At 45.5% G+C, this 55778-nt stretch carries 70 protein-coding genes (1 of these 70 only partly in view); 10 read left to right on the top strand and 60 right to left on the bottom strand.

What is annotated here, in order from left to right; genetic code table 11:
• Window positions 1-358: the 3' portion of an FKBP-type peptidyl-prolyl cis-trans isomerase gene (locus AB6D93_RS04600; protein ID WP_017078817.1), read on the top strand. 263 nt of this gene lie to the left of the window's left edge; the window shows 358 of its 621 coding nt (coding positions 264-621); the start codon falls outside the window, past its left edge; its stop codon occupies window positions 356-358.
• 134 nt (window positions 359-492) lie between these two features.
• Complete coding sequence (locus AB6D93_RS04595) at window positions 493-987, top strand: DUF2780 domain-containing protein (protein ID WP_017058875.1); 495 nt, start codon at window positions 493-495, stop codon at window positions 985-987.
• A gap of 265 nt (window positions 988-1252) precedes the next feature.
• On the opposite strand, the gene rplQ is transcribed toward AB6D93_RS04595, so the two are convergent.
• The 37 genes from rplQ to fkpA all read right to left on the bottom strand — a co-directional run bounded on the left by rplQ (window position 1253) and on the right by fkpA (window position 22807).
• The gene (gene rplQ / locus AB6D93_RS04590) at window positions 1253-1633 is read right to left on the bottom strand and encodes a 50S ribosomal protein L17 (RefSeq protein ID WP_004729812.1); all 381 of its coding nucleotides are present in this window, start codon (window positions 1631-1633) and stop codon (window positions 1253-1255) included.
• 24 nt (window positions 1634-1657) lie between these two features.
• A complete protein-coding gene (locus AB6D93_RS04585) occupies window positions 1658-2650 on the bottom strand; it encodes a DNA-directed RNA polymerase subunit alpha (protein ID WP_004729813.1) in 993 nt (330 codons plus the stop codon).
• A 22-nt stretch (window positions 2651-2672) separates the two neighbouring features.
• Window positions 2673-3293 (bottom strand): 30S ribosomal protein S4, encoded by a 621-nt coding sequence (gene rpsD / locus AB6D93_RS04580; protein ID WP_004738777.1) that lies wholly within the window; start codon window positions 3291-3293, stop codon window positions 2673-2675.
• A gap of 31 nt (window positions 3294-3324) precedes the next feature.
• Window positions 3325-3714 (bottom strand): 30S ribosomal protein S11, encoded by a 390-nt coding sequence (gene rpsK, locus AB6D93_RS04575; RefSeq protein WP_004738778.1) that lies wholly within the window; start codon window positions 3712-3714, stop codon window positions 3325-3327.
• Window positions 3715-3733: 19 nt separating this feature from the next.
• The gene (gene rpsM, locus AB6D93_RS04570) at window positions 3734-4090 is read right to left on the bottom strand and encodes a 30S ribosomal protein S13 (RefSeq protein ID WP_004738779.1); all 357 of its coding nucleotides are present in this window, start codon (window positions 4088-4090) and stop codon (window positions 3734-3736) included.
• A 148-nt stretch (window positions 4091-4238) separates the two neighbouring features.
• Complete coding sequence (rpmJ, locus tag AB6D93_RS04565; RefSeq protein ID WP_000868186.1) at window positions 4239-4352, bottom strand: 50S ribosomal protein L36; 114 nt, start codon at window positions 4350-4352, stop codon at window positions 4239-4241.
• 41 nt (window positions 4353-4393) lie between these two features.
• Window positions 4394-5728, bottom strand: coding sequence for a preprotein translocase subunit SecY (secY, locus tag AB6D93_RS04560; protein ID WP_004738781.1), 1335 nt, complete (start codon window positions 5726-5728; stop codon window positions 4394-4396).
• A 20-nt stretch (window positions 5729-5748) separates the two neighbouring features.
• A complete protein-coding gene (rplO, locus tag AB6D93_RS04555; protein ID WP_004736758.1) occupies window positions 5749-6183 on the bottom strand; it encodes a 50S ribosomal protein L15 in 435 nt (144 codons plus the stop codon).
• Window positions 6184-6188: 5 nt separating this feature from the next.
• Complete coding sequence (gene rpmD, locus AB6D93_RS04550; protein ID WP_004736756.1) at window positions 6189-6365, bottom strand: 50S ribosomal protein L30; 177 nt, start codon at window positions 6363-6365, stop codon at window positions 6189-6191.
• A gap of 7 nt (window positions 6366-6372) precedes the next feature.
• Window positions 6373-6873 (bottom strand): 30S ribosomal protein S5, encoded by a 501-nt coding sequence (rpsE, locus tag AB6D93_RS04545; protein ID WP_017061307.1) that lies wholly within the window; start codon window positions 6871-6873, stop codon window positions 6373-6375.
• Window positions 6874-6887: 14 nt separating this feature from the next.
• The gene (rplR, locus tag AB6D93_RS04540; protein WP_004738784.1) at window positions 6888-7241 is read right to left on the bottom strand and encodes a 50S ribosomal protein L18; all 354 of its coding nucleotides are present in this window, start codon (window positions 7239-7241) and stop codon (window positions 6888-6890) included.
• Window positions 7242-7250: 9 nt separating this feature from the next.
• Window positions 7251-7784: a 50S ribosomal protein L6 gene (rplF, locus tag AB6D93_RS04535; protein ID WP_017063712.1), complete on the bottom strand. Its 534-nt coding sequence runs from the start codon at window positions 7782-7784 to the stop codon at window positions 7251-7253.
• Window positions 7785-7794: 10 nt separating this feature from the next.
• On the bottom strand, window positions 7795-8187 hold the full coding sequence (gene rpsH, locus AB6D93_RS04530) for a 30S ribosomal protein S8 (RefSeq protein WP_017061309.1): 393 nt from the start codon (window positions 8185-8187) through the stop codon (window positions 7795-7797).
• Between the two features lie 29 nt (window positions 8188-8216).
• Entirely contained in the window at window positions 8217-8522 is a 306-nt protein-coding gene (rpsN, locus tag AB6D93_RS04525; RefSeq protein ID WP_004738789.1) for a 30S ribosomal protein S14, read from the bottom strand.
• Between the two features lie 16 nt (window positions 8523-8538).
• Window positions 8539-9078 (bottom strand): 50S ribosomal protein L5, encoded by a 540-nt coding sequence (gene rplE, locus AB6D93_RS04520; RefSeq protein WP_004738790.1) that lies wholly within the window; start codon window positions 9076-9078, stop codon window positions 8539-8541.
• A 24-nt stretch (window positions 9079-9102) separates the two neighbouring features.
• A complete protein-coding gene (gene rplX / locus AB6D93_RS04515; RefSeq protein WP_004738792.1) occupies window positions 9103-9420 on the bottom strand; it encodes a 50S ribosomal protein L24 in 318 nt (105 codons plus the stop codon).
• 11 nt (window positions 9421-9431) lie between these two features.
• Window positions 9432-9803, bottom strand: a complete 372-nt coding sequence (gene rplN, locus AB6D93_RS04510; RefSeq protein WP_004736740.1) for a 50S ribosomal protein L14 — start codon at window positions 9801-9803, stop codon at window positions 9432-9434.
• A 162-nt stretch (window positions 9804-9965) separates the two neighbouring features.
• Window positions 9966-10220 (bottom strand): 30S ribosomal protein S17, encoded by a 255-nt coding sequence (gene rpsQ / locus AB6D93_RS04505; RefSeq protein WP_004736739.1) that lies wholly within the window; start codon window positions 10218-10220, stop codon window positions 9966-9968.
• Window positions 10220-10411, bottom strand: coding sequence for a 50S ribosomal protein L29 (gene rpmC, locus AB6D93_RS04500; RefSeq protein ID WP_004736737.1), 192 nt, complete (start codon window positions 10409-10411; stop codon window positions 10220-10222). Before rpmC ends, rpsQ begins: the two co-directional genes overlap by 1 nt.
• Entirely contained in the window at window positions 10411-10821 is a 411-nt protein-coding gene (rplP, locus tag AB6D93_RS04495) for a 50S ribosomal protein L16 (protein ID WP_004736736.1), read from the bottom strand. Before rplP ends, rpmC begins: the two co-directional genes overlap by 1 nt.
• Window positions 10822-10832: 11 nt before the next feature.
• Entirely contained in the window at window positions 10833-11531 is a 699-nt protein-coding gene (gene rpsC / locus AB6D93_RS04490) for a 30S ribosomal protein S3 (protein ID WP_004736734.1), read from the bottom strand.
• Between the two features lie 18 nt (window positions 11532-11549).
• The gene (gene rplV, locus AB6D93_RS04485) at window positions 11550-11882 is read right to left on the bottom strand and encodes a 50S ribosomal protein L22 (RefSeq protein WP_004736732.1); all 333 of its coding nucleotides are present in this window, start codon (window positions 11880-11882) and stop codon (window positions 11550-11552) included.
• 10 nt (window positions 11883-11892) lie between these two features.
• Window positions 11893-12171 (bottom strand): 30S ribosomal protein S19, encoded by a 279-nt coding sequence (gene rpsS, locus AB6D93_RS04480; RefSeq protein ID WP_004736729.1) that lies wholly within the window; start codon window positions 12169-12171, stop codon window positions 11893-11895.
• A 19-nt stretch (window positions 12172-12190) separates the two neighbouring features.
• Window positions 12191-13015: a 50S ribosomal protein L2 gene (gene rplB, locus AB6D93_RS04475; protein WP_010435149.1), complete on the bottom strand. Its 825-nt coding sequence runs from the start codon at window positions 13013-13015 to the stop codon at window positions 12191-12193.
• A 14-nt stretch (window positions 13016-13029) separates the two neighbouring features.
• Window positions 13030-13332 (bottom strand): 50S ribosomal protein L23, encoded by a 303-nt coding sequence (gene rplW / locus AB6D93_RS04470; protein WP_004736765.1) that lies wholly within the window; start codon window positions 13330-13332, stop codon window positions 13030-13032.
• A complete protein-coding gene (gene rplD, locus AB6D93_RS04465) occupies window positions 13329-13931 on the bottom strand; it encodes a 50S ribosomal protein L4 (RefSeq protein WP_004738803.1) in 603 nt (200 codons plus the stop codon). The genes rplW and rplD overlap by 4 nt, the downstream gene beginning before the upstream one ends.
• A gap of 16 nt (window positions 13932-13947) precedes the next feature.
• Window positions 13948-14577 (bottom strand): 50S ribosomal protein L3, encoded by a 630-nt coding sequence (rplC, locus tag AB6D93_RS04460; protein WP_004736763.1) that lies wholly within the window; start codon window positions 14575-14577, stop codon window positions 13948-13950.
• A gap of 14 nt (window positions 14578-14591) precedes the next feature.
• Entirely contained in the window at window positions 14592-14903 is a 312-nt protein-coding gene (gene rpsJ, locus AB6D93_RS04455) for a 30S ribosomal protein S10 (RefSeq protein ID WP_004736761.1), read from the bottom strand.
• Window positions 14904-15349: 446 nt separating this feature from the next.
• On the bottom strand, window positions 15350-16534 hold the full coding sequence (tuf, locus tag AB6D93_RS04450; protein ID WP_010435158.1) for an elongation factor Tu: 1185 nt from the start codon (window positions 16532-16534) through the stop codon (window positions 15350-15352).
• A gap of 147 nt (window positions 16535-16681) precedes the next feature.
• On the bottom strand, window positions 16682-18778 hold the full coding sequence (gene fusA / locus AB6D93_RS04445; RefSeq protein ID WP_017061101.1) for an elongation factor G: 2097 nt from the start codon (window positions 18776-18778) through the stop codon (window positions 16682-16684).
• Between the two features lie 166 nt (window positions 18779-18944).
• Window positions 18945-19415 (bottom strand): 30S ribosomal protein S7, encoded by a 471-nt coding sequence (gene rpsG, locus AB6D93_RS04440; protein WP_010435163.1) that lies wholly within the window; start codon window positions 19413-19415, stop codon window positions 18945-18947.
• Between the two features lie 107 nt (window positions 19416-19522).
• Complete coding sequence (gene rpsL / locus AB6D93_RS04435; RefSeq protein WP_004737194.1) at window positions 19523-19897, bottom strand: 30S ribosomal protein S12; 375 nt, start codon at window positions 19895-19897, stop codon at window positions 19523-19525.
• A 182-nt stretch (window positions 19898-20079) separates the two neighbouring features.
• Window positions 20080-20355, bottom strand: a complete 276-nt coding sequence (gene tusB / locus AB6D93_RS04430; protein WP_017063711.1) for a sulfurtransferase complex subunit TusB — start codon at window positions 20353-20355, stop codon at window positions 20080-20082.
• 8 nt (window positions 20356-20363) lie between these two features.
• Window positions 20364-20720, bottom strand: coding sequence for a sulfurtransferase complex subunit TusC (gene tusC / locus AB6D93_RS04425; protein WP_102333877.1), 357 nt, complete (start codon window positions 20718-20720; stop codon window positions 20364-20366).
• Window positions 20717-21106, bottom strand: coding sequence for a sulfurtransferase complex subunit TusD (gene tusD, locus AB6D93_RS04420; RefSeq protein WP_017063709.1), 390 nt, complete (start codon window positions 21104-21106; stop codon window positions 20717-20719). The genes tusC and tusD overlap by 4 nt, the downstream gene beginning before the upstream one ends.
• Entirely contained in the window at window positions 21100-21825 is a 726-nt protein-coding gene (locus AB6D93_RS04415; protein ID WP_004729851.1) for a transcriptional regulator, read from the bottom strand. The genes tusD and AB6D93_RS04415 overlap by 7 nt, the downstream gene beginning before the upstream one ends.
• A 205-nt stretch (window positions 21826-22030) precedes the next feature.
• Window positions 22031-22807, bottom strand: a complete 777-nt coding sequence (fkpA, locus tag AB6D93_RS04410) for an FKBP-type peptidyl-prolyl cis-trans isomerase (RefSeq protein ID WP_017061105.1) — start codon at window positions 22805-22807, stop codon at window positions 22031-22033.
• 131 nt (window positions 22808-22938) lie between these two features.
• On the opposite strand from fkpA, the gene AB6D93_RS04405 reads away from it, so the two are divergent.
• Together AB6D93_RS04405 and AB6D93_RS04400 are read left to right on the top strand one after the other, a co-directional pair.
• A complete protein-coding gene (locus tag AB6D93_RS04405; protein WP_102333878.1) occupies window positions 22939-23916 on the top strand; it encodes a WD40 repeat domain-containing protein in 978 nt (325 codons plus the stop codon).
• A 5-nt stretch (window positions 23917-23921) separates the two neighbouring features.
• Window positions 23922-24149, top strand: coding sequence for a SlyX family protein (locus AB6D93_RS04400; protein ID WP_009848930.1), 228 nt, complete (start codon window positions 23922-23924; stop codon window positions 24147-24149).
• A 180-nt stretch (window positions 24150-24329) separates the two neighbouring features.
• Here AB6D93_RS04400 and AB6D93_RS04395 read toward each other — a convergent pair whose 3' ends face one another.
• The 5 genes from AB6D93_RS04395 to kefG all read right to left on the bottom strand — a co-directional run bounded on the left by AB6D93_RS04395 (window position 24330) and on the right by kefG (window position 28922).
• On the bottom strand, window positions 24330-25295 hold the full coding sequence (locus AB6D93_RS04395; protein WP_017066209.1) for an isoaspartyl peptidase/L-asparaginase family protein: 966 nt from the start codon (window positions 25293-25295) through the stop codon (window positions 24330-24332).
• Window positions 25296-25512: 217 nt separating this feature from the next.
• On the bottom strand, window positions 25513-26103 hold the full coding sequence (gene slyD, locus AB6D93_RS04390) for a peptidylprolyl isomerase (RefSeq protein ID WP_017061108.1): 591 nt from the start codon (window positions 26101-26103) through the stop codon (window positions 25513-25515).
• Between the two features lie 94 nt (window positions 26104-26197).
• Window positions 26198-26398, bottom strand: a complete 201-nt coding sequence (locus AB6D93_RS04385; RefSeq protein ID WP_019825339.1) for a YheV family putative zinc ribbon protein — start codon at window positions 26396-26398, stop codon at window positions 26198-26200.
• A 156-nt stretch (window positions 26399-26554) separates the two neighbouring features.
• On the bottom strand, window positions 26555-28351 hold the full coding sequence (kefB, locus tag AB6D93_RS04380) for a glutathione-regulated potassium-efflux system protein KefB (protein WP_017068828.1): 1797 nt from the start codon (window positions 28349-28351) through the stop codon (window positions 26555-26557).
• Window positions 28338-28922, bottom strand: coding sequence for a glutathione-regulated potassium-efflux system ancillary protein KefG (gene kefG / locus AB6D93_RS04375; RefSeq protein ID WP_010435196.1), 585 nt, complete (start codon window positions 28920-28922; stop codon window positions 28338-28340). The genes kefB and kefG overlap by 14 nt, the downstream gene beginning before the upstream one ends.
• Before the next feature lie 173 nt (window positions 28923-29095).
• Between kefG and AB6D93_RS04370 the strand changes: the two genes are divergently transcribed.
• The 6 genes from AB6D93_RS04370 (at window position 29096) to crp (ending at window position 34887) form a co-directional block, all read left to right on the top strand.
• Window positions 29096-31018, top strand: coding sequence for an ABC transporter ATP-binding protein (locus AB6D93_RS04370; RefSeq protein ID WP_016767995.1), 1923 nt, complete (start codon window positions 29096-29098; stop codon window positions 31016-31018).
• The gene (locus AB6D93_RS04365; protein WP_010435202.1) at window positions 31015-31485 is read left to right on the top strand and encodes a TIGR02444 family protein; all 471 of its coding nucleotides are present in this window, start codon (window positions 31015-31017) and stop codon (window positions 31483-31485) included. Before AB6D93_RS04370 ends, AB6D93_RS04365 begins: the two co-directional genes overlap by 4 nt.
• A gap of 271 nt (window positions 31486-31756) precedes the next feature.
• A complete protein-coding gene (locus AB6D93_RS04360) occupies window positions 31757-32764 on the top strand; it encodes a hydrolase (RefSeq protein ID WP_016783703.1) in 1008 nt (335 codons plus the stop codon).
• Between the two features lie 91 nt (window positions 32765-32855).
• Window positions 32856-33068 carry a YheU family protein gene (locus tag AB6D93_RS04355; RefSeq protein ID WP_010435208.1) on the top strand — a complete coding sequence of 71 codons (213 nt, stop codon included), beginning with the start codon at window positions 32856-32858 and terminating at the stop codon, window positions 33066-33068.
• Between the two features lie 77 nt (window positions 33069-33145).
• Window positions 33146-34015 (top strand): phosphoribulokinase, encoded by an 870-nt coding sequence (locus tag AB6D93_RS04350; RefSeq protein ID WP_010435210.1) that lies wholly within the window; start codon window positions 33146-33148, stop codon window positions 34013-34015.
• 239 nt (window positions 34016-34254) lie between these two features.
• Entirely contained in the window at window positions 34255-34887 is a 633-nt protein-coding gene (gene crp, locus AB6D93_RS04345) for a cAMP-activated global transcriptional regulator CRP (RefSeq protein ID WP_004729651.1), read from the top strand.
• Window positions 34888-35064: 177 nt separating this feature from the next.
• Here the strand turns inward: crp and AB6D93_RS04340 are convergent, their stop codons facing one another.
• The 18 genes from AB6D93_RS04340 to pilM form a co-directional block, all read right to left on the bottom strand.
• The gene (locus tag AB6D93_RS04340; RefSeq protein WP_010435216.1) at window positions 35065-35856 is read right to left on the bottom strand and encodes a DUF1338 domain-containing protein; all 792 of its coding nucleotides are present in this window, start codon (window positions 35854-35856) and stop codon (window positions 35065-35067) included.
• 211 nt (window positions 35857-36067) lie between these two features.
• A complete protein-coding gene (astD, locus tag AB6D93_RS04335; RefSeq protein ID WP_010435219.1) occupies window positions 36068-37525 on the bottom strand; it encodes a succinylglutamate-semialdehyde dehydrogenase in 1458 nt (485 codons plus the stop codon).
• A 39-nt stretch (window positions 37526-37564) separates the two neighbouring features.
• Window positions 37565-38584, bottom strand: coding sequence for an arginine N-succinyltransferase (gene astA / locus AB6D93_RS04330; protein ID WP_102333879.1), 1020 nt, complete (start codon window positions 38582-38584; stop codon window positions 37565-37567).
• Window positions 38585-38691: 107 nt separating this feature from the next.
• Complete coding sequence (locus tag AB6D93_RS04325) at window positions 38692-39903, bottom strand: aspartate aminotransferase family protein (protein ID WP_017066202.1); 1212 nt, start codon at window positions 39901-39903, stop codon at window positions 38692-38694.
• A gap of 465 nt (window positions 39904-40368) precedes the next feature.
• Entirely contained in the window at window positions 40369-40947 is a 579-nt protein-coding gene (locus tag AB6D93_RS04320) for an aminodeoxychorismate/anthranilate synthase component II (RefSeq protein WP_017068833.1), read from the bottom strand.
• Between the two features lie 200 nt (window positions 40948-41147).
• Entirely contained in the window at window positions 41148-43742 is a 2595-nt protein-coding gene (locus tag AB6D93_RS04315) for an ExeM/NucH family extracellular endonuclease (protein ID WP_102333880.1), read from the bottom strand.
• Window positions 43743-44127: 385 nt separating this feature from the next.
• A complete protein-coding gene (gene trpS / locus AB6D93_RS04310) occupies window positions 44128-45144 on the bottom strand; it encodes a tryptophan--tRNA ligase (RefSeq protein WP_016796005.1) in 1017 nt (338 codons plus the stop codon).
• Window positions 45145-45294: 150 nt separating this feature from the next.
• Entirely contained in the window at window positions 45295-45981 is a 687-nt protein-coding gene (locus AB6D93_RS04305; protein ID WP_017061120.1) for a phosphoglycolate phosphatase, read from the bottom strand.
• A 102-nt stretch (window positions 45982-46083) separates the two neighbouring features.
• Entirely contained in the window at window positions 46084-46758 is a 675-nt protein-coding gene (gene rpe, locus AB6D93_RS04300) for a ribulose-phosphate 3-epimerase (RefSeq protein ID WP_010435263.1), read from the bottom strand.
• Window positions 46759-46958: 200 nt separating this feature from the next.
• Complete coding sequence (locus tag AB6D93_RS04295; RefSeq protein ID WP_017061122.1) at window positions 46959-47807, bottom strand: Dam family site-specific DNA-(adenine-N6)-methyltransferase; 849 nt, start codon at window positions 47805-47807, stop codon at window positions 46959-46961.
• A 69-nt stretch (window positions 47808-47876) separates the two neighbouring features.
• Complete coding sequence (locus AB6D93_RS04290) at window positions 47877-49394, bottom strand: AAA family ATPase (RefSeq protein ID WP_102333881.1); 1518 nt, start codon at window positions 49392-49394, stop codon at window positions 47877-47879.
• 79 nt (window positions 49395-49473) lie between these two features.
• A complete protein-coding gene (gene aroB, locus AB6D93_RS04285) occupies window positions 49474-50562 on the bottom strand; it encodes a 3-dehydroquinate synthase (protein ID WP_017061124.1) in 1089 nt (362 codons plus the stop codon).
• Between the two features lie 25 nt (window positions 50563-50587).
• Window positions 50588-51106 carry a shikimate kinase AroK gene (aroK, locus tag AB6D93_RS04280; RefSeq protein ID WP_017061125.1) on the bottom strand — a complete coding sequence of 173 codons (519 nt, stop codon included), beginning with the start codon at window positions 51104-51106 and terminating at the stop codon, window positions 50588-50590.
• Between the two features lie 176 nt (window positions 51107-51282).
• On the bottom strand, window positions 51283-53001 hold the full coding sequence (locus AB6D93_RS04275) for a type IV pilus secretin PilQ (RefSeq protein WP_032545762.1): 1719 nt from the start codon (window positions 52999-53001) through the stop codon (window positions 51283-51285).
• A 35-nt stretch (window positions 53002-53036) separates the two neighbouring features.
• Window positions 53037-53555 carry a pilus assembly protein PilP gene (locus tag AB6D93_RS04270; RefSeq protein WP_017063694.1) on the bottom strand — a complete coding sequence of 173 codons (519 nt, stop codon included), beginning with the start codon at window positions 53553-53555 and terminating at the stop codon, window positions 53037-53039.
• Complete coding sequence (locus AB6D93_RS04265) at window positions 53542-54171, bottom strand: type 4a pilus biogenesis protein PilO (RefSeq protein WP_017061128.1); 630 nt, start codon at window positions 54169-54171, stop codon at window positions 53542-53544. Before AB6D93_RS04265 ends, AB6D93_RS04270 begins: the two co-directional genes overlap by 14 nt.
• Window positions 54164-54763, bottom strand: coding sequence for a PilN domain-containing protein (locus AB6D93_RS04260; RefSeq protein ID WP_102333882.1), 600 nt, complete (start codon window positions 54761-54763; stop codon window positions 54164-54166). The genes AB6D93_RS04265 and AB6D93_RS04260 overlap by 8 nt, the downstream gene beginning before the upstream one ends.
• A complete protein-coding gene (pilM, locus tag AB6D93_RS04255; RefSeq protein ID WP_102333883.1) occupies window positions 54747-55772 on the bottom strand; it encodes a type IV pilus assembly protein PilM in 1026 nt (341 codons plus the stop codon). The genes AB6D93_RS04260 and pilM overlap by 17 nt, the downstream gene beginning before the upstream one ends.
• Between the last annotated feature and the right edge of the window lie 6 nt (window positions 55773-55778).

Genomic DNA, 55778 nt, shown 5'->3' with positions numbered 1-55778 from the left:
AACTGACAACGCTCTTCGTTCAGAAGTAACAGTTCTTGAGTCTGGTCTTCAGTACGAAGTACTAACTGAAGGTACTGGCGAAATCCCTACTGCAGACAAGCAAGTACGTGTTCACTACCACGGCGAACTAACTGACGGTACTGTTTTCGACAGCTCTGTATCTCGCGGTCAACCTGCTGAATTCCCAGTAACTGGCGTAATTCAAGGTTGGGTACAAGCTCTACAAATGATGCCTGTTGGCTCTAAGTGGAAGCTATACATCCCTCAAGATCTAGCATACGGTGAGCGTGGCGCAGGTGCTGCAATCCCACCATTTGCTGCTCTAGTATTTGAAGTAGAACTTCTAGCTATTCTTTAATTTTTATAAAAACCTTTAGTAAAACAAAATACTATTGGCAAATAAAATTGAAATAATCCAACGGCGATGTGACTACATCGCCGTTTTTCGTTTATAGTGAAAGAGTAAATTACTTTATTACTTAAGGACGAATAATGAAGAAAGTACTCATCACAGTTTTAAGCAGCCTTGCTGTTGTCTCTTGCGCTAGCACTAGCGACTCTGAACAAACCAGTTCATCATCAGATACCAACTATTCCCAACTATCACAAACTGCACTAATGGCAGCAGTGAATATGTGGTCTCAGCAGAACGAAACAACACCACTTGTGGATACGGTAGCTGACCAAGCTTCTGTTACCAGCGACCAAGCAGTTGGCGGTATTGGTTCAATGTTGGCCCTTGCACAAAACTCTCTTGGCACAGCCGACAACAAAGAACTCGCGACACTTATTCCGGGTATGTCGAGCCTTGAGTCTACTGGTCTATCATCGCTACTAAGCTCACAAGGTGCCGTTGAAAGTGCGTTTTCTGGATTAGGTATGGATCCATCAATGGTTACAACATTTGCACCCATCATTCTTCAAGCACTGCAGTCACAAGGTGCAACGAGCGGCCTGATGGATTCACTTTCAGCTATATGGCAATAATCGTTAGTTATTAATAGCTAGCTTAAAATCTAATAAGGGCACTTCGGTGCTCTTTTTTGTGCGTGGAAGAAAAGATATTTGAGATACGAGATACGAGATACGAGATACGAGATACGAGATACGAGACATTTTTGAAAATTGGAGCAGATAAGACAAGCAAAAAGTGCCAAACATCATGGTGCAATTTCTATTATCTTTTCCTTGTTCTACAGACACAAAAAAGCCGAGCTAATGCTCGGCTTTTGTATTAAGAATCTAGTATAGATTACTCAGCAGCTTCTTCAGCAGCTGGGCGGTCTACAAGCTCAATGTAAGCCATTGGAGCTTTATCACCAGTACGGAAACCACATTTAAGAATGCGAGTGTAACCACCTTGGCGAGCCGCGAAACGCGGGCCTAGTTCATTAAATAGTTTTGCCACAACTTCGTTATCACGAGTGCGAGCAAATGCAAGACGACGGTTAGCAACACTGTCTGTCTTAGCTAGGGTAATCAATGGCTCAATTACGCGACGTAGTTCTTTTGCTTTAGGCACGGTAGTTTTAATAACTTCGTGACGAACAAGAGAGCTAGCCATGTTGCTGAACATCGCTTTGCGATGACTGCTGTTGCGGTTGAGTTGACGACCACTTTTACGATGGCGCATGACCTAATCCTTCTAACTTTTCGATTAATCTTCAGCGATTGACGCTGGTGGCCAGTTTTCTAGACGCATGCCTAGAGAAAGACCACGTGAAGCAAGCACATCTTTAATCTCTGTAAGAGATTTCTTACCAAGGTTTGGCGTTTTAAGTAGCTCAACCTCAGTGCGCTGTACAAGATCACCGATGTAGTGAATCGCTTCTGCTTTCAAACAGTTAGCAGAGCGAACTGTTAGTTCAAGATCGTCTACAGGACGTAGTAGGATAGGATCGAATTCTGGCTTCTCTTCCTTCTCCTCAGGTACACGTACATCACGAAGATCTACGAACGCATCCAATTGTTCAGCTAAAATAGTAGCTGCACGACGGATTGCTTCCTCAGGTTCTAGAGTACCGTTCGTTTCCATATCGATAACAAGCTTGTCTAAATCAGTACGTTGTTCTACACGTGCCGCTTCTACAGCGTAAGCGATTTTATCAACCGGGCTGTAAGTAGCGTCAACTAGTAGACGACCGATAGGACGCTCATCTTCTTCAGTATGGATACGAGCTGAAGCTGGAACGTAACCACGACCACGTTCTACTTTGATACGCATAGCGATCTCAGCGTTGTCATCCGTTAGGTGACAAATTACGTGCTCAGGGTTAGCGATCTCTACATCACCATCGTGGGTGATGTCACCTGCAACAACAGGGCCTGAGCCTGATTTGTTCAGTGTAATAAACACTTCATCTTTGCCTTCAGCAACGCGTACAGCCAAACCTTTAAGGTTTAGAAGGATTTCCAGGATATCTTCCTGAACGCCTTCTTTAGTGCTGTATTCGTGTAGCACACCTTCAATTTCAACTTCTGTTACGGCACAACCCGGCATAGAAGATAGAAGAATGCGGCGAAGAGCATTACCTAGAGTGTGGCCGAAACCGCGCTCTAATGGCTCAAGAGTTACTTTCGCGTGTGTCGTATTGATCTGTTCAATGTCAACAAGACGCGGCTTAAGAAATTCTGTTACAGAACCCTGCATTGTGTCCTCTCTTTTTTTAACCTTACTTAGAGTAAAGTTCGACGATCAAGTGTTCATTGATGTCAGCTGATAGGTCAGAACGCTCAGGCATACGCTTGAATGTACCTTCCATTTTGCCAGCATCTACTTCAATCCAAGTTGGCTTTTCACGTTGTTCAGCAACTTCTAGAGCCGCTTTAATACGAGATTGCTGTTTAGCTTTCTCGCGGATAGAAACAACGTCGTTTGCCGCTACTTTGAAAGAAGGAACGTTTACAACTTTACCGTTAACTAGAATAGACTTGTGGCTAACTAGTTGACGAGATTCAGCACGAGTAGCGCCAAAGCCCATACGGTAAACTACGTTATCAAGACGACCTTCAAGAAGCTGAAGCAGGTTTGCACCTGTGTTGCCTTTAAGACGTGCAGCTTCTTTGTAGTAGTTGCGGAATTGTTTTTCTAGAACGCCGTAGATACGACGAACTTTTTGCTTCTCACGAAGCTGAACGCCATACTCAGATAGACGACCGCGACGAGCGCCGTGTACACCTGGTGCGTTATCAATTTTACACTTGGTATCGATCGCACGGACACCAGACTTAAGGAATAAGTCAGTACCTTCGCGACGGCTAAGCTTAAGCTTAGGACCCAAATATCTTGCCATGATCTTTCTCCAATATTCCTAGAAACGAAACTTAAACGCGACGTTTCTTAGGTGGACGACAACCGTTATGAGGGATTGGTGTCGCATCAACAATGTTAGTGATACGGAAACCAGCAGCGTTCAGTGCACGAACAGTAGATTCGCGACCTGGACCTGGACCCTTAACCATAACTTCCAAGTTCTTTAGGCCATATTCTTTAGCCATTTCACCACAACGCTCAGCTGCAACTTGTGCTGCGAACGGAGTAGATTTACGAGAACCACGGAAACCTGAACCACCTGCTGTAGCCCATGCAAGAGCGTTGCCTTGACGGTCAGTGATAGTTACGATTGTGTTGTTGAAAGAAGCATGAATGTGCGCTACGCCATCAGCTACTTGCTTGCGTACGCGCTTACGCGCGCGAGTTGGTTGTTTTGCCATTGTACTCTACCTTATCCGACTATTTCTTGATCGGCTTGCGCGGACCCTTACGGGTGCGAGCGTTGGTTTTAGTACGCTGTCCACGTAGTGGTAGACTGCGACGATGACGAAGACCGCGGTAACAGCCAAGGTCCATAAGACGCTTGATGTTCATCGATACTTCACGACGTAGATCACCTTCTACAGTGTACTTAGCTACACCATCACGCAGTTGATCGATCTGCTCTTCAGTTAGTTCACTGATCTTAGCATCTTCAGCAATACCCACTTCAGCTAGAATAGCTTGAGAGCGAGTTTTACCGATACCGTAGATTGCAGTAAGTGCAATTACAGAATGCTTATGATCAGGAATGTTAATGCCGGCTATACGGGCCATTATTCACTCCTAAGGGGTTCATAAAAGAATTATCCGCAGCAAAGCCCGTTATGGATACGCTGCGGCATACTACTTCTTTTGCACGCAAAAGGTAGGCCGAGGAATATACTCGACTCTACCTTGTATTTCAAGTAAAAATTTCTGCTAATTAGCCTTGGCGTTGCTTATGCTTTGGCTCACTGCAAATCACGCGAACGACACCGTTACGCTTGATAACTTTACAGTTACGGCAGATTTTTTTAACGGAAGCACGAACTTTCATTGCTAAACTCCGTAAATGGAATCGAAATTGTTACCACCGAATTAACGGCCGTAACCCTTCAGATTCGCTTTCTTTAACACAGAATCATACTGTTGTGACATCAGATGAGTCTGTACCTGTGCCATGAAATCCATGATAACTACCACTACGATTAGTAGTGATGTGCCGCCAAAGTAGAAACGAACGTTCCACGCGACCATCATGAACTCAGGAATCAGACATATAAAAGTAATGTATAGAGCGCCCGCAAGGGTTAGTCTAGTCATCACTTTATCGATATATTTCGCTGTCTGCTCACCTGGGCGGATACCGGGTACGAATGCACCAGACTTCTTCAAGTTATCAGCTGTTTCACGTGGGTTAAACACCAACGCTGTATAGAAGAAACAGAAGAAGATTATAGCTGCTGCATAAAGCATTACATACAAAGGTTGACCTGGGCTAAGAGCTAATGACACGTCAGTTAACCAACCGAACGCGCTGCTTTCACCATTTTGACCAAACCACTGCGCTAATGTTCCTGGGAACAAAATAATACTTGATGCGAAAATCGCTGGAATAACACCTGCCATATTAATCTTAAGAGGCAAGTGAGAGCTTTGTGCTGCAAAAACTTTACGACCTTGTTGACGTTTCGCATAGTTAACGACGATACGACGTTGACCACGTTCCATGAAAACTACGAAGTAAATAACAGCAAAAGACAATACAGCAATCAACAGCAGAAGAAGCACATGCAATTCACCTTGACGCGCTTGCTCGATTGTTTGACCGATTGCAGAAGGCAATCCAGCAACAATACCTGCAAAAATCAGAATGGAAATACCATTACCGATTCCTCGCTCAGTGATTTGTTCACCTAACCACATTAAGAACATGGTACCAGTTACTAAACTCACGGTAGCAATAAGCGTAAACATGGTTTGGTTGATAACAACCAGATTGTCGACCATGTTTGGTAAGCCTGTTGCGATACCAATAGCTTGGAATGTTGCAAGTACAAGCGTGCCGTAGCGTGTATATTGGCTTATCTTACGACGGCCTGCTTCACCCTCTTTCTTGAGTTCCGCTAACGCTGGATGAACTACAGTTAGCAATTGGACTACGATCGATGCCGAAATGTACGGCATGATACCCAATGCTAATATAGATGCACGCTCAAGAGCACCACCGGAGAACATGTTAAACATTTCTACGATGGTACCTTTTTGCTGATCGAACAAATCGGCAAGTACAGCTGCGTCAATACCAGGGATCGGCACAAAAGAGCCGGCTCGGAATACTAAAAGTGCACCAATTACGAATAATAAGCGCGACTTTAGTTCACTTAAGCCGCTCTGAGCACTACGAAAATCTTGTCCTGGTTTCTTAGCCATCTGTACCTCGTTCCTCGAGATTATTCCTCGATTTTACCGCCTGCAGCTTCGATTGCAGCTTTAGCGCCTTTAGTCACGCGTAGACCTTTAACAGTCACAGCTTTGCTTAGGTCACCAGAAAGAACGATCTTAACAAACTCGATGTTCTTAGTGATAACGTTAGCAGCTTTAAGGCTGTTAAGATCAACTACGTCACCTGTTACTTTCGCTAGCTCAGCTAGACGAACTTCAGCAGACACTAGGCTCTTACGAGAAGTGAAACCGAATTTAGGTAGACGTTGTTTTAGAGGCATTTGACCGCCTTCAAAACCTGGACGAACAGAGCCGCCAGAACGTGACTTTTGACCTTTGTGACCGCGGCCACCTGTTTTACCAAGGCCAGAACCGATACCACGACCTACACGCTTCTTAGAAGGTTTAGAGCCAGCAGCCGGTGATAGAGTATTCAAACGCATTCTGATTACTCCTCAATCTTAACCATGTAGTAAACCTTGTTGATCATACCGCGTACGCACGGTGTATCTTCAAGTTCTACTGTATGGTTGATGCGACGAAGACCTAGACCTTTAAGACACGCTTTGTGCTTAGGTAGGCGACCAATTGAGCTTTTAGTTTGAGTTACTTTAATAGTTGCCATCGTGTGCTTACTCCGAAATAGATTCAACAGTTAGACCACGTTTAGCAGCAACCATTTCTGGTGACTTAACGTCTACTAGAGCACCAATCGTTGCACGAACGATGTTGATCGGGTTCGTTGAACCGTATGCTTTAGAAAGTACGTTATGTACGCCCGCAACTTCAAGTACAGCACGCATTGCACCGCCGGCAATAACACCTGTACCTTCTGCAGCTGGCTGCATGTAAACTTTAGAGCCCGAATGACGACCTTTCACCGGGTGGTGAAGAGTGCCTTCGTTAAGCGATACTGTAACCATGTTACGGCGCGCTTTTTCCATTGCTTTTTGAATCGCAGCAGGTACTTCACGAGCTTTGCCGTAACCGAAACCTACGCGACCGTTACCGTCACCAACTACTGTTAGTGCAGTAAAGCTCATGATTCGACCACCTTTAACCGTCTTAGATACACGGTTAACTGCGATCAGCTTTTCTTGCAAATCATTAGCTTGTTGTTGTTCTTTAGCCATCTTCCAACCCTACCTTAGAATTTCAGACCAGCTTCGCGAGCAGATTCTGCTAGCGCCGCTACTCGACCGTGGTATTGGAAACCAGAACGATCAAATGCAACTGAAGCTACGCCTTTTTCAAGAGCGCGCTCAGCAACAGCTTTACCAACTGCTTTAGCTGCATCAACGTTACCAGTGTTCTTAACTTGCTCACGGATCGCTTTTTCTACAGTAGAAGCAGCTGCGATAACCTCAGAGCCGTTTGCCGCGATAACTTGTGCGTAAACATGGCGAGGAGTACGGTGTACTACCAGGCGAGTTGCACCAAGTTCTGCAATCTTACGACGTGCACGTGTAGCACGACGGATGCGAGATGCTTTCTTATCCATAGTGATACCTTACTTCTTCTTAGCTTCTTTAGTACGCACATTTTCATCTGCGTAACGAACACCTTTGCCTTTATAAGGCTCAGGAGCACGGTAAGAACGAATGTCAGCCGCAACTTGACCTACTACTTGCTTATCGCAACCAGTAATGATGATCTCAGTTTGGCTAGGGCACTCAGCTTTAATACCTTCAGGTAGAGCGTGCTCTACTGGGTGAGAAAAACCAAGAGTTAGAGCTACAGAGTTGCCTTTCATAGCAGCACGGTAACCAACACCCTTAAGAGTTAGCTTCTTAGTGAAGCCCTCAGTAACACCCACAACCATGTTATTAACTAGAGCGCGAGCTGTACCAGCTTGTGCCCATGCGTTAGTAACACCTTCTTTCGGACCGAAAGTTAGGTTGGTTTCTTCCTGTGCAATAACTACGGCGCTGTTAAGAACGCGAGTAAGCTCACCTTTGCTACCTTTTACAGTAACTTCTTGGCCGTTTAGTTTCACCTCTACGCCAGCTGGAATAGCGACAGGTGCTTTAGCAACACGAGACATAATCTACTCCTTAAGCTACGTAACAGATGATTTCACCGCCAAGACCTGCTTTACGAGCAGCACGGTCAGACATCAGACCCTTGGAAGTAGAAACAACTGCAATACCAAGACCACCCATCACTGTAGGTAAAGAGTCTTTATTTTTATAAACTCTTAGACCAGGACGTGATACACGCTTGATTTGCTCGATTACAGGTTTAGCTTGGAAGTACTTAAGAGTAACTTCTAGCTCAGGTTTTGCTTCGCTGTTAACAGCGAAGTCTACGATGTAACCTTCAGCTTTAAGTAATGCAGCAATTGCAACTTTAAGCTTTGAAGAAGGCATTTTTACAGCAACTTTGTTTGCTGCCTGACCGTTACGAACTCGGGTCAGCATATCCGAAATCGGATCTTGCATGCTCATAAGATTTACTCCAAATGATTAAGTGGCAATTACCAGCTAGCCTTACGAAGACCCGGAATCTCGCCTTTCATGCAAGCTTCACGAACCTTAATGCGGCTTAGACCGAATTTACGTAGGTAACCGTGTGGACGACCAGTTTGGTTGCAACGGTTGCGCTGACGTGATGCACTTGAATCACGTGGAAGAGATTGCAGTTTAAGAACCGCATTCCAACGATCTTCTTCAGATGCGTTTACATCGCTAATGATAACTTTTAGCGCAGAACGCTTTTCAGCGAACTTAGCTACTAGTTTTGCACGTTTAGCTTCACGTGCTTTCATTGATTGTTTAGCCATAACAGTAACCCTACCCTTACTTACGGAATGGGAAGTTAAAGGCAGCCAGCAGAGCTCGGCCTTCCTCATCGGAACCCGCAGAAGTCGTGATAGTGATATCAAGACCGCGGACACGATCGACTTTATCGTAGTCGATTTCCGGAAAGATGATTTGCTCGCGAACGCCCATGCTGTAGTTACCGCGACCGTCAAAAGACTTAGCGCTAACACCACGGAAATCACGTACACGTGGAAGTGCGATAGAGATTAAACGCTCTAAAAATTCCCACATGCGCTCACCACGCAAGGTTACTTTACAACCAATTGGGTAGCCTTCACGAATTTTGAAACCAGCTACAGATTTACGCGCTTTAGTGATAAGTGGCTTTTGACCAGAGATCGTTGCCATATCAGCTGCTGCGTTTTCTAGCAGTTTCTTATCGTTGATTGCTTCACCAACGCCCATATTTAGGGTGATTTTCTCAATCCTAGGGACTTGCATGACGCTTGTGTAGCTGAACTCTTTGGTAAGCTCAGCGACTACAGACGACTTGTAGTAATCATGCAGTTTCGCCATAGTAGAACTCCAAATTACTTCTAATTAGTTAGAAACAGTTTCGCCGTTAGATTTGAAGAAACGAACTTTCTTGCCATCTTCGATACGGAAACCGATACGGTCTGCTTTACCAGTAGCCGCGTTAAAAACAGCAACGTTAGAAGCATCAATAGCTGCTTCTTGTTCAACGATGCCACCTTGTTGACCTAGAGCCGGAACCGGCTTTTGGTGTTTCTTAACAAGGTTGATGCCTTCAACGATAACTTTACCAGTTGTCAGAACCTTAGTTACTTTACCTTTCTTGCCTTTATCTTTACCAGCAAGAATGATTACTTCGTCATTACGACGGATTTTAGCTGCCATATTGCCGCTCCTTACAGAACTTCAGGTGCTAGTGATACAATCTTCATGAATTTCGCGTTACGAAGTTCACGAGTCACAGGACCAAAGATACGTGTGCCGACTGGTTGCTCAGTAGTGTCATTTAACAATACACAAGCATTACTGTCGAAGCGAATGACAGAACCGTCTGGGCGACGAACGCCTTTACGGGTGCGCACTACTACCGCCTTCAGAACATCACCTTTCTTTACTTTACCGCGAGGAATCGCTTCCTTCACTGTAACCTTGATGACGTCACCGATATGTGCATAACGGCGGTGAGAGCCACCCAGAACCTTAATACACATTACCTTGCGCGCGCCAGAGTTATCTGCTGCGTCAAGTGTACTTTGCATCTGGATCATTGTTAGTGCTCCGCTAAATATTAAAACTAGACCCTCTCGGGTCGGGCTGCCTCTTTAAAAGGGACGCGAATTGTACCACCCTTTTTTTAAATTGGGTAGACAAAAAACAAGCGGCTCCAAAAAATAATTTGGAGCCGCTTATAAGTTATAGAATTACAAAGATTAAATCTTCGCTTTTTCTAGAACTTTAACCAATGTCCAAGACTTAGTCTTAGACAGAGGACGACACTCAGCGATTTCAACTTTGTCGCCTAGGCCACAAGTGTTGTCTTCGTCGTGTGCGTGTACTTTAGTCGTGCGTTTGATGAACTTACCGTAAATTGGGTGTTTTACAGTGCGTTCAATAGCAACAACGATAGACTTGTCCATCTTGTCGCTTACTACACGGCCTTGCTGGATGCGGTTAGTTTCGCTCATTATGCGCCTGCCTTTTCAGTCAAAACAGTTTTCACACGTGCGATGTCACGGCGTACAGCTTTTAGAGTATGAGTTTGCTGAAGTTGACCAGTTGCAGCTTGCATGCGCAAGTTGAACTGTTCACGTAGCAAATTCAATAGCTCAGCGTTAAGCTCTTCAACGTTCTTTTCGCGTAGATCTTGTGCTTTCATCACATCACCTGCTTAGTTACAAAAGTAGTTTTAACAGGCAGTTTACGTGCCGCTAGGCGGAACGCTTCACGTGCCAACTCTTCAGGTACGCCATTCATCTCGTACATAACTTTGCCTGGTTGGATTTGAGCAACCCAGTACGCAACTGAACCTTTACCTTTACCTTGACGAACTTCAAGAGGCTTTTCAGTAATTGGCTTGTCTGGGAATACACGAATCCAGATTTGACCTTGACGCTTAATGTGACGTGTCATAGCACGACGTGCCGCTTCGATTTGACGTGCAGTCAGACGACCACGGCCAACAGCTTTAAGACCGAATTCGCCGAAGCTTACTTCAGTACCTTTAGCTAGACCACGGTTACGACCAGTCATAACCTTGCGGAACTTAGTACGTTTTGGTTGTAGCATCGTTCGACTCCTTACTTACGGCCTTTACGCTGCTTCTTAGGCTTATCGCCTTTTGGCTCTACTGCGTTAGCAGCTGGCATACCGCCTAGAATCTCACCTTTGAAGATCCAAACTTTAATGCCGATCACACCGTATTGAGTGTGAGCCGAAGAAGTTGCGTAATCAATGTCTGCACGTAGAGTGTGTAGAGGCACACGGCCTTCACGGTACCACTCAGAACGTGCGATTTCAGCACCGCCAAGACGGCCGCCTACTTGTACTTTGATGCCTTTAGCGCCTAGACGCATAGCATTTTGTACCGCACGCTTCATTGCACGACGGAACATAACACGACGCTCTAGTTGAGACGCGATGCTATCAGCTACAAGCTGACCATCTAGCTCAGGCTTACGTACTTCAGCGATGTTAATTTGCGCTGGTACACCTGCGATTTTAGCTACAGCTGCGCGTAGCTTCTCTACGTCTTCACCTTTCTTACCGATAACAACGCCAGGACGAGCAGTGTGAATAGTCACACGGATGCTCTTAGCTGGACGCTCGATAACGATACGAGATAATGATGCTTTTTGTAGTTCCTTTGTAAGGAACTGACGTACCTTGAAGTCGCCGTCTAGGTTGTCAGCGAATTCGTTGGTATTAGCAAACCATGTAGCATTCCAAGGCTTAACGATGCCAAGACGAATACCATTAGGATGTACTTTCTGACCCATTGCTTACTCTCCTAGTCTTTAGCGATCTGCTACAACAATAGTGATGTGGCTTGAACGCTTCAAGATACGATCCGCACGACCTTTAGCACGAGGCATAATACGCTTCATGATAGGGCCCTCATCTACGAAGATTTTAGCGACATTTAGATCGTCGATATCTGCACCTTCGTTATGTTCCGCGTTAGCGATAGCTGACTCAAGAACCTTCTTAACTAATACAGCAGCTTTTTTGTTGCTGAAAGTTAGAATTTCTAGAGCTTGGTCTACCGACTTACCGCGAATTTGGTCTGCAACTAAGCGAGCTTTCTGTGGAGAAATACGAGCAAAGTTATGTTTAGCTAAAGCTTCCATCATCTACTCCTTATTTCTTCTTAGCTTTCTTATCTGCAGCATGACCGCGATAAGTACGAGTTGGTGCAAATTCGCCCAGTTTGTGACCGATCATTTCTTCGGTAACGAAAACTGGAACGTGCTGACGACCATTATGGACAGCGATGGTCAAACCAATCATTGTTGGGATGATCATTGAGCGACGGGACCAAGTCTTAATAGGCTTTTTGTCTCCGCTTTCCACCGCTTTCTCTACCTTCTTCAGCAAGTGTAGGTCAATAAAAGGACCTTTCTTGAGAGAACGTGGCATGGCGATTCCTCTTTATAAATTATTTAGTGCGACGACGTACGATGTACTTGTCAGTGCGCTTGTTCTTACGAGTCTTGAAGCCCTTAGTAGGAACGCCCCAAGGAGAAACTGGGTGACGACCACCAGATGTGCGGCCTTCACCACCACCATGTGGGTGATCCACCGGGTTCATTACTACACCACGTACGGTTGGACGTACGCCGCGCCAGCGTGAAGCACCAGCTTTACCAAGTTCACGTAGCATATGCTCAGAGTTTCCAACTTCACCGATCGTTGCACGACCTTCAGAAAGAACTTTGCGCATCTCACCAGAACGTAGACGGATAGTTACGTATGCACCATCGCGAGCGATGATTTGAGCATAAGCACCAGCCGAACGAGCTAGTTGAGCACCTTTACCAGGCTTAAGTTCAACACAGTGTACAGTAGAACCTACTGGGATGTTGCGCATCGGCAGAGTGTTACCTGCTTTGATTGCAGCATCTACGCCAGATTGAATCTGGTCGCCTGCGTTAACACCTTTAGGTGCAATGATGTAACGACGCTCACCGTCTGCGTACAGAACTAGAGCGATGTTAGCACTACGGTTTGGATCGTATTCTAGACGCTCAACTTTCGCTGGGATGCCATCTTTAGTACGTTTGAAGTCAATTACACGGTAATGGTGCTTATGACCACCACCGATGTGACGTACTGTAATACGACCGTTGTTGTTACGACCACCGTTCTTAGAGTTTTTCTCTAGAAGTGGTGCGTATGGCTTACCCTTGTGTAGGTCAGCGTTAACAACTTTAACGACGTGACGACGACCAGGGGAAGTCGGCTTACATTTAACAATAGCCATTTTTACTACTCCTGTTATTCCGCGCCGCCAACGAAGTCAAGATCTTGACCTTCTTTCAAAGTAACGTAGGCTTTCTTAACGTCTGAACGACGGCCTTCACGCATACCTTGACGTTTGGTCTTACCCTTTAATACAAGAGTATTTACAGACTTAACTTCAACTTCAAATAGCTTTTCTACAGCTGCTTTGATCTCTTTCTTAGTTGCATCTTTAGCTACTTTGAAAACGATAGTGTTCGCTTTCTCAGCTGCCATAGTTGCTTTTTCAGAGATGTGCGGAGCACGTAGAACTTTTAAGATACGCTCTTCAGTGATCATGCTAGCATCTCCTCAACTTGCTTAACTGCGTCAGCAGTCATTAGAACCTTGTCGAAAGCGATTAGTGATACTGGATCAACACCAGCAACATCACGTGCATCTACTTTGTATAGGTTACGAGCAGCTAAGAATAGATTTTCATCTACTTCGCCAGTCACAATCAGAACGTCGCTTAGCTCAAGCTCTTTAAGCTTAGCTACAAGTTCTTTTGTTTTTGGTGCTTCTACAGAGAAGTTATCAACAACGATTAAACGCTCTTGACGAACTAGCTCAGAAAGAATGCTCTTCATAGCACCGCGGTACATTTTTTTGTTTACTTTTTGGCTGTGATCTTGTGGTTTCGCAGCAAAAGTAACACCACCTGTACGCCAGATTGGGCTACGAATTGTACCAGCACGTGCGCGGCCAGTACCTTTTTGACGCCATGGCTTAGCGCCACCGCCAGATACTTCAGAACGAGTCTTTTGAGCACGAGTACCTTGACGAGCACCTGCTGCATATGCAACAACTACTTGGTGTACAAGAGCTTCGTTGAAGTCACGTCCGAAAGTAGTCTCGGAAACAGTTAGTGCATCAGCACCTTTAACCATCAATTCCATTACTTACTCCTAGACGTTATGCTTTAACAGCAGGTTTTACGATCACGTTTCCGCCTGTTGAGCCCGGTACTGCACCTTTAATAAGGAGTAGATTGCGCTCAGCGTCAACACGTACGATCTCTAGGTTTTGAGTCGTTACACGCTCAGCACCCATGTGACCTGCCATTTTCTTGCCTTTAAACACGCGGCCTGGAGTTTGACATTGGCCAATTGAACCCGGTGCGCGGTGAGACAAAGAGTTACCGTGAGTCATATCTTGAGTAGAGAAGTTCCAACGCTTGATAGCGCCTTGGAAGCCTTTACCTTTAGATGTACCAGTAACGTCTACTTTTTTAATTTCGTTGAAAAGTTCTACGTTTAGCTCAGCGCCAACTTCAAACTCTTCGCCGTTTTCTAAACGGAATTCCCAAAGACCGCGACCTGCTTCTACACCCGCTTTCGCGAAGTGACCAGCTTCAGGTTTAGTTACACGGTTAGCTTTCTTAGCACCAGTAGTTACTTGGATTGCTGCGTAGCCGTCTGTCTCAAGAGTTTTAACTTGAGAAATACGGTTCGCTTCAACCTCAACAACAGTTACTGGGATAGAAACGCCTTCTTCAGTAAATACGCGGGTCATACCCACTTTACGTCCGACTAGACCAATCATTATTCTTATCTCCCTTAACCTAGGCTGATTTGAACATCAACGCCAGCTGCAAGATCAAGACGCATTAGAGCATCAACAGTTTTATCTGTTGGCTCAACGATGTCGATCAAACGCTTGTGAGTACGGATTTCGTACTGATCACGTGCATCTTTGTTGACGTGTGGAGAGGTAAGAACAGTGAAACGCTCTTTACGAGTAGGAAGTGGAATAGGACCACGAACCTGTGCGCCAGTACGTTTTGCTGTTTCAACGATTTCCGCAGTTGAAGCATCGATTAGCTTGTAATCAAACGCTTTAAGGCGGATACGAATACGTTGGTTCTGCATGAGACAGAGCTCCAATTATTAAAAATTACACAAACAATATCGCCACTCAAACCCGATAAAACGAGAGAATGCCGATTGATTTATGTGAAACCGTAGCACCCAAAATTAGGACGCATTGTCAGTTAACTTTTGAAGTAAACAAGAAGTTTACTATTTTTATTAACCGCGAACATAAGCTGAGTATACATTACTAGGTAAGACCTACTCCTCAGTGCTCATTGGTTCACAACCAGCGTTAGCCAGTGCGATGCATTATACAGATCACACTTTAGTATGCAAGTAGTGTTGGAAAAATAATCGCAATTTATAGGAAGTTGGTTTTGTATCGAGAGGGAAGAAGACAGATGGAAGGTAATATTTCTTTTGAGAAAACAAAAGGGAAGCCGAAGCTCCCCTTTTCAGATGCGTGCTCTTCTAATGAAGAGAGTGCAAAAATCTAAATGCTATTAAGCGAAGATTTTAGCTACAACACCAGCACCAACTGTACGGCCACCTTCGCGGATTGCGAAACGTAGACCTTCGTCCATTGCGATTGGAGCGATTAGCTCAACAGTCATTTGAACGTTGTCACCTGGCATTACCATTTCTACGCCTTCTGGTAGAGTGATGTCGCCTGTTACGTCAGTTGTACGGAAGTAGAACTGTGGACGGTAACCTTTGAAGAAAGGAGTGTGACGGCCGCCTTCGTCTTTAGAAAGTACGTATACTTCAGACTCAAACTTAGTGTGTGGGTTGATAGAACCTTTCGCAGAAAGTACTTGACCACGTTCAACGTCATCACGCTTAGTACCACGTAGAAGTGCACCAACGTTCTCACCTGCACGACCTTCGTCAAGCAGTTTACGGAACATTTCAACACCAGTACAAGTAGTAAGAGTAGTCTCTTTGATACCAACGATTTCTACTTCGTCACCTACACGTAGGATACCGCGCTCGATACGACCAGTTACAACAGTACCACGACCTTGAATTGAGAATACATCTTCAATTGGTAGTAGGAACGGTTGGTCAACTGCACGCTCTGGCTCAGGAATGTAAGAATCTAGTGCTTCTGCAAGCTCAACGATCTTGTCTTCCCACTGCTTCTCGCCGTTTAGTGCGCCAAGTGCAGAACCTTGGATAACTGGTAGGTCATCACCTGGGAAGTCGTATTCAGAAAGAAGTTCACGAACTTCCATCTCAACTAGCTCAAGTAGCTCTTCGTCATCTACCATGTCACATTTGTTCATGAATACGATGATGTAAGGGATACCAACTTGACGACCAAGTAGGATGTGCTCACGAGTTTGAGGCATAGGGCCGTCAGTCGCAGCAACAACTAGGATACCGCCGTCCATTTGTGCAGCACCAGTGATCATGTTTTTAACATAATCCGCGTGTCCTGGACAGTCTACGTGTGCGTAGTGACGTGCTGGAGTGTCGTACTCAACGTGAGAAGTTGCGATTGTGATACCGCGCTCACGCTCTTCTGGAGCGTTATCGATAGATGCGAAATCTTTAGCAACACCGCCGTATACTTTTGCAAGAGTAGTACAGATAGCAGCAGTTAGAGTTGTTTTACCGTGGTCAACGTGGCCGATAGTACCAACGTTTACGTGCGGTTTCGTACGTTCAAATTTTTCTTTAGACACAATCGTGTTCCTTCCTAGTTATGATTCGCCACGTTCATTATTGAGCGAGACGCGCCAGAAATTGCTATTTTATGCGCCAACTCTCGTTAGCGCAATATTTGGACGCATTGTTCTTTCAAAAAATGAAAAAAAATGCCTTCCTTTTGTTTAACCACGCTCTGCAATGATTGCTTTTGCAACATTGTTAGGCACTTCAGCGTACTCACTAAACTCCATAGAGTAAGAAGCACGACCTTGTGTCGCAGAACGTAAATCAGTTGCGTAACCGAACATGACAGACAACGGAACTTGTGCACGAATTATCTTCAGGCCAGCTGTCCCCTCGTCCATACCTTCGATGATGCCGCGACGACGGTTAATATCGCCAACAACGTCACCCATCCAGTCTTCTGGAGTAGTTACTTCAACTTTCATCATAGGCTCAAGCAGAACCGGTTGCGCTTCAAGTGCACCCGTTCTGAAAGCCATAGAGGCAGCGATTGTAAACGCCATCTCACTTGAATCTGTTTCATGGTAAGAACCATCATATAGTGTAGCTTTGATATCCAAAACTGGATAGCCAGCAAGCACACCATTGTTCATCTGCTCTTCAACGCCTTTAGCAACTGAAGCGATAAACTCTTTCGGTACGATACCATTGGCAATTTCATCCACAAAGACAAAGCCTTCGCCAGCTTCTGATGGTTCTAGTTTCAGCCATACGTGACCGTACTGACCTTTACCACCATGTTCACGGATAAATTTACCTTCCGCTTTCGCTGTACCACGAATAGTCTCACGGTAAGCCACTTGCGGGTTACCAACGTTGCAGTTCACGCTAAATTCGCGCTTCATACGGTCAACGATGATATCTAAGTGTAGTTCACCCATACCAGAAATCAGAGTCTGGCCAGTTTCCGCATCCATATCAACGCGGAACGATGGGTCTTCCGCTGCTAGTTTACCTAGAGCGATAGTCATTTTATCTTGATCAGCTTGAGAGCTTGGCTCTACAACGATCTGAATAACTGGGTCTGGGAACTCCATGCGCTCAAGAACAATCTTATGGTTCTGGTCACAAAGGGTTTCACCAGTAGTCACATCTTTCAGGCCAATGATGGCTGCGATGTCACCTGCTCGTACTTCTTTTACTTCTTCTCGCTTGTTTGAGTGCATTTGAACAATGCGACCTAAGCGTTCACGTTGTTTCTTCACAGAGTTATAAGCTGTTTTACCGCTTTCAACAACACCAGAGTAAACACGGATGAAAGTTAAAGTACCAACGAATGGGTCTGTTGCAATCTTAAATGCTAGCGCTGAGAACGGTTCTTTGTCGTCTGCGTGACGCTCTGCTTCGTTCTCATCTTCATCGATACCTTTAATTGCAGGTACATCGACTGGAGAAGGAAGGAAATCAACAACTGCATCTAGAACAGCTTGTACACCTTTGTTTTTGAATGCACTACCACAAGTAGCAAGTACGATTTCATTATTAAGGGTACGAGTACGAAGACCTTGTTTGATTTCAGCTTCTGTTAGTTCACCTTCTTCAAGGTACTTATCCATCAGCTCTTCATTTGCTTCTGCAGCAGCTTCAACAAGTTCTGTACGATATTCTTCAGCCATTTCTTGCATGTCTGCAGGAATATCTTCGTACGTGAAAGTCATGCCTTGGTCAGCTTCATTCCAGTTAATTGCCTTCATCTTGATAAGATCGACAACGCCTTGGAAGTTTTCTTCAGCACCAATGTTCAGTTGAATTGGAACAGGAGTTGCGCCTAAGCGGTCCTTGATCTGTTCAACTACGCGCAAGAAGTCAGCGCCGGTACGGTCCATTTTATTAACGAAAACCATACGTGGAACTTGGTACTTATCAGCTTGACGCCATACTGTCTCTGACTGAGGTTCAACACCAGATGAGCCACAGAACACAACAACTGCACCATCAAGCACACGCAGAGAACGTTCTACTTCGATTGTGAAGTCAACGTGTCCAGGAGTGTCGATGATGTTAATACGGTGGTCCGAGAACTGAGCTTCCATACCACGCCAAAACGTAGTGGTTGCTGCTGAAGTGATCGTAATACCGCGCTCTTGCTCTTGCTCCATCCAGTCCATGGTTGCTGCACCATCGTGAACTTCGCCGATTTTGTGAGAAAGACCGGTATAGAACAGAATACGTTCACTTGTGGTTGTTTTACCTGCATCTACGTGAGCAACGATACCGATATTACGGTATTGCTCTATAGGAGTTTTACGAGCCACGGTTGAATCCTCTTATTAGAGACTTAGGGACTATTGCTATGTCTAGATTAGGCGTTAAAAGCGATACTTCGCTAAAAATTGCTTGCCCTAGAAATAGCAATAGTTCCTAGCATAAGCATAGGAACTAAAGAAGTGCTGCAAGGAACCTTGCAGCACTAAAAAGGTATTACCAACGGTAATGTGCGAACGCTTTGTTTGCGTCAGCCATGCGGTGAACGTCTTCACGTTTCTTAACCGCAGTACCTTTGTTCTCAGACGCGTCTAGCATTTCAGCAGCTAGGCGTTGAGCCATAGATTTTTCACCACGCTTACGCGCAGCTTCAACTACCCAACGCATAGCAAGAGCGTTACGGCGAACCGGACGAACTTCTACAGGTACTTGGTAAGTTGAACCACCTACACGGCGAGATTTAACTTCTACCGCTGGGCGAACATTTTCAAGAGCTTCTTCAAATACAGCTAAGTGGTCTTTACCAGACTTCTCAGCCATTGAATCTAGTGCAGTGTAAACGATTTTTTCTGCAGTAGATTTCTTTCCGTCAACCATAAGGATGTTAACGAATTTTGCCAGCAATTCAGATTTGAACTTAGGATCTGGAAGGATCTTACGCTGACCTATTACGCGACGACGTGGCATGGATATTCTCCGTTGTCTTCTTCAGGTTTTTTCCAAAACTTTTCAGAATAATAAATAAAATAGTGTTTGGCCTTACTTAACGATTTCTTTTTAAAAAAGAGAATCAATTAAGACTTAGGACGTTTCACACCGTACTTAGAACGACCTTGTTTACGGTCGTTAACGCCAGCACAGTCAAGTGCGCCGCGAACAGTGTGGTAACGAACACCCGGAAGGTCTTTTACACGACCGCCACGGATTAGTACAACACTGTGCTCTTGTAGGTTGTGGCCTTCACCGCCGATGTACGAAGTTACTTCGAAACCGTTAGTTAGACGTACACGACATACTTTACGTAGTGCCGAGTTAGGTTTTTTAGGTGTAGTAGTGTAAACACGAGTACATACACCACGTTTTTGTGGGCACGCTTCTAGTGCAGGCACGTTGCTTTTAACAACTTGCTTTACACGAGGTTTGCGAACCAACTGGTTAATAGTTGCCATTAACTAGCTCCTGAAATTTACTTGAAAGTAAGCTTTGTGAAAAATCTATCCCTAATCACAAGTCGTAATTAGGGACGCAAAATTCTATTCAGCAGTGGGAGGTGTGTCAAGAAATATACAGATCTTTTTTAGCCGTCTAGAGCTCAGGATGGTCTACTTTTAACCAAACTGATAAAACACAGCTACCAAGTGACTGATTTGTCGTTCAAAACCGTCAGTTTAACGAAGCCATCGAAGTCAACTTGATCAATGGTACTTGAGACAAGTAGTTGTAAACCTCGGCTATCGAGATCTGGTTTTAACACCGACACCTGCTCTACTGCGCAGATTTGAGTGAATAACTCATGATTGGGAAGGCAAACATACACCGCATCTTCCACCAAAAGATACTGATCTTGTGGCTGAGAATAGGTCAATGCGAGTTTAAGTTTGTCGACTGATTTTACAATATGAAGCATAGCGTCCCCTAGAAAGTCAGTATCTGTTGGCACTGAGCTAACTTCTGCGTTAACTCGTCGGCTTCAACGGTGGTCACATCGATCAGCAGGTTGTCTGCTGAAAGACCAAACTGACTCAGACTAAGCTGACACACATACACCTGTTCGATGTCGTACAGGTCCATAAGTTTGAATGCAGAGATGTAGTCACGCGATAGTGTTTCGTCGGGCTGCTGCGCTTTGAGAAGCTGTGTCACGCCATCGCCAACAAAGAACACGGCAATGTCTTCACTATATGCGGACGCAGCAAGCAGGGCGTCTAACCCTTCTCTACCCGCAGCGGTCGTATGAGGGAAACTGTTAAATATAAAGGCTAACTTTCTCAAAACTGCACAACCCTATCTTGCGTTAGTAGCGCTTCCGATAAGCTCCCTAATCCGGCTTGAGTAAATCCAGTGGCTAGATTAGAGGCACTTAGTTGATGTTGCTCTGCTTCTTCAGAGCTAATCACTCCGCGTCTTAGCGCAGCTGCCACACAGGTTTCAAGGCTAACATCGTGTTCATCAGCCAGCTTTTGCCAAGCAGAAGCTAAATCAAATTCATCGTTAGCCGGTACGGTAAGGTCTGAGCCGTTACTCACGCCATCTTGATAGAAGAACACACTGTGAAGTTTGTGGCCCTGTTTAATCAGAGCCACGGCAAACTGGTAGGCACTTCTTGCTGACTGTGAGCCATAGACTGGCCCATTCACTAGGAGTGTATAGCTTAGCAACCCTCTTCATCCTCTGTTTTACGTTGGCGGATGTATAGGTACACGGTGTGCTTAGAGATGTTCAGTCGCTCAGCAACGCGGTTGATCGCGTCTTTAATATCGAAAATACCTTTGTCGTACAGCTCCATCACGATCTGACGGTTCTTAGTATTGTTCGATACCGATTTGTCAGCGTTAATTTCTTCAATGGTGCGTTCAACCGTTTGGTCGACAAGTTCTTCAACGTCACTAGCGAAGTTAACCGATGATGCGGCTTCGTCTGCGTCTTGTGTAGGCATGAACGATTGCAGCACTTGTGAGAATGGCGCGTCTAGATTCACGTTAATACACAGTAGGCCAATCACTCGGTCTTCACCGTTGCGGATAGCAACCGTGATCGACTTCATCAACACTCCGCCTTTAGCGCGAGTGAAGTATGAACGTGAGAAGTTACGCTTAGAACCTTCAATATCTTTTAGCATCTTCAATGCAAGATCGGTAATCGGCGAGCCAACCTGACGACCTGTATTTTCGCCGTTGGCAATTTTAATCGCAGAAGTATTGAGGTCTTCTAAAGAGTGCAAAACGATTTCACAAAACGGACCAATAAGGCTCGCAATACCGTCAACAACGGCCTCATAAGATCTTAGAATGATTTTATCGTGTTCACTGAATGGCATAACGTGGACTGATTCCATTTCAAGTAACACATCTGCATTGACTGTTTCTGTAGTAGTCACTTATTCCTTACCTTCGTGTGAAAAATCAACAAATTTATGTAAGTTTATCAGAAAATTTTAATTGCACACCTAGCTAACATTGCAACTAGTGATTTAGAACAAGTTTAAAAATCAAATACTCATCTTCAAATCATAAAAAAAGCCTAACTCAAAGTTAGGCTTTTTATTCAATCAACGTATTTTAGTACGAGGCTTTTAACCGATATTACTGTGCAGGAGCTGCTTCAGCGTTATCGATGTTTAGTAGTTCTACTTCGAATACTAGCGTTGAGTTAGCTGGGATAGTCGGTGTGTCTTGCTCACCGTATGCTAGCTCTGGCGGGATAACGAACTTGTACTTAGAACCAACTTGCATCAGTTGTACGCCTTCAGTCCAGCCTGGGATTACGCGGTTTAGTGGGAATGTTGCTGGTTCGCCACGATCGTAAGAGCTGTCGAACTGAGTACCGTCTGTTAGCGTACCTTTGTAGTGTACTTGAACGGTATCAGTGTCTTTTGGAGAAGCGCCTTCACCAGCAGTCATTACTTGGTAAAGTAGACCAGATTCAGTTTGCTTAACGCCTTCAGTTTTAGCGAACTCAGCGCGGAAGTCATCACCGGCTTTCTTCACTTCTGCAGATTTTTCTGCCGCTTGTGCTTGCATCGTTTCAGCAACACGCTTGTCTAGAGCTTCAAGAGCTGCGCGAGTTTCTTCTTCGTTAAGTGCTGTTTTCTCTGCGAATACGTCTTCGATACCTTGAAGAACCATATCTTTGTCTAGGTTGATACCTAGCTCGCTTGGCTTATCAATGCTTGTGCTTAGGTAGTTAGCGAAAGATACACCGATTGCGTAAGCCGCTTTGTCATCTTCTGTTTTAAAGTTTACTGCTTCAACTTTAACTTCTTCTACCTGTGGAGCTTCTGCCTTTGGTTCTTCTTTCTGACAACCAACTGCTAGCATAACCGTTGCGGCAAGCAGTGATACTTTTAAAACTGATTTCATTGAATTCTCCAATTAATGGCCAAGCCATTGGTTATTGTGCACAAATCTAATGATTAGATTGGTGTGAATACGTTAGTTATAACAATATACTAGTCATATGTCTTTCGACACAAACCGGATTATTAGATGTGATGCGAATATTTTTCCACTCATTGCTATGTACAATTGTCATCACCTTGTTAAATGGTTGCTTTTTCTTCCAAGATGATGAGCAGCGTTGGGAAATTGAGCCCAATGGTGCCACCAGCTTTGCACTCAGCAGAGAGGGACGCTTCGCCCTGCTCTACTCTCAGCAAAAGCAACTGCTCCTTTGGGACCTCGCCGAAGACCAAGAGTTGGCTCAGCTTGGTCCACAAGACCAGTTAGAAAACCAAGTATCGCGTATCCGTATCTCGGACAATGGCCGTTTTGCCATTACCGCTAGCCAGATGAACTTCGCCGTTTGGGACTTATCTTGGACTCAAGCACAAGGGCTCTGGTCTATCTCCGACGGCTTGATTCGCGATGTCGATATCTCTAGCAATGGTGAAAAAGTACTGCTTGGCCTTTCTAATGGAAAAGCCATCTATGTGGACTTAGTCACCGGACGCCGTCTGGAGTTCCTTGCTCACCGAGAAAAAGTGAATTCAGTCTCCCTCTCTTCTAATGGCCGCTACGCATTATCAGGCGGCAACGACTACAAAGCTTACCTTTGGGATACCGAGTCGGGCTTGGTGTTGCGCACCTTTGAGCATGAACAAAGAGTAGTACGAGTCGCGCTACAACGCGATGGTGAACTGGCTTTTACCTCTGATGGCGGCAATCAAGCGATGATTTGGGATCTTGAAACGGGCGAACCTCAAGCGCAATTGCAAAGCTGGTCTCGACAGTTGATTTTTTCGAGTGCTCGTTTTTCTGATGACGGCAGCATGTTGGTGACGGGCACGCCATCCAGCCAAGTGAGTGTGTGGAATACTCAGGATGGCAAACGAATTTCTCGCCACGATGCTGAGCCACTAAAAGATGCTCGCCCTCCTCGTGCGGTAGTGTATGATGCAGCCTTTGATGATAAGAACCGTGTGATATCGGGCACCTCTGCGGGCATTGCCCAAGCTTGGAATGTGGATTAAGAACGATGACAGAAAAGCGAGTTGAACAACTAGAAAGCCGCGTAAATGACCTAGAGTGTCAGCTAGCTTTCCAAGAACAGACCATTGAAGAACTCAATGAAGCGCTTAGCCAACAACAAATGTTAATCACGAGAATGCAAGATCAGATGAAGTTCGTGGTTGGCAAAGTAAAAAATATGGATGGCTCTAATCTAGCTGACGCATCAGAAGAGACGCCACCTCCACACTATTAAGTGCGGTTCAAAATAACCAATTAAATCTAACGACGCATATCGTTAGTTTCTCGTCCTCAATGTGTAAACACATTTCAGGACGGGACATAGAAAACTAAAAGGGCGACAGATACTTATCTGTCGCCCTTTTGTTTATTTCATCTCAGTGAATAAGCTAAAGCCAATTAAGCCGATACCAACTTAGTCGTCGGCATAAATCTTCACTTCAACACGACCTTGAGTATCAACGCTTGCACGATACATTCCTGAGCTGTTCATACCAAAATGTATATCGCCTTGGCCATCGATAGCGATCAAGCCACCTTCTCCACCCATGGTTTTCAATTCACCTTGAATGATCGTTTCACAAGCGGTGTGCACATCTTCTTTCAGATAACGCATTCGTGCTGCGACATCACTGGCGACCATTTTACGTAGGAAGAACTCACCCATCCCGGTTGTTGAGACGGCAACATTGCCATTTTCAGCGATGGTTCCTGCACCAATGATCGGAGAGTCACCCACACGACCGTATTTCTTATTGGTCACGCCACCGGTACTGGTTGCTGCCGCTAAGTTACCCGCTTGGTCTAATGCGACCGCACCAACCGTGCCGTACTTTTTATCGTCAGGGTATTTCTCAGCTTGCTGCTGATCATATTTCGCTTCAGACAGAGCAAAGATGCCTTTCTCTTTCATCGACTGAAGTTGGTCATAGCGGCGCTCAGTAAAGAAGTAGTCTTGCTCGGTAAAGGTGTAGTCATGCTCAAACGCAAACTTCTCGGCACCTTCACCAATCAGCAACACATGGTCGCTTTTCCGCATCACATCACGTGCAAGCTCAATTGGGTTTTTGATATGGCGAACGCCTGCAATAGCACCTGCATCCATTTCGCGGCCATGCATCACAGAAGCGTCCATCTCAACAAATTCATCATGCGTTAAAACAGAGCCCCTACCGGCATTAAAGTGCGGGCTGTCTTCCATCACCTTAACCGATGCCACTACCGCATCCAGAGCATCACCACCCGATTGCAATATTTGATAACCAGCCAAAACCGATTTTTCCAAAGCCTCGGTAATACCCGCTTTTAATTCATAGCTCATTTGCTCGCGCAAGATGGTTCCTGCACCACCATGAATGGCAATTGAAAAAGGCTGTGACATACAAACTCTCCACTGACGTCGTCTTATAATGTTGTGCTATCAATACCACATCCATGGTTCGATGTCTGATAACGAAAACCAAACTTTTACGAATGCTTAGATTTGCGGACACTTAGTTTGGTAGAGAAAAGCGAGGTCAAAAAGCGAGACTCCTAAACGCAAAAAGCCTCCACAAGGGAGGCTTTCAAGATTCTTAAACTAAACCGTTAATTCGGTATTAGTGAGAACCACAGCTACCGCCGCCGCAGCAGCCGTCTTTTTTCTCTTCACCGTGGTCATGGCCTTCGCCACCACAGCAACCGCCTTCGTGGTCATGATCGTGGTCGTGACCGCCACAGCCGCCTTCTTGGTGTACGTGACCGTGTTGAACTTCTTCTTCAGTCGCTTCACGAACCGCTACAACTTCAACGTCAAACGTTAGAGTTTGGCCAGCTAGCATGTGGTTACCATCAACAACAACTTCGTCGCCATCTACTTCAGTAACTTCAACGGGGATTGGACCTTGGTCAGTATCCGCTAGGAAACGCATGCCAACTTCGATTTGCTCAACACCTTGGAATACGTCAGCAGGAACACGTTGAACTAGTGCGTCGTTGTGTTCGCCGTATGCGTCTTCTGGAGTAACAGTTGCAGAGAACTTGTCGCCAGCTACTTTGCCTTCAAGCTCTTTTTCAAGACCTGTAATTAGGTTGTTGTGACCGTGAAGGTAATCTAGTGGAGCTTCTGCAGTTGATTGGTCAACTACTACGCCATCTTCAAGTTTCACTTGATATGCAACACTAACTACTACGTTCTTTTCAATTTTCATGAGAGCTCCAAGGAGGTTTGGACTAAGCTCGAACAGTTGAGCTTAGGAAAAATTCTGTACCGGGATATTATGGGGATCAATTAACGAAACTCAATCATTCTGGCTTAAAAATACCGATCATTTCTTGATTCGCGTGTTCAGATTTCTCTACAGTTTTCGGTTTACGCTGTTCTGTGAAGTCACAATCGACACATTCCACCAGCTCGATATTATTTTCAATCCACCAACGGAGTGTGTCTTGAGTACTGCAACTTGGGCAGCTTGCCCCTGCGATAAAGCGTTTTTTCTGTTTCACGTTCATATCCTTTACTACTCTGGATTCGCGGTTCTTCCCACTCACTTTATTGATAAGTTAAGCAGAGACCGCGTTTATTATTAGGTTAGTTCTATAGTCTGTTATTTCTATGCCCAAGCTCTATTTCTAAGCTCAAGCATGAGTTATCACTTCAAGCTACTGCCAATAGTTTCGAGATTGGTGATCGTTTTCCATCTCGTGTCCAAAGATCTCTTCAAGTTCTTTACGAGCCTCTTTCGCTCTTTGGGCTAACTCGGCATCTTCGTTATGCTGAGGCAGCAACTCTTTCAGCATACCATTATCCAACTTTCTAAAGTGTGCTTCTGCTCGCTTCGCTTTATATGGATGCATGCCAAGTTCAGTCAATGTTTGACGACCTAAATCCAATGCTCCAAGGAAGGTTTCACGCGAATAGTTACTCACACCGTGGTTAAGTAGTTGATACGCTTCAACACGGCTTCGTGCACGCGCCAAGATCTTTAAGCGTGGGAAGTGCTGCTTACATAAATCGACGGTTTTCATGATTTCATCAGGGGAGTCAGTACACAACACAATCGCCTCTGCTTTATCAGCACCGGCTGCGCGTAATAGCTCTAGGTGAGTCGAGTCTCCGTAAAACACCTTGTAGCCGAACTTTCTAAGGATGTGTATTTGGCTGGCATCACTTTCAAGGACAGTGATACGAATCTTGTTGGCATACATCAGACGACCAATGATCTGACCAAAACGACCAAAGCCCGCAATAATCACTCGAGGGCTGCGATCAACCACATCCGAAGACATCGCACTTTCACTGATTTGATTAAGCTGACGTGCAAAGAATCGGTCTTGCAGTTTAAGCATCAATGGCGTGGTCACCATAGAAAGGCTCACAACCACCAGTAAGAACGACACTTGTTCGCCACTTAAGATGCCTTGAGCACTCGCCGCAGTAAAAATAACGAAAGCGAACTCACCACCTTGGCTAAGGATCATCGCCATTCGGCTGCGTGCTTTAGCTTGAGTGCCGAAGATACGAGCCAGCGCATACAGCACCAAACCTTTCAATACGACTAGCGACGACACTGCAATAAGTATTGCGAATGGGCTTTCTGCCAGTAGACCTAGGTTTACCGCCATACCCACAGAGATAAAGAACAGACCAAGCAGTAAACCTTTGAATGGATCAATCGCGATCTCAAGCTCGTGTCGATATTCACTTTCAGCCAGAAGTACGCCCGCTAGGAAGGTACCTAATGCCATCGACAAGCCAATCCGTTGCATGATCACAGCAATACCAATCACAAGTAACAGCGCCGCGACGGTGAATAACTCACGCACACCACTCATCACTACGTATCGGAAAAGTGGTCTCAACAAGAAGTGACCACCGACCAGCAGACCAATCACACCACCCAGCATCCATAACATGTCAGCCCAGCTACCGCCGGTATTACCCGCAAGCAAAGGCAACATTGCCAACATTGGAATAACGGCGATATCTTGGAAAAGCAGTACTGCAAAGCCTGACTGCCCGGCTTCTTTGCCACCAAGCTCTCGCTCTTCAATAACGCGTAAAGCAATGGCTGTCGAAGACAACGCTAAACCCATACCTATCACGAGGCTGGTTTGCCAAGTTAATCCAAATAGACAGGCGATGGCGGTAATAATCAGAGTGGTGATCAGCACTTGTGCGCCGCCCAACCCGAGAATGGGGGCTCGCATCTGCCACAGTTTTTTCGGGTTAAGCTCTAAACCAATCAGGAAGAGCAGCAGTACCACCCCGAATTCGGAGAAGTGCAGAATCGCCTCTACATCACTGATTAAGCCCAGCCCCCATGGGCCAATTGCCACACCTGCTAATAGGTAACCGAGTACTGAACCCAAACCGGCGCGCTGTGCGATAGGAACCGCAACCACAGCCGCCGCTAAAAATATAGCGCTACTTTGTAGGAAATCATTAGTCAGAGCCATCATTTGCTCCTATATCTTGTAGCGGATCTCGCAACCAATTTCGATATTCTTCAGCGTGTTGGTAACGCGTCATATCCGAGACATTTCGAGCCCAATGTAAAACTAAAGGTGACATCCAGTGCATCTGGCACAAAGCGGCAGTTAGCTCAAACGGTTGCAAGATCTCTTGTAAGGGATACTTATTATAGCCTGCAGCACCAAACGCCTCTTCTTTACCACCCGTGGTGATAACACTGCGCCAATGCTTACCCTTAAGTGCACTTTGCTCACCAAACGCAAAGCCCTTGCCTAATACTCGGTCAAACCATTCCTTCAATAACGAAGGGCATGAGTACATAAACAAAGGATGTTGGAATACAATCACATCGTACTGCAGAAGCAGTTCATGCTCATAAGGCACATCAATAAAGAAGTCAGGATAGAGGGCATAAAGATCGTGGATTTTAACATTCCCAAGCGACTCTATCTTTTTAACCATGATCTGGTTAGCGATAGAGGTTTGCGGCTCTGGGTGCGCATAGATCACTAATACCTTTGGCACGGGTTTGTCTATCGAGGGAGTAATACTCATTCCTTTGAAACATTCCTTTAAGGGCTAAACGGTGGCAAGGCCACTAGAATTTAAATAAAAGTTATTAATATGTTATTGGCATCATAACGCAAATTGCATTGTGATCGACTTTTATCTGGATTCAGCCTACTATGCAGGCGTCTGTTCACCTCTAATTTCTATGCTACCTCTATATGATTACTTTCTCTGATATTCAATTGCTACGCGGCGGTAAGCCACTCCTCGACCAAGCATCTGCGACTTTTCATCCTGGCGACAAGATCGGTTTGGTTGGTAAAAACGGCTGTGGTAAATCTACGCTGTTCGCCTTAATTAAAGACGAGCTGTCTATTGATGCTGGCTCATTCAGTAAACCAGCCCATTGGGAAATGGCTTGGGTTGCTCAAGAAACGCCAGCACTAGAAAGAACAGCGATTGAATACGTGATTGATGGCGACCGTGAATATCGCGGCCTTGAAGATCAACTAGAGAAAGCTGAACAAGCCGACAACGGCACATTAGTAGCAGAGATCCACGGCAAAATTGAAACCATTGGTGGTTACAGCATCAAAGCACGTGCTGCTGAGCTATTGGATGGCTTAGGATTTCGCCAAGAACAAATGACATGGAACCTAACCCAGTTCTCGGGTGGTTGGCGTATGCGTTTGAACTTAGCGCAAGCCCTATTGTGCCGCAGTGACCTACTGCTACTCGATGAGCCAACCAACCACTTGGATTTAGACGCAGTAATGTGGCTAGAACGCTGGTTACAAAACTACCCTGGCACACTCGTTCTTATCTCGCACGATAGAGATTTCTTGGATCCTATCGTCAACCGCATCGTGCATGTTGAAAACCAGCTGCTCAATGAATACACCGGCAACTACTCATCGTTCGAAACTCAACGCGCGCAAAAACTGATCCTGCAACAAGCGATGTACCAAAAACAGCAGAAACAAATGTCTCATATGCAGAGCTACATTGACCGTTTCCGCTACAAAGCCTCAAAAGCTCGCCAAGCGCAAAGCCGTATCAAAGCATTAGAGAAAATGGAACAAGTGCTGCCCGCTCAATTTGATAACCCATTCAGCTTTGAGTTTAGAGAACCAGACGCGCTACCAAATCCAATCATGATGATGGATGAAGTCTCTGCGGGTTACGATGACAACCTGATTCTAGAGAAGATTCGCTTGAACCTAGTACCGGGCAGTCGTATTGGTCTACTTGGCCGAAATGGCGCTGGTAAGTCAACGCTGATTAAACTCCTTTCTGGCGAACTGAAACAGCAAGGTGGTGAACTGAGCTATTCACAAGGCGTTAAGATGGGTTACTTTGCACAGCACCAATTAGAGACGCTGCACCCAGAAGAAACACCGCTGCAACACATGATGCAGATTGCCCCTAAACACACAGAGCAACAACTGCGTGATTACCTAGGTAGCTTCGGTTTCCAAGGTGAAAAAGCGCTCGATAAAGTAGCCCCCTTCTCAGGCGGTGAAAAAGCGCGTTTAGTTCTGGCGCTACTAGTATGGCAAAAACCGAATCTTTTGCTGCTCGATGAACCAACCAACCACTTGGATCTCGACATGCGTCAGGCGCTGACGTTTGCATTGCAGACGTTTGAAGGCGCAATGGTTATCGTATCGCATGACCGTTACCTACTCCGTGCGACTACCGATGATTTGTATTTGGTACACGACCGTCAAGTTGCACCGTTTGATGGTGACCTAAGCGATTACTACAAGTGGCTAACCGAACAGCAGAAAGTTGAACGCAAAGAAGCACAAGCATTGGCACCAGCAAAAGACGGCGCCAACAGTGCGGCAGCAAAAAAAGATCAGAAACGTAAAGAAGCAGAGTTCCGTAAACTAACGGCACCAATTCGTAAAAAGCTGAGTCAATTTGAAAAGCAGATGGATAAATTAACGTTGGCTCTTGAAGAAGCCGAGCAAGAATTATCCGACACTTCACTGTATGAAGCTGAAAATAAGGCTAAACTGAATAAAGTACTCGCTCTCCAAGCGAGCAGTAAGTCACAGCTAGAAGAAGTTGAAATGGATTGGATGTCCACTCAAGAAGAGCTTGAGCAGATGGAACAGGATATGGATAGCTTATGAGCCCAGAGCACGCCCCAATATCACTAACACTGGAACGACTATGGCAATTTAGCCTTCAGTATTACAGTGTGCGTGGTGTAAAGGATGCGTGCCTAGCTTTACAAAACCAGTTTCACGGCAACGTCAATCTACTGCTGCTGCTCAAATGGCTTGATGAGCAGCAATTGTCTTTTGCCGAAGAAGAGTGGCACAAAGTTCAACAGTGCTTGAGCCGCTCTGAAACCCTGCTTCATAGTTATCGAGAGCTACGTAAGCATCTCAAAGCACACGTTGTTGATTCACTCTACCGTGAAGCCTTACAGTTCGAATTACAACTAGAGAAACAACAACAATCTGATCTCGTCGACTACATAAACTCTCTTCAGCTTTTCGCAAACCAACAAGCGCCTCTCGCTTTTCAATACTGTCGATTATTAGGGGCAGAAAACCTCTATGTTGCTTTTTCTGAACCAGCCCCTCAGCCCTAAGGCATTCCCTTTTCCTTTTGTTAGATCAAGATCCAAGCTTATTGGGGACTATCGTTCTTCGTGTTCACGCGATGGTGGCTCGGATTATTAGCAATATATAGAGCTTAACCTCGATAGTATTCAACCAGTTACCTACAACCTGTTTTGAAACCTGTATGAGTGAAACTCTTGCGCTTATGCCGAGAATCAACCAAGCTCAAATAAAAACATGGGCGTTTCACTAAAAGCTCAACACTTTATCAAAGCCCATAAAAGAAGCATGGACTGTTTTATGACAATATTTACCGCAGCGGCTGGTCTCTCTAATCCGCACTTACAAACCTTAGTGCCACGGTTTATTAGAAAGCAGGCGTTATTTGATCCTCAATGGCAAACCTTAGAAACTCCCGACGGTGATTTCCTCGACCTTGCATGGAGCGAGGACCCGAAGGGAGATAGCCCCAATAGTGATAATAAAAGCAGAGGAGATGCGAATAATAAGCCCATTTTCGTTCTATTCCACGGTTTGGAAGGCAGCTTTGAAAGCCCTTACGCCAATGGACTGATGAATGCGTTTGCTAAAGATGGTTGGTTATCCGTGATGATGCACTTTAGAGGATGCAGCGGAAAACCGAATCGCTTGGCTCGCGCGTACCATTCAGGAGAAGTAGAAGATGCTCGTTTCTTTCTACGACACTTACACGCGCAATTTCCCAATAACCCAAAGGTTGCGGTTGGTATATCTCTAGGCGGAAACATGCTGGCGAACTACTTGGCTGAGTATGCGGACGACCCATTACTGTCGGCGGCAACGATAGTTTCTGCTCCTTTTGATTTAGCTTGCTGCTCCAGTCGTATTGAAAGAGGCTTCTCTAGGCTCTATAAAAAATACCTGCTCAACTCACTCAAATCGAATGCCTTGAAAAAGGTTAAGCTGTTACAAGAAAAAATAGGTATCTCCGCTGAAACCATCAAAAAAATAGACAAACTGTATGAGTTTGATGAAAGGATCACTGCGCCTCTGCATGGATTTAAGAATGCTCAAGACTACTATGCTCAATGTTCAGCGCTTCCAAAACTGAATAAGATTAAGCTACCGACTCAGATCATTCATGCTAAAGACGATCCTTTCATGACTGATGATGTTATTCCAAAATTCGTACTACCAGACAATATTGATTATCGCCTGTTTCAGAAAGGTGGCCATGTGGGGTTCATTACCGGTAGCACGCTCAAGCCCAGGTTTTGGCTAGAAGAAGCATTGCCAGCCTACTATGAAAGTATCCAAGATTCGGCATAATGACCGAGCCTTAGTAAATAGAAGTAAAAACATTACTAATTAATAAACATAGTTATCAACATATCCATGAACATAAAAGAGAGAAGTATTTATGATCATCCCATGGCAAGACATTGCACCAGAAACACTGGAAAACCTCATCAAAGAGTTCGTGCTGCGTGAAGGTACAGACTACGGTGATGTAGAGGTTTCATTGCAAAACAAGATTGACCAAGTGAAACATCAATTAGCCTCAGGAGAAGTCAGTATCGTATTTTCTGAGCTGCATGAAACCGTTGATATTCAAGTCACAAAACGCTTCTAGGCTGCGCTCATAAAGGAGCCGTGTTATAGTGGTAAACGATTGCTAACAAGTAAGTTACTCAAAAGACAAGGGTTGTCATGTCCGCTAAACATCCAATTATTGCGGTGACGGGTTCATCAGGAGCCGGCACCACCACCACCTCAGAAGCCTTCCGTAAAATGTTCAATATGATGGACGTGAAGGCCGCTTGGGTTGAAGGGGATAGTTTCCATCGCTTCACTCGACCAGAGATGGATGTCGAGATCCGTAAAGCGCGCGAGCAAGGTAAGCACATCAGCTACTTTGGTCCACAAGCCAACGACTTTGGTGCGCTAGAAGAGTTCTTCCGTAAATACGGTAACGAAGGTACAGGCAAGGTACGTAGCTACCTGCACACGTTCGATGAAGCCGTTCCTTACAATCAAATGCCAGGCACCTTTACGCCATGGCAAGAGATCCCAGAAAATTCAGATGTGATGTTTTACGAAGGCCTGCACGGCGGTGTGGTTGATGGCGATATCAATGTTTCTCAACACGTCGACTTGCTGATCGGCATGGTACCTATCGTCAACTTAGAATGGATCCAGAAATTCGTTCGCGACACACGCGATCGTGGTCATTCTCGTGAAGCAGTAATGGACTCGATTGTTCGCTCGATGGATGATTACCTTAACTACATTACTCCTCAGTTTTCGCGTACTCACATAAACTTTCAGCGTGTTCCAACGGTAGACACATCAAACCCTCTCAACGCTAAAGGGATCCCAAGTTTAGACGAAAGCTTCGTTGTTATACGTTTGCGCGGCATCAAAAACGTCGATTTCCCTTACCTTTTAGCTATGATTGATGGCTCATTTATGTCTCGCCACAACACGCTTGTGGTACCAGGAGGGAAGATGAGTTTTGCTATGGAGCTCATTGTAAGGCCGATCCTACAACAACTCATCGAAACCGGAAAAATTGGTTAACAGAGCACCATTCTGGTTGATTACTTTTCATACCGTGATCATGTGCACAATTTTGCGTAAAAAATCGTAGCTTGGTCACGATTAAAATCAAGAAATAGTACCTGAAAAAGGATACTATTCTTAAACGAAACACAAGATAGCTTGCAGCGCTCAACGAGTGCTCTTATCCTACAAGTCAATCCAGGCTTAGCTAAAATACGGAAAGCGGCAAGCATACCCTGCAGAGGAAGTGAGATATTATGGTTCTAGGTAAACCTCAAACCGATCCAACATTAGAGTGGTTCCTTTCACACTGTCATATTCATAAGTACCCATCAAAAAGTACTTTGATTCATGCTGGTGAAAAGGCAGAAACCTTGTACTACATTGTTAAAGGTTCTGTGGCAGTTCTTATCAAAGACGAAGAAGGTAAGGAAATGATTCTTTCTTACCTAAACCAAGGCGACTTCATCGGTGAGCTAGGCTTATTCGAAGAAGACCAAGAGCGTACAGCTTGGGTTCGTGCAAAATCTCCTTGTGAAGTAGCTGAAATTTCTTTCAAGAAATTCCGTCAACTTATCCAAGTGAACCCAGACATCCTAATGCGTCTATCAGCGCAAATGGCAAACCGTCTACAAGTAACTAGCCAAAAAGTTGGTGACTTAGCGTTCCTTGACGTAACTGGTCGTATCGCACAAACGCTACTAAACCTAGCAAAACAACCAGATGCAATGACTCACCCTGACGGCATGCAAATCAAGATCACTCGCCAAGAGATTGGCCAGATCGTTGGTTGTTCTCGTGAGACAGTTGGTCGTATCTTGAAGATGCTAGAAGAGCAGAACCTAATTTCTGCACACGGTAAAACTATCGTGGTATATGGCACTCGTTAATCTCGATTAACTGAGCCTAAAATTTGAAAGCCACCAAATGCAAATTTGGTGGCTTTTTTGTTTTCTAAAGATCTACAAAGAAAATACGAATGAAACACCTACAGCTTCGAAGCGCAAACACTCTCGAAGCGAAGCCTATCTGCATCTTTAGGGTAAAGTCCGTACTCGTATCTTTCTTTAACCGTTAGTGCTTTCGAAGATCTTGTCAGCCGATGCTGCCACAAAACCGGTATAAAGCTCACCATTAGCCATCGCATAACGCTTAGCGAACTCATAGAAGCCTCCAGGAATCATCTCATTGCCCTCAACAAATGAAACTGGGACTTTATCTGCCATTGTTGATGATTGCTCTAATAAGACCTCTGGAGAGCCTTTAACCTGGCCACCAGATGCATTGATCGTGAAGCCTGATTCGCTCAAATAATCATTCACTGCCTGCACTTCATCAAAAGCATCGAGTTGATTAACGCTCACTGTAAAGTGGTTGGCACCGTAACCATGAGCTGCGAGCCAAGACGCGTATTCACTTTCTTTTGCAAGCACTTGGAAATCTGCGAAGCTCAAGTCCCATAGACGACCACCAAATAAGAATTCATGGCCTTGAAGCTTGCTTACGTCGACTTGCTCAACCAATTTAGCAACGATCTGTTGTAAGTCACTTGAACACTCTTCGACCTTCAACTCACTAATGAACACTTTAGGTTGATTTGGATCTGGGTGCTCGTAATGCTTCGCGACTAGCTTCTTACTCTCAAACAAGTAATCGCCACACGCTTTATAACCTAGCTCAAGGAAAGGCTTAGCCAATGTTTCAATACCTAGCGGAGCAACATTGAAAGTACGCAGTGCAATGTGATCATTAATCAGAGCTTCGTCTTCTTTCAGCAAGTGATGTACTTTCTCAGCCGATGGACAAAGCCTGTGAATGTAATCGTCCCAAAGTGATTTAAAGAGTAGATCGGGCGTCATGGTGACTCCTTGTCAGAGGTTCTAGCAAGCTAGTAATTTGGATTAGAAAGGGAGAGGCTGAGACACAGAGTCAGCAGCCATCAGCCTGTGACATACTTTTCTATTATTATCTACCGCCCAATCTAGGTGTTGGGCGTGATGGAAAAAGGAAGCGATAGCACCGCTTCCTATTTCAAACTTAACGCATAAGCCTAAGACTCATTAGCCTAAATTAAAGCTCAATACCTGGGCTAAACGTTGCCGGAAGTTGAGTTTCGCCACCTTCCATTGAAGCCATAGGGTAAGCACAGTAGTCAGCCGCGTAGTAAGCACTTGGGCGTAAGTTGCCCGAAGCACCTGGACCACCAAATGGAGCATCGCCACTTGCGCCTGTTAGCTGGCGGTTACGGTTAACAATGCCCGCACGGATATGGTCAACAAAGTATTCCCATTCAGAATCATCTGTTGATACTAAGCCAGCAGATAAACCAAAGCGTGTGTCGTTAGCTAGCTCAACCGCTTGCTCTAGCGATTGATAACGGACCACTTGTAGCAATGGACCAAAGTACTCTTCATCCGGCAGTTCAGCAATGTTGGTTGCGTCGATAATACCAGGAGAAACAAACGCCGCTTGACCCGCTTTTGCTTCTACTAGACTTACACCGCCTAACGATTGCAGATTCGCTTGTGCGTCCAGAATGAACTTAGCCGCAGCTTCAGAGATCTGTGGGCCCATGAAGGGTGCTGGCTCAGCGAATGGCTGATCGACACGAATTTTCAAGGTCGCAGCAACGAGCTTATCCAGTAGTTGATCGCCCTTATCTCCTATTGGAACATACAAGCGACGTGCACATGTACAACGTTGACCCGCACTGATGAAAGCTGATTGGATGATAGTGTATACCGTTGCGTCTGCATCACCGTATTGGTCGCTGATCACCATAGGGTTGTTGCCGCCCATTTCTAGTGCCAGCATCTTGCCCGGTTGGCCCGCGAATTGACGATGCAGGATATGACCGGTATTGGCACTACCTGTGAACAGCACGCCATCAAGGCCTTTAGCATCAGCCAGTGCGATACCTGTCTCTTTGGCACCTTGTACTAGGTTAATTACGCCAGCAGGAAGGCCAGCTTCTTGCCATAGTTTCATCGCAAACTCACCCGTCCAAGGTGTCTGCTCTGACGGCTTAAATACCACGGTATTACCCGATAGCAGTGCTGGAACAATATGACCGTTAGGTAGATGACCAGGGAAGTTATAAGGACCAAATACTGCCATTACGCCTAATGGACGATGACGCAGTACAATTTGGTTGCCTGCAGCTTCACGTGAAGCTTCACCAGTACGTTCATGGTAAGCACGAATAGAGATAGCAATTTTGCCCGCCATCGCGCCCGCTTCAGTACGCGTTTCCCAAATCGGTTTCCCCGTCTCTTTTGCAATAATTTGTGCTATTTCTTCGCTGTTCTCTTTAACTTTCTCAGCAAAATTCAACACGATCGCTTCACGCTCGGCAAAGCTCAGTTTTTTCCAAACTAAGAAGGCTTCACGAGCCGCTGCTACTGCAGATTCAACCTGTGCAGGAGTTGCGCTATCACCCTGCCATACTACTTCATTATTGTATGGGCTTACTGATGCCATGGCGTCACCTTGACCTGCCACCCATTGTCCTGCTATCCACTGAGTCATACTTCTATCCTTAAAATCTTCGACAGATAATCGCCGCTCTTATTGAGCCAACATGCGAACGAATTCGCCTTCTTTTACTTCAAGAGCGCTTGCTACTTCAGATGATAAAATCACTGTGTCGCTTGCTTGGTCATACGCACCTTTCGCGGCTACTGCGCGGAAGTTCTCAAACGAGGTATTACCAATTAGGAAGTCTTTAGAGCTAGAGTGCTCTGCAATTTGAACCTGTGCTCGAATTGAGTGACGCACAGATTCGATATTTCTTAGATCACACTCAACCGTTGGGCCCCCATCAAAGATGTCGACATAGCCACGGTTGGTGAAACCTTCACGTTCCAGCAACTTAAGTGCAGGGCGCGTATTGTCATGAACCTCTCCGATCACAGCTTGAGCTTCTTTGCTCAGTAGGTTCACGTAGATAGGTAGCTTAGGCATTAGGTCAGCAATGAAGCCTTTCTTACCAATACCGGTTAGGTAATCGGCAAGCGTGAAGTCAATCGAGAAGAAATGTTCTTGCAGCCATTGCCAGAAAGGAGAATTGCCTTCCGCATCTGATACACCACGCATCTCAGCAAAGATCGTTTTTGAGAAACGCTCTGGGTGCTCAGCCATCAGTAGGAAACGACACTTAGACATCAGTCGACCGTTTAAGCCTTTGCGGTAATCAGGACGTAAGAACAGCGTACAAATTTCGCTGCAGCCTGTGTAGTTATTACCGAAAGTCAGCAGCTTCACCACGTTATTCACGCCAAGCTTTTGCGATGAGTGAACCACTTTACTGATGTGGTAAGAGTAAAACGGAACGTCCCAACCAATTGAAGCTTCAATGCCTGTGGTACCAGCAACTTCACCGGTTTCTGTGTCGAAGCCAACCATTAGGTAGCCTTCGTCACCAGGTTCAGTCACGTCTTGTTTGGCAAAGCTGTATTCAGAGTGAGTAATACGGTTAGTTAACAGTTCTTCGTTAACCGGAAGAGATGTGAATCCGTGTCCTGACTCAACGGCGCAGGTATGCAGCGCATCGTAATCAGATAGTTTTATTGGGCGAACAACTAGCATCAATATTCCCTCCAGATGCAAAATAGGCCCAAAACCAGAAGCTTGGGCCTTTAGCAGAACGTCATGGGATCGCTCTAGTGGCGATCATTCCTATGACGCCGCTCAGGCTAAACTAGCGTAGCGATTGCTTTGTCTAGTTTTGATAAACCTTCTTCAATTTCTTGTTTAGTGATAACCAGTGATGGAGTAAAACGAACCACGTTTGCACCCGCAACCAGTACCATTAGGCCTTGCTCGCCTGCTGCTACTAATACGTCACGCGCACGCCCTTGCCATTCGTCATTCAGTGCAGCACCTAACAATAGGCCTTTACCACGAATCTCACTGAAAATTTGGTATTTGTCGTTAATCTTAGTTAGACCATCACGGAATAGCGCTTCACGCTCTTTTACGCCTTCTAGAGTCTCAGGTTGGCTAACTACGTCAACCACTGCTTCAGCTACCGCACACGCCAGTGGGTTACCACCGTATGTAGAACCGTGCGTACCAACCTTAAGGTGTGTAGCCAGTTCAGACGTCGTCAGCATTGCGCCGATAGGGAAACCGCCACCTAGAGACTTCGCTGTGCTTAGAATGTCTGGCGTCACGCCCAGACCTTGGTAAGCATAGAAGTTACCAGTACGACCATTACCTGTTTGTACTTCATCAAAAATCAACAATGCATTGTGCTTGTCACACAGTTCACGAACCGTATTCACGAACTCAGCCGTTGGAGAGATGATACCGCCCTCGCCTTGCAGAGGTTCCATCATGATGGCACAAGTGCGATCAGAGATATGCGCTTCTAGAGCGGCAATATCGTTGTAAGGTAGGTGAGTTACATCGCCAGGTTTTGGACCGAAGCCATCTGAGTAAGCTTCTTGACCACCAACGGTTACAGTAAAGAAAGTACGACCGTGGAAACCTTGCTTGAATGCAATGATTTCAGATTTCTCAGGACCGTGAACATCCGCAGCCCAACGACGAGCTAGCTTAAGTGCTGCTTCGTTCGCTTCTGCACCAGAGTTCGCAAAGAATACTTTTTCTGCAAAACATACGTCAGTTAGCTTCTTCGCTAGACGCAGTGCAGGTTCGTTAGTCATTACATTACTTAGGTGCCAAATCTTGTTTGCTTGCTCGGTAACAGCATTAACCATTGCTGGGTGACAGTGACCCAAACAGCTCACAGCGATACCACCAGCAAAGTCGATATACTCTCGGCCTTGTTGGTCCCAAACGCGTGCGCCTTCCCCTTTTACTGGGATCATTTCCATTGGGTTATAACAAGGCACCATCACCTCATTAAACAGACTACGTTCTACTTTATTTTCCACTGTCATCGTACATTCCTTCTCGATACCGCAAGCTTCGCAAATAAGCGTACTGGTTCATAAGTGAGACAAAGATATTTTCTCTCGCCATAATCCCGCCGCAGCATTATATTTACATTTAATTAACGTTTTCAATAGTAGATTATTCTTTAGCTATCCCTAACAACCAGCTAAACGTCACTACCTATGACTATTTATGCATCAATCAATCTGTTTTATGAAGCTTTTTTTACCTAAACGTATAACCTGCAACGGCAAAGCCTTACTGGCATTGCGGTATATTGGGTTCGAGACGAAATAAGGCGAATAATTTTGCATAGGCTAAAAACTTAGCCTTAAGAGGGAGAAATGTTATAAAAAGTGATCAGCGTCAGAGGAGTAAGAGACGCGTAGCGCCCGAATTTAAACGCTTAACGAATGGGCTAACAGGTTTAACTGGCTTATTTAGACGGAGAAAGGGTCAAATTTAAACACTCAACGCGCTAAGAAGTTAGCGAGAAGCTGGTGTCCTTGCTCTGTTTTAATCGACTCAGGGTGAAATTGCACCGCATCAATCGGCAAGGTTTTGTGTTGATAACCCATGATCTCATCCATGCTACCATCTTCAAATTCCGTCCAAGACGTCAGCTCAAAACAGTCTGGTAATGTGCCGTTTTTCACCACTAAAGAGTGGTAACGAGTCACAGTCAGAGGGTTATTGAGACCTTGAAAAACACTCTTACCGTTGTGGCGGATCGGAGAGGTTTTACCGTGCATCACTTGTCTGGCTCGCACTACTTCACCACCAAACACTTGAGCAATGGCTTGATGACCAAGACACACACCTAAGATCGGCAGTTTACCCACGAAGTGTTCAATGACTTGTAGAGAGATTCCCGCATCATCAGGCGTACAAGGACCTGGCGAGATAACAAGATGGCTAGGATTCAGCGATTCAATACCCGCAATATCAATCTCATCGTTGCGAACAACTTTTACAGTGACCCCTAACTCACAGAAATACTGATACAAGTTATAGGTAAAAGAGTCGTAGTTATCGATGATAAGTAACATGGGTCGAAATCGTTTGCTAAATACTAAATGATTGGGAGATATAGGGGCGGTATTGTGCAATACCCATGGCGAAAGGCAAGTGGAAACTGCATTTCGCCAATAATTAAGGCCAACCTAAGTTGACCTTAATTGTTTACAGATAGCCTTAAGTTATCTGAATTGGCCTGCTTGTATAGCAAGCCAATCTATTTGTGATTGAGCTACTTGCGACGACGCCACATTGCCAGGCCAAACAATGACATCAATGCACCCAAGCCGAATGAACCGCCGACTCTTAACTCAAGAACCGCAGGATCATGATCCGATGAACGGAAGTGATCTTGGTACTTAGGCAGATCGCCTTTGTACTCTTCGTTGTAGTCAAACAACGTCGATTCACCACCATTAATGTGCCAGTCCGTTGCATCCACCACCATGTCTTTCAGGCTGTCGCTGATCAACAGGTGATCCAGTGCGCCCACTTCGTCATTGTATGAGTAGCTCCAGCTGTCTGGGTGCTTTTGAGCTACAGCATTAATGTAACCGTAGTTCTTAGTAATCACCGCACCGCTATCACCAAACTGTTCAACACCATCAATGTAAGTGTTACGCGCCGCTTTAATTTGCTTTCCGTATTTCTCTTCAGAGTAATCCGTTAGCACCAACATTGGATCTTCCATGCCATACGAATTCATATCACCCAGAATCACTTTATGACCTTCAATGCCATCGAGTGCTTCGCCCAGTGCCACCGCCGCAGCTACGCGGAAGTTCTCACATGAGCCTTGCTTGTCGGCATCAACACCACCTTGACCGCCCTGTTCAACCGGTGCTGCATCTTCCCAACACTTAGAGCCTTTCGATTTAAAGTGGTTAATCGCTACGGTGAGTTTCTCTTTGGTACCTTTAACCTTGAAGGTTGGCGCTAACGAGTCACGCTGGTAGTTCTTACCATCTTCAATCACCTTACCTGAATCGTCTAACACCTCTGGTGCTTGCTGGCTTGGCATCGCGATAACGCGGCTGTCTTTAAGCTTCACTACCTTCTTGCGATAGATGACACCCGTTGTGATTACGTCAGTACCAATCGAGTCCATCTCGTCGGTTACACCATCTTCATTTGAATCAACTGCGACAAACGTATAACGGTCTTTCTTACGCTCAATGCGATCATTCAACTGATTCACAAGCTGTTGAATGGCAGAACCTTCACCAAAGCCGTTGTTCTCAATTTCCATCAAGCCAATGATGTCTGCATCTAAGCGAAGAATCGCGTTCACAATCTTCTCTTGCTGCATCTCAAACTCAGTGATGGTGTTCGCGCCACGGTTATTGCCGTGCTGATTCGCGTCGCCACCAAATGGAGAGTTGAAGTAGTTCAATACGTTGAAGGTCGCAATACGTAGGTCGCCTTCATCCATGTCTGGTTTGTCGGTACGCGGATCGTTACGCACATAGTTTTCAGCCGAGATCTGGTTAGTCGCAATTAAACGGTACTCACCGTAGCTGTAAGTCAGCACGCCTTCTAGGCCAACAATGGTGTCATCAATGCGGATGTAATCTTCTGTTGAACCATCTTGATCGATATCAGTGCGGCCAAAATCTGGGTAGAAAGGGACTTGTCCATCAGCCGCTTTTTGATCGGTTTCAACGAAAAGACGGCGGTCTGCGTTGTCTTCAGTTTGCTGCTTCGCTTCGTCAGATCCCGCGGCGAAAAGCTGGTTCGGCTGCATGTTAATACGCTCATGCGCCAGTACCATGTTGTTACGACGACCTGCGTAGTCATAACCAAAGGTACGCGTCACACGCATATCAAGCGCTTCGGTTGTTTTCACCAACATGCCTTCGTAGCGTTCAAGCGTTGCAGCGAAGTTCTCGTCACTGTCTAGCACTTCAATCGCCGTAGCTTCAGGTGCCTGCCGCTCGCCCTGTTTTAGCCATTGGTTGTTTTCTACTTTCAGCTGAGTGTGGCTGTAGTATTCTTGAACCTTGCCTTTCACACACACTACATCACCGGCTACTAGCTCTGAGCTCGACTGGTTGGTATGAATAAATAGACCCTCAGAAGTGCTTGAGTTGAAATCATCCTCAAGTGCTTGCAGGTAGAAGCCTTTAGTTAGGCCTGTTGTTACCGCACTTACCACACCTTTTACGAAATATTCATCGTCGGTGATGTATGGGTAGTCATCGATGAATGGCGATGTAGCGCCCTCACCTTGGATTTCTTGAATGGTGGTGAATACTGGGTCAGAGCCATCTTGTGTACAAGTGAACGCTTCTGGCAGTTCAACGCTGTCTAGTGAACCTAGGCCTTCAATGCTGTCTTTTGGTAGCGATACCCATTGTGAAGCATCAAACGTCGCAGAAGGTGTTTGTGTCGCACGAACCAAAGTAACATCTTTGCCCCAGTCCACATCGCCCATCAAACCAACAACATCATGTACCGAGCCGTCTGAATTCAAGATAGCCAGCGGGTCGTCACCATTATGATTGGCGATAGAGGCATTAATGATGTCAGCTTGAGCTTTAATCTCATCACTCGCACTAGAATGTGCGACCACGAGTACTTCACCGGGTGCTAAAACGTGTCCATCTAAAGGTAAAGTGGCACCCCATGATCCGTTGCCATTGGCAGATTTCGCCAAAGAGTAACCATCTAAACTAATGCTGCTATCGCCACTATTGGCAATCTCAACCGCTTTGTTATAGCTGCCGCCTTCCACATATTGTGAAATAAACAAATCAGCGTGTGCGCTTGTAGTTAACAAGCTACCAATTGCCACTGCTAGCAATGAAGGTTTGTGTAAAAGAGCCATCCGTTTCACCTGAGTTCATCGAGTTATAGTCACTGCCATCTATGGGCAGTCATGTATTTTGTGGTAACTATCAGGTTTATTTATGAAAGGAATAAGTCAGTTGGCAAGAAAATGAGGAACTTATCACTTTGGAATCATCAATTGTTTGGCACGTTATATATTTCCAACATATATAGAAACGAGTGTGATTTTATAAAGCTTGAGGGTACCAAATAAGATCATCTGCACAGCATTACAGCGATGGATATGCTAGCTAAATACTGGGTAAATTATCAATTCAAACAAGGGGGTTTCGAGGAAGACAAATGGAATGGGCATGAAAAAGCCCAAAGTAAACAACAGCTACTTTGGGCTCAAATTCTCAAGCGAGTTGTGTTAGTTCACCCTATGGGCGAGTAACAAAACCTACTGCTTCGTATGCTTTTTTCAGTGTCACTGCAGCACGTTCAGAGGCTTTTTCAGCACCGGCTTTCATTACTGCGTCCATGTAGGCACGGTCAGCACGGATACGGTGATATTCAGCTTGAATCGGCTCAAGCATCTCAACCAATGCTGCGCCTACGTCTTTCTTGAACGGACCGTACATTTCAACGCCTTGGTACTGCGCTTCGATCTCTTCGAACGTTTTACCTGTCGCTGCAGAGTACAGACCCATTAGGTTAGAGATACCCGCTTTGTTTTCCCAATCGTGAGCAATGCGTGGTGGTGTTTCTGCATCGGTTTGCGCTTTGTTGATCTTCTTGATGATCGACTTAGGTTCTTCTAGCAAAGTAATCACGTTCTTACGGTTGTCGTCTGACTTAGACATCTTCTTCGTCGCATCTTGCAGGCTCATTACACGTGCATTCACTGTTGGAATGTAAGGTTCTGGTACTTGGAAGATTGGCGTTTCAGGACCGTAGATGTTGTTGAAGCGAGTTGCGATATCACGCGCTAACTCTAAGTGTTGTTTCTGGTCGCTACCTACAGGCACTTGATGAGCACCGTAAAGCAGGATGTCTGCAGCCATCAACACTGGGTAGTCGTATAGGCCTACGTTTACGTCATTTGAGTGGCGTGCAGACTTATCTTTAAACTGAGTCATACGGCTCAGTTCACCCATTTGCGTGTAACAGTTAAGAAGCCAACCAAGTTGAGCATGCTCTGGTACGTGTGACTGAACAAATAGCGTGCTCTTCTTTGGATCAACACCGACAGCAAGACAGATTGCTAGTGCGTCTAGAGTCGCTTCATGCAGTGCTTTCGGGTCTTGGCGAACCGTAATTGCGTGAAGGTCTACAACACAGTATTGGCAATCGTAATCATCTTGCATCTGTTGCCATTGACGTAGAGCACCCAAGTAGTTACCGATACTTAGTTCACCAGATGGTTGAACACCACTCAATACGATGGGCTTGCTCATGGTTTTAATTCCTTTGCTTATTCGCTAAGTTTATTGAACGCTTAGCTTCTTAACTTAAATATAGAAAAGCCGCACAGCTCTTCTGTACGGCTCATCCAGTGTACTCATTGATAAGTATTTTGCTAGTAGGTTAGCTAACTTTTGTCCGCTTTATGCTGAAACTAGAACGACATCTAGTAATTGCGCGACGTTATCCGCGACATAGTCAGGGTTTGATGCTGAAATCGGCTCGCCGTGGTTATAACCGTAAGTCAGACCAAACGAGTGACAACCTGCATTCTTAGCCGCTTTAATGTCGTTGCTTGAATCGCCAACCATCAACATCTCTTCCGCTTTTACATTGTGCTTTTCTAGCAACCAGTTCAGAGCGACTGGGTTCGGTTTTTTCTCTGGGAAAGAGTCGCCACCCAACACATCAACAAAGTACTTATCAATACCGTGTTGCGCCAGTACGTCTGGTACAAACTTCGATGGCTTGTTGGTAACCAGCGCCATAGTGAAGCCGGCTTTATCCAGCTCAGCCAGCGTCTCTTTAACCGATGGGTAAAGGTGACTTAGCTTGTGACCGCCCTGCTCATAGAAATCATCAAACAGGATGCGTGCTTTTTTCAGTAGCTCTGGCTCTAGGCTTGGGTCAACCGTCAAGTTACGGCTGAGTGAACGTCCGATAAGAACATCAGCACCATTACCTACGTAGTCGCGAACTTGTTCTTCGCTCACTGAAGGGAAACCCAACTCCTGACAAGCTTGATCAGCAGCAACGGCCAAATCAGGCACGCTGTCTAACAAGGTTCCATCCAAATCAAAGGCGATCAGTTTTATTGAGCTTAATGACATCTTACTTTCCTATTTATTATGTTCGTCTTATGAGTTGAGCTATAAGACGTAAAAAAGGGGCAAATTAGCCCCTTAATATTCAATCTATCTGTAGTTTTACGATTATGCGTTTACTTTTGCAAGCTCTGCACGCATCTCATCAATCACTTCTTTGTAATCTGGTTGATTGAAGATAGCTGAACCCGCAACGAACATATCTGCGCCCGCTTCTGCGATTTCACGGATGTTATCAACCTTCACGCCGCCATCAATCTCAAGGCGAATGTCACGGCCTGACTCATCAATCAGCTTACGAACAGCACGTAGTTTATCTAGCGTGTGCGGAATGAAAGATTGACCGCCGAAGCCTGGGTTCACAGACATCAGTAGAATCATGTCTACTTTGTCTAGGATGTAATCTAAGCAAGAAAGCGGCGTTGCAGGGTTAAGAACCACACCCGCTTTACAGCCGTGCTCTTTGATTAGCTGTAGAGTGCGATCGATGTGCTCTGAAGCTTCAACGTGGAAGGTAATCATTGATGCGCCGGCTTTAGCAAACTCAGGCACGATGCTGTCTACTGGCTTAACCATAAGGTGAACATCGATAGGAGCCGTAATACCGTAGTCGCGCAGCGCTTTACAGATAGGCGCGCCAAAAGTCAGGTTAGGTACGTAGTGGTTGTCCATCACATCGAAGTGCACAACATCAGCACCAGCTGCGAGTACTTTTTCTACGTCTTCACCAAGACGAGCAAAATCTGCAGACAAAATCGATGGAGCGATTAGAAAATCTTTCATACCAAACCTCTTAAGAGTGAGTAAATTGCGAATATCACCGCCTTGTGACATCTCATATACAAATACAAGACTCAATTCCAAGACTATTTGGTGTGCAATTCTACCTAAGCAACTAAGCAGATCCTAGCAGTTCGAAAGATTAGTTTATGAAAGTACCCGTTGGTCACTCAATTTAATGAGTTCGAGGGTTATGTTGGCCGCTACAATTCTTCTGAAGCGTGTTGCTGGTTTTTCTCTTTATGAAAAAGTGCCAGTAACTCATCGACTTTATTGCGCCCTGCGCCATTACGGCTAATGGTGCGCTTAACCTTGACCACGTTCAGTTCTGCACCATGGTATAAACGGCGCGTTAAGGTGGTGTCATGGTTTGAGATCAAGACAGGGATGCCTCGTTCCATCGCTGCTTTTTCAGCAACATCCGCCAGTGCAGCTTGGTCATCTAAGCTAAAGCCATTACCTGCGTAAGAGGTAAAGTTTGCCGTGTTCGACAGTGGTGCGTATGGAGGATCGCAGTAAACCACACAGCCTTTGCGCGCGCGGCTAAAGGTTTCATGGTATCCCTCACAGACGAAGGTGGCTTTTTTCGCTTTCTCGGCAAAAAATTCCAGCTCAGCTTCTGGGAAGTAAGGTTTTTTATAAGAACCAAATGGAACGTTAAAACCGCCCTTCTTGTTGTAACGACATAGGCCATTGAAGCCAAATCGGTTCATATACAAGAAAGCCAATGAACGATACATGACGTTATCTGTACCATTGAACTCAGCGCGAATATCTAAGAAGGCTTCTTTACGGTTGTTCTCAGGACAGAACCAGCGCTTCGCTTCCGTGATATAAGTTTCAGGATCGGTTTTAAGCAGGTTGTACAGGTTGATAAGATCGGGATTGATATCTGCAAGCAGGTACTGTTCAAAGTCAGTATTCAGAAATACTGAGCCGGCACCGACAAACGGTTCTACCAATTTACGAGCAGGTGGCAGGTGACGTTGGATGTCTTCAACTAGGCCATATTTACCACCAGCCCATTTTAGAAAGGCACGCTGCTTTTTCATTTACTGCTCTATCTATCAACTCAAAAATAAGGCTGCGGAATGTAACATATTTTGAGGCTAAGCTCAGGGTTATTTCGCACGTTCTATCTCTCGATGCACTTGATTCATCGATTTTGCCCAAGGTTCCAACTGTTGAAGGGGTTTTGATAACGCACTTACCGCGTCTCTCGCCACTTGAATCGTTGGGTAATCTTGATAAGTGATAATAAACCACTTGGTGTCGTTGCGAAGTGTTGGGTAAATACGAACCTTGTTCTCAAGGTCATACTCTTCAATGAAAGACTGTACGTCGTCCAATGAGGTCATCGCACTCAACTGCAAAGTATAAGCTCGCGGAGAGATAGCTTGTAACTCTTCGCGAGAAAATGAGAATGTAATTTTCTTAGTCGGTGGCGTGGACTGTGTTAGGTCTGTTGCTTCATCGGCTGAAGGCTGTGACTCCACTTTGTCTGCATCTGATTGCGAACTCACCGCGGCACCTGTGTTTTCTTCAACAGCAGCATCAATCGCACTGGTATCGGCACTTTCAGGTTTATCATCAAGCAAGGCATCAACCACATCAGAGGTGATTACGACACGCTGCTGATCTTGTTCGACTTCTCCAACACTCGCGGTATCTTCAACGACAGTCGGTGGCAAAGATGATCTGTCGTCATCAGCACCTTGATAACTCATGTCAGCTTCGGCTTCAGAATCGTCCATTCCGTCGATTCCAGCTTGCTCGGTACCACTTTCCACTTCAAAAGTTGGGATAGCTGTCTGTTCAATCGGAGCGATAAGAGATTGCGCTTTATCGTCAGGGGTTGGTTGACTGAACATCCACCAATAACCACCACCAATTAAAATCAACAGCAAGGCCACCACAATCGCGATATTGATGGGTGAGCCAATAATTGAGCGAATAATAATCCTTTTTTCCACTTTCAATTCTCCTAAAGCCATTAACTCACCGGGCAGAGGTTGCGCTTTATTAAACGCACGTCGCACGCAAGTTTCAGACTCATCATCAACATATCGAATCACCAGTGATTCAAAGAAATGTTCAGCTTCTGGTTGCGAAAGGTCATCGATCTCAAGATCGATAGGTTTGTGTTGTTGACCGTAGCTCAAACGCGTTAATAACGTATCTAAGTGGCCAGGTTCCGAGAAGAGAACGATATTGATCGTCCATTGAGGGTTTGATTGAGCTTCCAGTACCAACATCCATAATTCGGATACCAATAGCTCAGAAAGTCGTTGGGCATCATCAACGACGATAACCACATTACACGGTTCTCCATCCAGTAACCTTGTTAGGCTATCCGATAAGGAATCATGTTGATTAAACAGGGGATCAGAAACAATTTGGCTAAGAATGAGCGCACGGCGTTGTTGATCGTCTTGGCTTGGATGACAAAGCAGTAAACACTGATTTTTTTCTGTCGACCATGCTTCAAGATAACGCTGAGCCAACCAAGATCGGCCAGAGCCAGCTTTGCCCGCCACCGTCACAAGGTTTGAACCAAAGTTAGTCAAAAGCTGTAAGCGCTCTAGCAGCTCAACTTGAGATTCTAACTCTAATACTCTTAATTCATGAGCCAAACTCATTGGGGATCCCTACTGATAAGATCGATCAGTAAAACGCTTCAGTTGCCTAGAGTTTAGCTAGGCAACCTCACAACCAAATTTAAAGAGTACGGCAGAAATCGATCGCTTGTTTAATGATGTCTTGAGGCACATCAGCAACCACTTCAGCAGTACCAATACTTGTTGGTAATACCAAACGCAACTGACCAGACAGCACTTTTTTATCGCGCATCATGTGCTTCATAAAGTCTTCAAAAGACATGCTTTCTGGCGTATGGATTGGTAGTTTCGCATTCTTGAGTATAGAAATAATTCGCTCAAGTTGCTGCTGAGAGATCAGTCCCTGTAATTGAGCTGTTTTAGCTGCCATTACAGTGCCTGACGACACAGCTTCACCATGTAGCCAATTACCATAGCCTAGTTCTGCTTCAATCGCATGACCAAATGTATGACCTAGGTTCAATAACGCTCTGATTCCTGACTCTTTTTCATCTAGAGCCACCACTTCAGCCTTAATTGCACAACAACGAGCAATCGCGGTAATCAGTGCTTCTTCATCAAGTTGATAAAGTTTCTCTAGATTCTGCTCCAACCAATCAAAGAAGGCTTCATCGTAAATGATGCCGTATTTGATCACCTCAGCAATGCCCGCTGCAAACTCACGCTCTGGAAGCGTTGATAAACAGTTGGTATCGATGATCACAGATTTCGGTTGGTAAAAAGCGCCGATCATATTCTTACCAAGAGGATGGTTTACTGCGGTTTTACCACCAACAGAAGAGTCCACTTGAGAAAGAAGGGTCGTCGGGATTTGAATGAAATCAATACCGCGCTGGTAACAAGAGGCAGCAAAACCGACCAAGTCACCGATAACACCACCTCCTAAAGCAATCACCACCACATCGCGGCTGTAATTTCCTTCAAGCATGTAGCTCATCACTGAATTGAACGTTTCAAGGGTTTTGTACTGTTCACCGTCTGGCAGCTCGAGAAGAGATGTCTGACAGCCGACTTGATCCAATAGCGATAAAATTTTATCAGCATAAAGAGGCGCTACTGTCACATTACTGATAACAACAACTTTCTGCTTACCTGATAAAAAAGAAAGGTACGCCGGGTCTTCAAATAACCCGGCGCCAATAGAGATAGGGTAGCTACGCTCAGCTAGATTGACCGTAATCCGTTCCATGGGTTTGCTCTCCGAAAAAATGAACTTAACGTTCTTCTAGCATTTTTACGATCTGGTTGGCTACCACTTTTGCACTTTGGTCGTCAGTACGAACTGTGTAGTCCGCCACTTCTTCGTATAGTGCGTTGCGAGATACAGCTAGATCTTCTAGCACATCACGCGGGTTGTCTGTTTGAAGTAGAGGGCGTTTCTTGTCGCGGTTAGTGCGAGCAAGTTGCTTTTCAATTGTTGTCTCTAGGTATACAACAATGCCTCGTGCAGATAGACGGTTACGGTTTTCTTTGCTCAACACTGAACCACCACCTGTCGCAAGAACAATACCTTGTTCTTCTGTCAGATCATTGATTACAGATTCTTCGCGCTTACGGAAACCTTCTTCGCCCTCAACATCAAAAACCCATGCGATGTCTGCGCCAGTGCGCTCTTCGATCACAGTGTCAGAGTCTAGAAACTCCATATGAAGTTGGGAAGCTAGGTGTCTACCAATTGTACTTTTGCCGGCGCCCATTGGGCCAACAAGAAAAATATTGCGTTTCTCAGCCATGTTTTTAGCAGTAATTTACAACGTTAATTCAATGACATCGCCACAAGGTAGGTCAGTACAAGTACTGAAATTAAAAGGCCCGTGGCACCGATTCCTCACAGATAATTCGTGATAAGACCCGAAATTATCAAGGTTAGGTGCCACTAATGCAACTTTATTTTTAATCTAATTGTTCATTACTGAATCACAACTTTGGGTGTGACAAAAATAAGTAGTTCACTTTTACCCACATTTTCATAGCTGCGACGGAACAATGCGCCCAAAACTGGCAGGTCCCCCAACAGAGGAACTTTATCCACTGTACTGCTCACGCTGTGCTGAAATATCCCGCCAAGCACGACAGTTTCACCATTATTAACAAGCACTTGCGTACCTATTCTTTGCGTATCAATGGCGACCGCTTCACCGGTTCCAGTTTTTACCACTTGCCCTGGCCTATCTTGAGTCACGCTCAAATCCAATACCAAACGATTATCGGGCGTGATCTGCGGTGTCACCTTAAGACTCAACACGGCTTTCTTAAATGCAACCGACGTAGCGCCACTTGAAGATGACTCTAAGTAAGGAATTTCAGTACCTTGCTCAATATAAGCCGGCTTTTTATTGGTGGTGATTAAGCGTGGACTAGAAATGATTTCAGCTTTTGACTCTTGTTGCAGTGCCGACAGTTCAAGATCGAGTAAGGTATCTGAACCCAGTTTGGCCACCTGAAACGCAATACTCGAGGCGTTCGGCGATGTTGCCCCTAAATTGACGTTGAGATAGTCATCAATCACGCTGCTGCCGCTATCGTCGTCATACGGCGTAATCGCTGATGGGTGGTTACCTTCGATTGAGCCACCAACGGTGAAGCTTCCGTTGGTTGAGGAAACGCCCCAGCGCACGCCAAGCTCATCAAGATTACCCTCAGTAACCGTGACAATACGTGCCTCTATCTGTACCTGCTTCACGGGAATGTCTAACGATTCAATGATGCCTCGGATCACGGCAATGTTTTCTTCCAATTCACGAATGAGCAGTGAGTTGGTGCGCTCATCAATGGTAATCGAACCACGATCGGACAACATGCTGACCGCACCTTCACCTCCAATCATGTCAGCGATGTCGGTGGCTTTAGCAAAGTTAATCTTGATGATTTCCGATTTAAGCTCCCCTAACTCCTCTTCTAAGCGCGATTTCTCTAACGCTTGTTGCTCTCGAAGGTCGAGCTCCGCTTTCGGCGCGACCAAGATAACATTGCCATCAACACGCTTATCCAAGCCTTTAACTTGCAAGATAATGTCGAGAACTTGCTGCCAAGGTACGCCATCTAAGCGTAACGTCAGGTTTCCGGCTACCGAATCAGACACCACGAGATTGAAGTCGTTGTAATCGGCAATCAGTTGCAGGACATTTCGTACCGGGATATCCTGGAAGTTAATCGATATCAGCTTGCCCTCTTTCTCTAGAACGCTTTTTTCTTTGGTCGCTTCATCGAGCACCGGTTTGCTGATCACCACCTCAATAAAGCGCCCCTTTAGGTTGTATTCATACTGATAGTCATTGCTAATCGTCGCTAGAAGCCGAGTGCTTGGTGTCTCTTTATAGACTTCAATGCCTTCAACCAAGGTAGCGAAATCCTTCACATCCAGCAGGTAGAGCTTGTCATCATCAACTTGAGTATTGATTAGCTCGATACTTAACCCTTCCTGAGCTCGTTGAACATCCACCACTGCTGTGCTGGTCGCCAGCTCAATAATGATGACGGCGTCTTTATCCTTATTGACCCTAAAATCAATATTCTCCAATTTGTTCGGTAAGCTCTCGGCATGGCTGAGCACGCTAACAACCAACATCACAGACACAGCAAAACCTTGTAGAGCCTTGCTCACTAATCCACTTATTCCTTTAATCATATTTACATCTCATATCCACATCATGTGACATTGGTTTACTTCAGAGCCAGCCTAACGTTGCGCTTATGCCAACAACCTAAGCCATCTGGAAGAGTTTCATTAATCTGAACGTATTGGCTCGTCACCTTAGTAACTCGGCCATTGTTTAAGCCGATAAACTGGCCTTTCTTGACGTTTACCACGTTGCCTTTGGGTGTTTGCACTAAGCCAAACACGCTTGAGCCACTGCCCATCACGCCTCTTAAACGAAGCTTACTCAGCGGGTACTTCTCTAACTTGCCATTACGAGAACGGGCGCTGGGTTGCCAACAGTCTTTCTTAACCAAGGGTTGGTTTTGCACAATGGCTTCTTTAGGCAGTTCAAAGGGAGGACGCAAAGATCGGCGCTGATAAGTCGCCGCCGTGAATTCAGTTGCTGGGACAAGTTGCTCGACATCTTTTCTCGCCTTGGCTTCAACCTGCGCCACAAAATCTTGCAGTGAGTCTTGATTAGCTTTGCAGCCTGACAACGCAAGCATCAATACGATTGAGTAAAACGCGCTATTGGGTTTCATCATTAACCTCCGATTTAAACTGGTAGGTATAAGCTCGAACCCTAAAGTGCAGCGTGCTACTTTCTTGACTGACTCGCTGCCAATTCACATCATCAAAGCTAATAATACGCGGCAGCTTGGCGATGGCAGCAGAGAAGTCACCAATCTCGTGATAGTCACCTGTCAGCTCTATATTGAGAGGCAATCGATAGAGAAACTCCTTATTCTGCTTTTGCCCCCAATCGATTCGTGTGAAGGTCAGCGAGTTATCCAAGCCGAGCTCATTCACGGAGGCCAACATGCTCGCTAACTCCTTTTGAACGGGCAGCTGCTCTAATAGATAATCGTAGCGACTAGTTAGCTCATCCAACTGGCTCTGCAACTTAGGCAAGGCTGCAACCTTATTCGCCTTTATCCTCAAGGTCGTTTTTAAGGTCTGCTCCTGTTGCTTCATCTGTTTCAGTTCCTCGTCGAGCGGCAGCAGATACAGCCAAGTGCCAACACCTTGGATTAACACCATCAACACCAGAATCACGAGAAGCTGAGGCAACAATGGCCATTCGGTGATCTCATCAACATCGAGATCTTGCAAGCTCATCCTGTTTTGCCTACTAATCCTATTTTGAAGGTTAGCCATGATGCGCCCCCTTATCTTTTCTGCTCGCGGTTGTGTTTTCTAAAGACACAGGGCTAAACACAAAAGAGACCTTGAAGGTCTGAAACTCTTTATTGAAGCGCTGGCGGTTATGAACGATAGAGTGCATCTCGACCCCTTTCAAAGAATCTGAACGTTCGAGGTTGTCCAACATGGTGGCGAGACGAGCAGTGCTGTCGCTGATGCCCGACATTTCAATCTCCTGACCATTCATCTTTATCTTGTCGACATAGACACCCTCTGGAATCAGCTCCGGCATCAAGTTCATGAAGTCGGTGGTCTTATTACGGCCAAGCTGCAGCGACTCAACCACATCAAGTCGAGTCAGAATGGCTTTGTGTTCTTGCTCTGCGACTTTTAACGACTGAATTTGTCGGTCGAGCTCAGCAATGTACTGATTGAGGTAATTGAGGCGAGCTTGCTGCTTGGCTTGTTGATCGTGAAAATAGTGACCAACCGCCCATTGCCCTATAAGCGCAATGATGACGCCAAGAATGACCAGATGGATAAAACGCTTCTTGTGCTGAGCACGAATCTCATCACGCCACGGCAGCAGGTTAATTTGATGCAACATGCTTCTCTCCCTGCCACTTGAGCCCACTCATCGCCATACCCGCCGCGATACCAAAGTGTTGCCAGTCAATCGGCAGTCGGCGTCTCTTGGCGACCTTATTCTCAAATAAAGACAAAGGATTCAATGACTCGCAGCTCAACTGAAAATGGCGTTCTAGCTCTTCGGTTACCATAGGGATGCTGGCGCCCTCGCCCATCAACCAAATCCCTGAGATAGGTTGCTGCGCATTTCCCGATGAATAGAGCTGCAATTGACGCTTGAGCTTCTCAATCAGGTTAACAATGAATTGATGTGTCTCTTCCATAGTACCGAACACGCTCTCGATATCACTCGGGTCATCTGAGCTGCGAAGATCTTGAGTGCCAAAGGCGATGTCTTTATAGAAAGGCGCCGAATTCTGCGGGATAACCCCTAGCGAGGTTTGGTCGATTCCAACATCCACTAGCAACCAGTTTTTCTTATCGGGATACAGGCGCGAGGCCAATTGCCAGATATTAAGTAGCCCATGCGCCTGTGTATCCACCACCACAGGTTTGAAGCCAGCCTTGGTTAATGCATCCGCTCGGCTATCCACAACTTCTTTACGAGTGGCGTATACCTGATAACTGCTTGTCGAACCTTTACCAAATCGTTTGTCTTCCAGCTTTACAAAATCTAAACTCAGCTCCTCGATAGGAAAGGGAGATTGATGGGCGAAGGTTTGATAGATAGAAAACTCTTTTTCTCTGTCTTCTAACTCACTCTCTATTTGCAGTACTTTGCTGATCACCGTGTTATCAGGTACCGAAATGGCGACGTTGCGACAGCCAAAAGGCAGTCCTTTCCTAAGTTCTTTAAGTTTCTTAACAGTTTTCTGATACTCCAAAGTATGGTTAGCTGTAAAAATGTCGTCCGAAATCGGCAGCTCTTTGTATCCCACCAGGGCATACGATTCCCCAACGGGTTTTAGTACCACGGCTTTGATGCTGTGGTGATTTATATCTATACCTGTAATTAATGATGAACCCATGTGACC

Origin of the sequence: Vibrio sp. 10N.247.310.23, assembly GCF_041467155.1 — a bacterium.
GTDB lineage: Bacteria > Pseudomonadota > Gammaproteobacteria > Enterobacterales > Vibrionaceae > Vibrio > Vibrio crassostreae_C.
The sequence above is the reverse complement of the archived record's forward strand: the minus strand, read 5'-3'. Positions and strand labels throughout refer to the sequence as shown.

Excerpts from the sequence above, each read along its gene's own strand:
- AB6D93_RS04595 (WP_017058875.1), top strand. The coding sequence starts at position 493 with ATGAAGAAAGTACTCATCACAGTTTTAAGCAGCCTTGCTGTTGTCTCT.
- rplQ (WP_004729812.1), bottom strand. The coding sequence starts at position 1,633 with ATGCGCCATCGTAAAAGTGGTCGTCAACTCAACCGCAACAGCAGTCAT.
- AB6D93_RS04585 (WP_004729813.1), bottom strand. The coding sequence starts at position 2,650 with ATGCAGGGTTCTGTAACAGAATTTCTTAAGCCGCGTCTTGTTGACATT.
- rpsD (WP_004738777.1), bottom strand. The coding sequence starts at position 3,293 with ATGGCAAGATATTTGGGTCCTAAGCTTAAGCTTAGCCGTCGCGAAGGT.
- rpsK (WP_004738778.1), bottom strand. The coding sequence starts at position 3,714 with ATGGCAAAACAACCAACTCGCGCGCGTAAGCGCGTACGCAAGCAAGTA.
- rpsM (WP_004738779.1), bottom strand. The coding sequence starts at position 4,090 with ATGGCCCGTATAGCCGGCATTAACATTCCTGATCATAAGCATTCTGTA.
- rpmJ (WP_000868186.1), bottom strand. The coding sequence starts at position 4,352 with ATGAAAGTTCGTGCTTCCGTTAAAAAAATCTGCCGTAACTGTAAAGTT.
- secY (WP_004738781.1), bottom strand. The coding sequence starts at position 5,728 with ATGGCTAAGAAACCAGGACAAGATTTTCGTAGTGCTCAGAGCGGCTTA.
- rplO (WP_004736758.1), bottom strand. The coding sequence starts at position 6,183 with ATGCGTTTGAATACTCTATCACCGGCTGCTGGCTCTAAACCTTCTAAG.
- rpmD (WP_004736756.1), bottom strand. The coding sequence starts at position 6,365 with ATGGCAACTATTAAAGTAACTCAAACTAAAAGCTCAATTGGTCGCCTA.
- rpsE (WP_017061307.1), bottom strand. The coding sequence starts at position 6,873 with ATGGCTAAAGAACAACAACAAGCTAATGATTTGCAAGAAAAGCTGATC.
- rplR (WP_004738784.1), bottom strand. The coding sequence starts at position 7,241 with ATGGATAAGAAAGCATCTCGCATCCGTCGTGCTACACGTGCACGTCGT.
- rplF (WP_017063712.1), bottom strand. The coding sequence starts at position 7,784 with ATGTCTCGTGTTGCTAAAGCACCTGTCGCTATTCCAGCTGGCGTAGAG.
- rpsH (WP_017061309.1), bottom strand. The coding sequence starts at position 8,187 with ATGAGCATGCAAGATCCGATTTCGGATATGCTGACCCGAGTTCGTAAC.
- rpsN (WP_004738789.1), bottom strand. The coding sequence starts at position 8,522 with ATGGCTAAACAATCAATGAAAGCACGTGAAGCTAAACGTGCAAAACTA.
- rplE (WP_004738790.1), bottom strand. The coding sequence starts at position 9,078 with ATGGCGAAACTGCATGATTACTACAAGTCGTCTGTAGTCGCTGAGCTT.
- rplX (WP_004738792.1), bottom strand. The coding sequence starts at position 9,420 with ATGGCAGCTAAAATCCGTCGTAATGACGAAGTAATCATTCTTGCTGGT.
- rplN (WP_004736740.1), bottom strand. The coding sequence starts at position 9,803 with ATGATCCAGATGCAAAGTACACTTGACGCAGCAGATAACTCTGGCGCG.
- rpsQ (WP_004736739.1), bottom strand. The coding sequence starts at position 10,220 with ATGAGCGAAACTAACCGCATCCAGCAAGGCCGTGTAGTAAGCGACAAG.
- rpmC (WP_004736737.1), bottom strand. The coding sequence starts at position 10,411 with ATGAAAGCACAAGATCTACGCGAAAAGAACGTTGAAGAGCTTAACGCT.
- rplP (WP_004736736.1), bottom strand. The coding sequence starts at position 10,821 with ATGCTACAACCAAAACGTACTAAGTTCCGCAAGGTTATGACTGGTCGT.
- rpsC (WP_004736734.1), bottom strand. The coding sequence starts at position 11,531 with ATGGGTCAGAAAGTACATCCTAATGGTATTCGTCTTGGCATCGTTAAG.
- rplV (WP_004736732.1), bottom strand. The coding sequence starts at position 11,882 with ATGGAAGCTTTAGCTAAACATAACTTTGCTCGTATTTCTCCACAGAAA.
- rpsS (WP_004736729.1), bottom strand. The coding sequence starts at position 12,171 with ATGCCACGTTCTCTCAAGAAAGGTCCTTTTATTGACCTACACTTGCTG.
- rplB (WP_010435149.1), bottom strand. The coding sequence starts at position 13,015 with ATGGCTATTGTTAAATGTAAGCCGACTTCCCCTGGTCGTCGTCACGTC.
- rplW (WP_004736765.1), bottom strand. The coding sequence starts at position 13,332 with ATGATCACTGAAGAGCGTATCTTAAAAGTTCTACGTGCTCCGCACATC.
- rplD (WP_004738803.1), bottom strand. The coding sequence starts at position 13,931 with ATGGAATTGATGGTTAAAGGTGCTGATGCACTAACTGTTTCCGAGACT.
- rplC (WP_004736763.1), bottom strand. The coding sequence starts at position 14,577 with ATGATTGGTCTAGTCGGACGTAAAGTGGGTATGACCCGCGTATTTACT.
- rpsJ (WP_004736761.1), bottom strand. The coding sequence starts at position 14,903 with ATGCAGAACCAACGTATTCGTATCCGCCTTAAAGCGTTTGATTACAAG.
- rpsG (WP_010435163.1), bottom strand. The coding sequence starts at position 19,415 with ATGCCACGTCGTCGCGTAATAGGTCAGCGTAAGATCCTTCCAGATCCT.
- rpsL (WP_004737194.1), bottom strand. The coding sequence starts at position 19,897 with ATGGCAACTATTAACCAGTTGGTTCGCAAACCTCGTGTAAAGCAAGTT.
- tusB (WP_017063711.1), bottom strand. The coding sequence starts at position 20,355 with ATGCTTCATATTGTAAAATCAGTCGACAAACTTAAACTCGCATTGACC.
- fkpA (WP_017061105.1), bottom strand. The coding sequence starts at position 22,807 with ATGAAATCAGTTTTAAAAGTATCACTGCTTGCCGCAACGGTTATGCTA.
- AB6D93_RS04405 (WP_102333878.1), top strand. The coding sequence starts at position 22,939 with ATGCGAATATTTTTCCACTCATTGCTATGTACAATTGTCATCACCTTG.
- AB6D93_RS04400 (WP_009848930.1), top strand. The coding sequence starts at position 23,922 with ATGACAGAAAAGCGAGTTGAACAACTAGAAAGCCGCGTAAATGACCTA.
- AB6D93_RS04395 (WP_017066209.1), bottom strand. The coding sequence starts at position 25,295 with ATGTCACAGCCTTTTTCAATTGCCATTCATGGTGGTGCAGGAACCATC.
- slyD (WP_017061108.1), bottom strand. The coding sequence starts at position 26,103 with ATGAAAATTGAAAAGAACGTAGTAGTTAGTGTTGCATATCAAGTGAAA.
- kefB (WP_017068828.1), bottom strand. The coding sequence starts at position 28,351 with ATGGCTCTGACTAATGATTTCCTACAAAGTAGCGCTATATTTTTAGCG.
- kefG (WP_010435196.1), bottom strand. The coding sequence starts at position 28,922 with ATGAGTATTACTCCCTCGATAGACAAACCCGTGCCAAAGGTATTAGTG.
- AB6D93_RS04370 (WP_016767995.1), top strand. The coding sequence starts at position 29,096 with ATGATTACTTTCTCTGATATTCAATTGCTACGCGGCGGTAAGCCACTC.
- AB6D93_RS04365 (WP_010435202.1), top strand. The coding sequence starts at position 31,015 with ATGAGCCCAGAGCACGCCCCAATATCACTAACACTGGAACGACTATGG.
- AB6D93_RS04360 (WP_016783703.1), top strand. The coding sequence starts at position 31,757 with ATGACAATATTTACCGCAGCGGCTGGTCTCTCTAATCCGCACTTACAA.
- AB6D93_RS04355 (WP_010435208.1), top strand. The coding sequence starts at position 32,856 with ATGATCATCCCATGGCAAGACATTGCACCAGAAACACTGGAAAACCTC.
- AB6D93_RS04350 (WP_010435210.1), top strand. The coding sequence starts at position 33,146 with ATGTCCGCTAAACATCCAATTATTGCGGTGACGGGTTCATCAGGAGCC.
- crp (WP_004729651.1), top strand. The coding sequence starts at position 34,255 with ATGGTTCTAGGTAAACCTCAAACCGATCCAACATTAGAGTGGTTCCTT.
- AB6D93_RS04340 (WP_010435216.1), bottom strand. The coding sequence starts at position 35,856 with ATGACGCCCGATCTACTCTTTAAATCACTTTGGGACGATTACATTCAC.
- astD (WP_010435219.1), bottom strand. The coding sequence starts at position 37,525 with ATGACTCAGTGGATAGCAGGACAATGGGTGGCAGGTCAAGGTGACGCC.
- astA (WP_102333879.1), bottom strand. The coding sequence starts at position 38,584 with ATGCTAGTTGTTCGCCCAATAAAACTATCTGATTACGATGCGCTGCAT.
- AB6D93_RS04325 (WP_017066202.1), bottom strand. The coding sequence starts at position 39,903 with ATGACAGTGGAAAATAAAGTAGAACGTAGTCTGTTTAATGAGGTGATG.
- AB6D93_RS04320 (WP_017068833.1), bottom strand. The coding sequence starts at position 40,947 with ATGTTACTTATCATCGATAACTACGACTCTTTTACCTATAACTTGTAT.
- AB6D93_RS04315 (WP_102333880.1), bottom strand. The coding sequence starts at position 43,742 with ATGGCTCTTTTACACAAACCTTCATTGCTAGCAGTGGCAATTGGTAGC.
- trpS (WP_016796005.1), bottom strand. The coding sequence starts at position 45,144 with ATGAGCAAGCCCATCGTATTGAGTGGTGTTCAACCATCTGGTGAACTA.
- AB6D93_RS04305 (WP_017061120.1), bottom strand. The coding sequence starts at position 45,981 with ATGTCATTAAGCTCAATAAAACTGATCGCCTTTGATTTGGATGGAACC.
- rpe (WP_010435263.1), bottom strand. The coding sequence starts at position 46,758 with ATGAAAGATTTTCTAATCGCTCCATCGATTTTGTCTGCAGATTTTGCT.
- AB6D93_RS04295 (WP_017061122.1), bottom strand. The coding sequence starts at position 47,807 with ATGAAAAAGCAGCGTGCCTTTCTAAAATGGGCTGGTGGTAAATATGGC.
- AB6D93_RS04290 (WP_102333881.1), bottom strand. The coding sequence starts at position 49,394 with ATGAGTTTGGCTCATGAATTAAGAGTATTAGAGTTAGAATCTCAAGTT.
- aroB (WP_017061124.1), bottom strand. The coding sequence starts at position 50,562 with ATGGAACGGATTACGGTCAATCTAGCTGAGCGTAGCTACCCTATCTCT.
- aroK (WP_017061125.1), bottom strand. The coding sequence starts at position 51,106 with ATGGCTGAGAAACGCAATATTTTTCTTGTTGGCCCAATGGGCGCCGGC.
- AB6D93_RS04275 (WP_032545762.1), bottom strand. The coding sequence starts at position 53,001 with ATGATTAAAGGAATAAGTGGATTAGTGAGCAAGGCTCTACAAGGTTTT.
- AB6D93_RS04270 (WP_017063694.1), bottom strand. The coding sequence starts at position 53,555 with ATGAAACCCAATAGCGCGTTTTACTCAATCGTATTGATGCTTGCGTTG.
- AB6D93_RS04265 (WP_017061128.1), bottom strand. The coding sequence starts at position 54,171 with ATGGCTAACCTTCAAAATAGGATTAGTAGGCAAAACAGGATGAGCTTG.
- AB6D93_RS04260 (WP_102333882.1), bottom strand. The coding sequence starts at position 54,763 with ATGTTGCATCAAATTAACCTGCTGCCGTGGCGTGATGAGATTCGTGCT.
- pilM (WP_102333883.1), bottom strand. The coding sequence starts at position 55,772 with ATGGGTTCATCATTAATTACAGGTATAGATATAAATCACCACAGCATC.